The 54,453-nt window shown below is 65.7% G+C and carries 56 protein-coding genes, 1 other RNA gene and 1 pseudogene (2 of these 58 running past the window's edge); 40 read left to right on the plus strand and 18 right to left on the minus strand.

The window, feature by feature from the left end; all coding sequences use genetic code 11:
* The 13 genes from murB to AmiPiv_RS17415 form a co-directional block, all read left to right on the plus strand.
* Positions 1–228, plus strand: partial view of a UDP-N-acetylmuramate dehydrogenase gene (gene murB / locus AmiPiv_RS17355; protein WP_340038743.1) — the 3' portion only. It extends 783 nt beyond the left edge of the window; the window shows 228 of its 1,011 coding nt (coding positions 784–1,011); its start codon lies beyond the left edge, outside the window; it ends in the stop codon at positions 226–228.
* Between the two features lie 317 nt (positions 229–545).
* On the plus strand, positions 546–1,472 hold the full coding sequence (locus AmiPiv_RS17360) for a D-alanine--D-alanine ligase (RefSeq protein ID WP_340038745.1): 927 nt from the start codon (positions 546–548) through the stop codon (positions 1,470–1,472).
* On the plus strand, positions 1,460–2,401 hold the full coding sequence (locus tag AmiPiv_RS17365) for a cell division protein FtsQ/DivIB (RefSeq protein WP_340038746.1): 942 nt from the start codon (positions 1,460–1,462) through the stop codon (positions 2,399–2,401). Before AmiPiv_RS17360 ends, AmiPiv_RS17365 begins: the two co-directional genes overlap by 13 nt.
* The gene (gene ftsA / locus AmiPiv_RS17370) at positions 2,398–3,708 is read left to right on the plus strand and encodes a cell division protein FtsA (protein ID WP_340038747.1); all 1,311 of its coding nucleotides are present in this window, start codon (positions 2,398–2,400) and stop codon (positions 3,706–3,708) included. Before AmiPiv_RS17365 ends, ftsA begins: the two co-directional genes overlap by 4 nt.
* Before the next feature lie 72 nt (positions 3,709–3,780).
* Complete coding sequence (gene ftsZ / locus AmiPiv_RS17375) at positions 3,781–5,466, plus strand: cell division protein FtsZ (protein WP_340038748.1); 1,686 nt, start codon at positions 3,781–3,783, stop codon at positions 5,464–5,466.
* Positions 5,467–5,838: 372 nt separating this feature from the next.
* The gene (gene lpxC / locus AmiPiv_RS17380) at positions 5,839–6,774 is read left to right on the plus strand and encodes a UDP-3-O-acyl-N-acetylglucosamine deacetylase (RefSeq protein WP_340038749.1); all 936 of its coding nucleotides are present in this window, start codon (positions 5,839–5,841) and stop codon (positions 6,772–6,774) included.
* A gap of 183 nt (positions 6,775–6,957) precedes the next feature.
* Positions 6,958–7,827 (plus strand): outer membrane protein assembly factor BamD, encoded by an 870-nt coding sequence (locus tag AmiPiv_RS17385; RefSeq protein ID WP_340038750.1) that lies wholly within the window; start codon positions 6,958–6,960, stop codon positions 7,825–7,827.
* A gap of 10 nt (positions 7,828–7,837) precedes the next feature.
* A complete protein-coding gene (recN, locus tag AmiPiv_RS17390) occupies positions 7,838–9,514 on the plus strand; it encodes a DNA repair protein RecN (protein WP_340038752.1) in 1,677 nt (558 codons plus the stop codon).
* Between the two features lie 81 nt (positions 9,515–9,595).
* Entirely contained in the window at positions 9,596–9,871 is a 276-nt protein-coding gene (locus AmiPiv_RS17395; RefSeq protein WP_445206973.1) for a type II toxin-antitoxin system RelE/ParE family toxin, read from the plus strand.
* A gap of 9 nt (positions 9,872–9,880) precedes the next feature.
* Positions 9,881–10,210 carry a HigA family addiction module antitoxin gene (locus AmiPiv_RS17400; protein ID WP_340038753.1) on the plus strand — a complete coding sequence of 110 codons (330 nt, stop codon included), beginning with the start codon at positions 9,881–9,883 and terminating at the stop codon, positions 10,208–10,210.
* A 143-nt stretch (positions 10,211–10,353) separates the two neighbouring features.
* Positions 10,354–12,504, plus strand: coding sequence for an NAD-dependent DNA ligase LigA (gene ligA / locus AmiPiv_RS17405; RefSeq protein ID WP_340038754.1), 2,151 nt, complete (start codon positions 10,354–10,356; stop codon positions 12,502–12,504).
* A gap of 131 nt (positions 12,505–12,635) precedes the next feature.
* A complete protein-coding gene (locus tag AmiPiv_RS17410; RefSeq protein ID WP_340038867.1) occupies positions 12,636–13,307 on the plus strand; it encodes an AzlC family ABC transporter permease in 672 nt (223 codons plus the stop codon).
* Positions 13,304–13,600 carry an AzlD family protein gene (locus tag AmiPiv_RS17415; protein ID WP_340038755.1) on the plus strand — a complete coding sequence of 99 codons (297 nt, stop codon included), beginning with the start codon at positions 13,304–13,306 and terminating at the stop codon, positions 13,598–13,600. The genes AmiPiv_RS17410 and AmiPiv_RS17415 overlap by 4 nt, the downstream gene beginning before the upstream one ends.
* 42 nt (positions 13,601–13,642) lie before the next feature.
* Here AmiPiv_RS17415 and AmiPiv_RS17420 read toward each other — a convergent pair whose 3' ends face one another.
* The 4 genes from AmiPiv_RS17420 to AmiPiv_RS17435 all read right to left on the minus strand — a co-directional run bounded on the left by AmiPiv_RS17420 (position 13,643) and on the right by AmiPiv_RS17435 (position 17,287).
* Entirely contained in the window at positions 13,643–15,472 is a 1,830-nt protein-coding gene (locus AmiPiv_RS17420) for an aminopeptidase P family protein (protein WP_340038756.1), read from the minus strand.
* A 171-nt stretch (positions 15,473–15,643) separates the two neighbouring features.
* Positions 15,644–16,516, minus strand: coding sequence for a 50S ribosomal protein L11 methyltransferase (locus AmiPiv_RS17425; RefSeq protein WP_340038757.1), 873 nt, complete (start codon positions 16,514–16,516; stop codon positions 15,644–15,646).
* 19 nt (positions 16,517–16,535) lie between these two features.
* Positions 16,536–17,114 carry an SCO family protein gene (locus tag AmiPiv_RS17430; protein ID WP_340038758.1) on the minus strand — a complete coding sequence of 193 codons (579 nt, stop codon included), beginning with the start codon at positions 17,112–17,114 and terminating at the stop codon, positions 16,536–16,538.
* 29 nt (positions 17,115–17,143) lie between these two features.
* A complete protein-coding gene (locus AmiPiv_RS17435) occupies positions 17,144–17,287 on the minus strand; it encodes a hypothetical protein (protein ID WP_340038759.1) in 144 nt (47 codons plus the stop codon).
* Positions 17,288–17,451: 164 nt separating this feature from the next.
* On the opposite strand from AmiPiv_RS17435, the gene AmiPiv_RS17440 reads away from it, so the two are divergent.
* The 4 genes from AmiPiv_RS17440 (at position 17,452) to AmiPiv_RS17455 (ending at position 19,489) form a co-directional block, all read left to right on the plus strand.
* Positions 17,452–17,940 carry a CreA family protein gene (locus tag AmiPiv_RS17440; protein WP_340038760.1) on the plus strand — a complete coding sequence of 163 codons (489 nt, stop codon included), beginning with the start codon at positions 17,452–17,454 and terminating at the stop codon, positions 17,938–17,940.
* A gap of 36 nt (positions 17,941–17,976) precedes the next feature.
* The gene (locus AmiPiv_RS17445) at positions 17,977–18,606 is read left to right on the plus strand and encodes a DapH/DapD/GlmU-related protein (protein WP_340038761.1); all 630 of its coding nucleotides are present in this window, start codon (positions 17,977–17,979) and stop codon (positions 18,604–18,606) included.
* Between the two features lie 103 nt (positions 18,607–18,709).
* Entirely contained in the window at positions 18,710–19,060 is a 351-nt protein-coding gene (locus AmiPiv_RS17450; RefSeq protein ID WP_340038762.1) for a low affinity iron permease family protein, read from the plus strand.
* 129 nt (positions 19,061–19,189) lie between these two features.
* Positions 19,190–19,489 (plus strand): hypothetical protein, encoded by a 300-nt coding sequence (locus AmiPiv_RS17455; protein ID WP_340038763.1) that lies wholly within the window; start codon positions 19,190–19,192, stop codon positions 19,487–19,489.
* Positions 19,490–19,579: 90 nt separating this feature from the next.
* Here the strand turns inward: AmiPiv_RS17455 and AmiPiv_RS17460 are convergent, their stop codons facing one another.
* Entirely contained in the window at positions 19,580–19,771 is a 192-nt protein-coding gene (locus tag AmiPiv_RS17460) for a DUF1059 domain-containing protein (RefSeq protein ID WP_340038764.1), read from the minus strand.
* 245 nt (positions 19,772–20,016) lie between these two features.
* Here AmiPiv_RS17460 and AmiPiv_RS17465 point away from each other — a divergent pair, with 245 nt between their 5' ends.
* Both AmiPiv_RS17465 and AmiPiv_RS17470 read left to right on the plus strand, forming a co-directional pair.
* Complete coding sequence (locus AmiPiv_RS17465; protein ID WP_340038765.1) at positions 20,017–20,292, plus strand: toxin; 276 nt, start codon at positions 20,017–20,019, stop codon at positions 20,290–20,292.
* A gap of 1 nt (position 20,293) precedes the next feature.
* Positions 20,294–20,560 carry a CopG family antitoxin gene (locus AmiPiv_RS17470; RefSeq protein ID WP_340038766.1) on the plus strand — a complete coding sequence of 89 codons (267 nt, stop codon included), beginning with the start codon at positions 20,294–20,296 and terminating at the stop codon, positions 20,558–20,560.
* 7 nt (positions 20,561–20,567) lie between these two features.
* On the opposite strand, the gene AmiPiv_RS17475 is transcribed toward AmiPiv_RS17470, so the two are convergent.
* Positions 20,568–23,066 (minus strand): ATP-dependent helicase, encoded by a 2,499-nt coding sequence (locus AmiPiv_RS17475; protein ID WP_340038767.1) that lies wholly within the window; start codon positions 23,064–23,066, stop codon positions 20,568–20,570.
* Positions 23,067–23,338: 272 nt separating this feature from the next.
* On the opposite strand from AmiPiv_RS17475, the gene AmiPiv_RS17480 reads away from it, so the two are divergent.
* Positions 23,339–24,217, plus strand: a complete 879-nt coding sequence (locus AmiPiv_RS17480; RefSeq protein ID WP_340038768.1) for a dienelactone hydrolase family protein — start codon at positions 23,339–23,341, stop codon at positions 24,215–24,217.
* Between the two features lie 71 nt (positions 24,218–24,288).
* On the opposite strand, the gene AmiPiv_RS17485 is transcribed toward AmiPiv_RS17480, so the two are convergent.
* Together AmiPiv_RS17485 and AmiPiv_RS17490 are read right to left on the minus strand one after the other, a co-directional pair.
* The gene (locus tag AmiPiv_RS17485; RefSeq protein ID WP_340038769.1) at positions 24,289–24,486 is read right to left on the minus strand and encodes a hypothetical protein; all 198 of its coding nucleotides are present in this window, start codon (positions 24,484–24,486) and stop codon (positions 24,289–24,291) included.
* Between the two features lie 148 nt (positions 24,487–24,634).
* Positions 24,635–25,114 carry a thioesterase family protein gene (locus AmiPiv_RS17490; RefSeq protein ID WP_340038770.1) on the minus strand — a complete coding sequence of 160 codons (480 nt, stop codon included), beginning with the start codon at positions 25,112–25,114 and terminating at the stop codon, positions 24,635–24,637.
* Positions 25,115–25,231: 117 nt separating this feature from the next.
* On the opposite strand from AmiPiv_RS17490, the gene AmiPiv_RS17495 reads away from it, so the two are divergent.
* From AmiPiv_RS17495 to AmiPiv_RS17505, 3 genes are all read left to right on the plus strand, one after another.
* The gene (locus AmiPiv_RS17495; protein WP_340038771.1) at positions 25,232–26,647 is read left to right on the plus strand and encodes an FAD-binding oxidoreductase; all 1,416 of its coding nucleotides are present in this window, start codon (positions 25,232–25,234) and stop codon (positions 26,645–26,647) included.
* Positions 26,648–26,804: 157 nt separating this feature from the next.
* Positions 26,805–27,257 (plus strand): GNAT family N-acetyltransferase, encoded by a 453-nt coding sequence (locus tag AmiPiv_RS17500; protein ID WP_340038772.1) that lies wholly within the window; start codon positions 26,805–26,807, stop codon positions 27,255–27,257.
* A gap of 179 nt (positions 27,258–27,436) precedes the next feature.
* Entirely contained in the window at positions 27,437–31,390 is a 3,954-nt protein-coding gene (locus tag AmiPiv_RS17505) for an AsmA family protein (protein ID WP_340038773.1), read from the plus strand.
* Between the two features lie 17 nt (positions 31,391–31,407).
* Here AmiPiv_RS17505 and AmiPiv_RS17510 read toward each other — a convergent pair whose 3' ends face one another.
* From AmiPiv_RS17510 to AmiPiv_RS17525, 4 genes are all read right to left on the minus strand, one after another.
* The gene (locus AmiPiv_RS17510; protein WP_340038774.1) at positions 31,408–31,653 is read right to left on the minus strand and encodes a ribbon-helix-helix domain-containing protein; all 246 of its coding nucleotides are present in this window, start codon (positions 31,651–31,653) and stop codon (positions 31,408–31,410) included.
* Complete coding sequence (locus AmiPiv_RS17515) at positions 31,650–31,847, minus strand: DUF4169 family protein (RefSeq protein ID WP_340038775.1); 198 nt, start codon at positions 31,845–31,847, stop codon at positions 31,650–31,652. Before AmiPiv_RS17515 ends, AmiPiv_RS17510 begins: the two co-directional genes overlap by 4 nt.
* A gap of 18 nt (positions 31,848–31,865) precedes the next feature.
* Positions 31,866–32,399 (minus strand): SspB family protein, encoded by a 534-nt coding sequence (locus tag AmiPiv_RS17520; RefSeq protein WP_340038776.1) that lies wholly within the window; start codon positions 32,397–32,399, stop codon positions 31,866–31,868.
* 92 nt (positions 32,400–32,491) lie between these two features.
* The gene (locus AmiPiv_RS17525) at positions 32,492–33,151 is read right to left on the minus strand and encodes a TetR/AcrR family transcriptional regulator (protein WP_340038777.1); all 660 of its coding nucleotides are present in this window, start codon (positions 33,149–33,151) and stop codon (positions 32,492–32,494) included.
* A gap of 165 nt (positions 33,152–33,316) precedes the next feature.
* Between AmiPiv_RS17525 and AmiPiv_RS17530 the strand changes: the two genes are divergently transcribed.
* A complete protein-coding gene (locus AmiPiv_RS17530) occupies positions 33,317–34,522 on the plus strand; it encodes a multidrug effflux MFS transporter (protein ID WP_340038778.1) in 1,206 nt (401 codons plus the stop codon).
* Positions 34,523–34,582: 60 nt separating this feature from the next.
* The gene (locus AmiPiv_RS17535) at positions 34,583–35,857 is read left to right on the plus strand and encodes a GGDEF domain-containing protein (RefSeq protein WP_340038779.1); all 1,275 of its coding nucleotides are present in this window, start codon (positions 34,583–34,585) and stop codon (positions 35,855–35,857) included.
* Here the strand turns inward: AmiPiv_RS17535 and AmiPiv_RS17540 are convergent.
* Together AmiPiv_RS17540 and ssrA are read right to left on the minus strand one after the other, a co-directional pair.
* The gene (locus AmiPiv_RS17540) at positions 35,854–36,405 is read right to left on the minus strand and encodes an AAA family ATPase (RefSeq protein WP_340038780.1); all 552 of its coding nucleotides are present in this window, start codon (positions 36,403–36,405) and stop codon (positions 35,854–35,856) included. The two genes, AmiPiv_RS17535 and AmiPiv_RS17540, sit on opposite strands and share 4 nt — an antisense overlap.
* Positions 36,406–36,530: 125 nt before the next feature.
* Positions 36,531–36,890: a transfer-messenger RNA gene (ssrA, locus tag AmiPiv_RS17545) on the minus strand.
* A 169-nt stretch (positions 36,891–37,059) separates the two neighbouring features.
* On the opposite strand from ssrA, the gene AmiPiv_RS17550 reads away from it, so the two are divergent.
* The 4 genes from AmiPiv_RS17550 to groL all read left to right on the plus strand — a co-directional run bounded on the left by AmiPiv_RS17550 (position 37,060) and on the right by groL (position 40,652).
* Positions 37,060–37,371 (plus strand): DUF2853 family protein, encoded by a 312-nt coding sequence (locus AmiPiv_RS17550; RefSeq protein ID WP_340038781.1) that lies wholly within the window; start codon positions 37,060–37,062, stop codon positions 37,369–37,371.
* 190 nt (positions 37,372–37,561) lie between these two features.
* Positions 37,562–38,356 carry a thymidylate synthase gene (locus tag AmiPiv_RS17555; protein WP_340038782.1) on the plus strand — a complete coding sequence of 265 codons (795 nt, stop codon included), beginning with the start codon at positions 37,562–37,564 and terminating at the stop codon, positions 38,354–38,356.
* A 179-nt stretch (positions 38,357–38,535) separates the two neighbouring features.
* Entirely contained in the window at positions 38,536–38,838 is a 303-nt protein-coding gene (locus tag AmiPiv_RS17560) for a DUF982 domain-containing protein (protein ID WP_340038783.1), read from the plus strand.
* 188 nt (positions 38,839–39,026) lie between these two features.
* The gene (gene groL, locus AmiPiv_RS17565; RefSeq protein WP_340038784.1) at positions 39,027–40,652 is read left to right on the plus strand and encodes a chaperonin GroEL; all 1,626 of its coding nucleotides are present in this window, start codon (positions 39,027–39,029) and stop codon (positions 40,650–40,652) included.
* Between the two features lie 235 nt (positions 40,653–40,887).
* Here the strand turns inward: groL and AmiPiv_RS17570 are convergent, their stop codons facing one another.
* Positions 40,888–41,127 carry a hypothetical protein gene (locus AmiPiv_RS17570; protein WP_340038785.1) on the minus strand — a complete coding sequence of 80 codons (240 nt, stop codon included), beginning with the start codon at positions 41,125–41,127 and terminating at the stop codon, positions 40,888–40,890.
* Between the two features lie 237 nt (positions 41,128–41,364).
* Here AmiPiv_RS17570 and AmiPiv_RS17575 point away from each other — a divergent pair.
* The 6 genes and pseudogenes from AmiPiv_RS17575 to AmiPiv_RS17600 all read left to right on the plus strand — a co-directional run.
* Positions 41,365–41,502 (plus strand): annotated as a pseudogene (locus AmiPiv_RS17575) (DUF4424 family protein); the annotation flags it as partial.
* A gap of 41 nt (positions 41,503–41,543) precedes the next feature.
* Positions 41,544–42,065, plus strand: coding sequence for a dihydrofolate reductase (locus AmiPiv_RS17580; RefSeq protein WP_340038786.1), 522 nt, complete (start codon positions 41,544–41,546; stop codon positions 42,063–42,065).
* 149 nt (positions 42,066–42,214) lie between these two features.
* Entirely contained in the window at positions 42,215–43,312 is a 1,098-nt protein-coding gene (gene hflK / locus AmiPiv_RS17585; RefSeq protein WP_340038787.1) for an FtsH protease activity modulator HflK, read from the plus strand.
* On the plus strand, positions 43,312–44,256 hold the full coding sequence (gene hflC / locus AmiPiv_RS17590) for a protease modulator HflC (RefSeq protein WP_340038788.1): 945 nt from the start codon (positions 43,312–43,314) through the stop codon (positions 44,254–44,256). Before hflK ends, hflC begins: the two co-directional genes overlap by 1 nt.
* A gap of 8 nt (positions 44,257–44,264) precedes the next feature.
* Positions 44,265–44,450 (plus strand): DUF2065 domain-containing protein, encoded by a 186-nt coding sequence (locus tag AmiPiv_RS17595; RefSeq protein ID WP_340038789.1) that lies wholly within the window; start codon positions 44,265–44,267, stop codon positions 44,448–44,450.
* Positions 44,451–44,571: 121 nt separating this feature from the next.
* Positions 44,572–46,086, plus strand: coding sequence for a DegQ family serine endoprotease (locus tag AmiPiv_RS17600; RefSeq protein ID WP_340038790.1), 1,515 nt, complete (start codon positions 44,572–44,574; stop codon positions 46,084–46,086).
* A 45-nt stretch (positions 46,087–46,131) separates the two neighbouring features.
* Here AmiPiv_RS17600 and AmiPiv_RS17605 read toward each other — a convergent pair whose 3' ends face one another.
* Positions 46,132–46,704: a GNAT family N-acetyltransferase gene (locus AmiPiv_RS17605; RefSeq protein WP_340038791.1), complete on the minus strand. Its 573-nt coding sequence runs from the start codon at positions 46,702–46,704 to the stop codon at positions 46,132–46,134.
* Positions 46,704–47,588: a phosphoserine phosphatase SerB gene (gene serB, locus AmiPiv_RS17610; protein WP_340038792.1), complete on the minus strand. Its 885-nt coding sequence runs from the start codon at positions 47,586–47,588 to the stop codon at positions 46,704–46,706. The genes AmiPiv_RS17605 and serB overlap by 1 nt, the downstream gene beginning before the upstream one ends.
* Between serB and miaA the strand changes: the two genes are divergently transcribed.
* On the plus strand, positions 47,572–48,516 hold the full coding sequence (miaA, locus tag AmiPiv_RS17615; protein ID WP_340038793.1) for a tRNA (adenosine(37)-N6)-dimethylallyltransferase MiaA: 945 nt from the start codon (positions 47,572–47,574) through the stop codon (positions 48,514–48,516). The genes serB and miaA overlap by 17 nt on opposite strands.
* A 52-nt stretch (positions 48,517–48,568) precedes the next feature.
* Positions 48,569–49,357: a GGDEF domain-containing protein gene (locus AmiPiv_RS17620; RefSeq protein ID WP_340038794.1), complete on the plus strand. Its 789-nt coding sequence runs from the start codon at positions 48,569–48,571 to the stop codon at positions 49,355–49,357.
* A 99-nt stretch (positions 49,358–49,456) separates the two neighbouring features.
* Here the strand turns inward: AmiPiv_RS17620 and AmiPiv_RS17625 are convergent, their stop codons facing one another.
* Positions 49,457–51,274: an ATP-binding protein gene (locus AmiPiv_RS17625; RefSeq protein WP_340038795.1), complete on the minus strand. Its 1,818-nt coding sequence runs from the start codon at positions 51,272–51,274 to the stop codon at positions 49,457–49,459.
* Positions 51,275–51,639: 365 nt separating this feature from the next.
* Here AmiPiv_RS17625 and AmiPiv_RS17630 point away from each other — a divergent pair, with 365 nt between their 5' ends.
* From AmiPiv_RS17630 to AmiPiv_RS17640, 3 genes are all read left to right on the plus strand, one after another.
* The gene (locus AmiPiv_RS17630) at positions 51,640–53,424 is read left to right on the plus strand and encodes an acetolactate synthase 3 large subunit (protein WP_340038796.1); all 1,785 of its coding nucleotides are present in this window, start codon (positions 51,640–51,642) and stop codon (positions 53,422–53,424) included.
* Positions 53,425–53,499: 75 nt separating this feature from the next.
* Positions 53,500–54,072 (plus strand): acetolactate synthase small subunit, encoded by a 573-nt coding sequence (gene ilvN / locus AmiPiv_RS17635; protein ID WP_340038797.1) that lies wholly within the window; start codon positions 53,500–53,502, stop codon positions 54,070–54,072.
* Positions 54,073–54,314: 242 nt separating this feature from the next.
* Positions 54,315–54,453 carry the start of a LysE family translocator gene (locus tag AmiPiv_RS17640; protein WP_340038798.1) on the plus strand. Its footprint extends 458 nt past the window's final position, so 139 of the gene's 597 nt are visible here — the first part of the coding sequence; its start codon is at positions 54,315–54,317; its stop codon lies off the right edge, out of view.

Genomic DNA, 54,453 nt, shown 5'->3' on the forward strand with positions numbered 1-54,453 from the left:
GCCGGATGCCGGGGTCTGATGATCGGCGGCGCGCAGATGTCGCCGATGCACTGCAACTTCATGATCAACACCGGCACGGCCACCGGCTACGACCTCGAATATCTCGGCGAGACCGTGCGCGGCCGCGTGCTGGAGCATTCCGGCATCCGCCTGCAGTGGGAGATCAAGCGCATCGGCAGGTTCAAGCCGGGTCACGAAGTGCAGGAGTTCCTTGGGCAAATGCTCTAGGTAGGCTGACCCCGCAACGTTTCTGCGCAGCCCCCGATGTCCATGGCGCCGGGGGCTTTTTGCTGCCCGAATTTCGCCGCTCGCCGTTGCCAATCCGAGGGGGCGCGGGATTCGCCCGGGTCACGAATTCGCAATGATTTCCAATCGGCACTTGCCACGGAATCAAGTCTCTGATTCTCTGACCTAAAGCGTTTCCTGATTTGAGTCGCGTGACGCGTGGCCCGCGTTTTCATCCGGAGGTTCCACTTCCGGACAGGTCGGATTCAGTCTTTGGAAACAAGGCGTTGCGTGCTGAGTTGAGAGGGGATTCTCGCAAGATGAAGTCGAAGCACGTTGCTGTCCTGATGGGTGGATTCTCGTCCGAGCGGCCCGTGTCCCTTTCGTCCGGGAATGCCTGCGCGGATGAGCTCGAGCGGGTAGGCTACCAGGTCAGCCGCGTCGATGTCGGGCGCGATGTCGGCACCGTGCTTTCGGCGCTCAAGCCGGACGTTGCGTTCAATGCCCTGCACGGTCCCTTCGGCGAGGACGGCACGATCCAGGGCATCCTCGAATTCCTCGCCATCCCCTACACCCATTCGGGCGTGCTGGCCTCGGCGCTTGCCATGAACAAGGAGCAGTCCAAGAAGGTTGCCAAGGCAGCGGGCATTCCGGTGGCCGAATCCAGGGTTCTCGACCGCTTCACCATCCGCAACGAGCATCCGATGGCGCCGCCCTATGTGGTGAAGCCAGTAGCCGAGGGGTCGAGCTTCGGTGTGGTGATCGTCAAGGAGGATCAATCGCATCCGCCGCAGATCATCTCGTCGCCCGAGTGGCGCTACGGCGAGGCGGTCATGGTGGAGCGCTACATCCATGGTCGCGAATTGACCTGCGCGGTGATGGGCGACGTGGCGCTGGGCGTCTGCGAGATCGTGCCGACGGGGCATGCCTTCTACGATTACGATTCAAAATACGTGCCGGGCGGATCAAAGCACGAATGCCCCGCGAAAGTTTCACCGATTATTTACCAAAAAATACAAAGACTGGCGCTCAAGGCTCACCAAGCGATCGGGTGCCGGGGCGTCTCCCGGTCTGACTTCCGGTACGACGACCGCCATTCCGAAAACGGGGAGGTCGTCTGGCTGGAGGTCAATACGCAACCCGGCATGACGCCGACGTCGCTGGTGCCTGAGATTGCCGCCCAAGCCGGGCATTCGTTTGGTGAGTTGTTGAGTTGGATGGTGGAGGACGCTTCGTGTTTGCGTTGAAGACGGGATATGACGGGGAGGTGCACGGCGCGAAGCCGGGTCCCTTCGGGCTGTCCCTGTCGGCGGAGCATTTCGTGCTGCCGCGGTATCTGCGCAAGCCGGTCCGTTTCCTGTCGCGCTTCGGGCGCGGGGACTTCACGCCGCCGCGCTATGCGGCGTCGATCATGACGGTTTCCTTCCTGGCTGCGAGCGCCCTCTACGGCGCCTATGTGGGCGGCCATTTCCCGACGATGGTTCAGGGGGTGACGGCGCGCAGCGGCTTCGCCGTCGACCAGATCAAGGTTTCGGGCAACCGCGAGACCTCCGAGATCGACATCCTCGACAAGCTTGAGCTCAACGGCTGGACCTCTCTCGTCGGCTTCGATGCCGGCCAGGCGCGCGAGCGCATCGTCAGCCTGCCCTGGGTGCGCGGCGCCGACGTGCGCAAGGTCTATCCCAACTCGATCGAGGTCCGCATCGACGAGCGCGAAGCCTTTGCGATCTGGCAGCATGGCCGGCAGCTCAGCGTCGTGGACAAGTCGGGCGGAGTGATCGCCCCCTTCACGGGCGGCAGCCAGTTGATGCTGCCGATGGTGGTTGGGCTAGGTGCCGCCGAGCAGGCCGCCGGCTTCGTGGCGCAGGTGCAGAATGTGCCGGGGCTGGCGCCGCGCGTCCGGAGCTATATCCGTGTCGGCGAGCGCCGCTGGGACCTCAGGCTCGACAACGGGATTACGGTCAAGCTGCCGGAATTCGGCGTCGATTCGGCGCTTGCCGAACTGATGGTGCTGGATCGCGACAACGGGCTTTTGAGCCGGGATATCTCGGCCGTGGACATGCGTCTTGGCGACCGGCTGGTCGTGCAGCTCACGCCCGAGGCCGTTGAGCGCCGCGCGGAAGAGCTGAAGAACAAGCCCAAGACCGTCAAGGCTAAGGCGGAGAAGAGAATATGAGCTGGCTAGGTGGTCAGAAGGATGCAGCTTCACGCCGCTCGGGCATCCTTACCGTGCTCGATGTGGGGTCGAACAAGGTCTGCTGCGTGGTGGCCAAGCTGAAGCCTGCCGAGGGCAGCCAGTTGCTCAAGGGCCGCACCCATCAGGCGCAGGTCATCGGCATCGGCCACCAGAAGTCGCAAGGCGTGAAGTCGGGCGTGATTGTCGACCTCGACCGCGCCGAGCATGCGATCCGGCTGGCGGTCGACGCCGCCGAGCGCATGGCCGGGCTTACCGCCGACTCGCTGATCGTCAATCTCTCTGCCGGCCGCATCAAGAGTGAAGCCTTCTCGGCGACGGTCAATCTCGGTGGCCACGAAGTCGAGGAAGCGGATGTCAGCCGCGTGCTCGCGGCCGGCGCCAAGCAGGCGCTGAGGTCGGAGCGTGAGGTGATTCACTCGCTGCCCGTCGCCTTCTCGCTCGATGCCGAGCGCGGCGTGCGCGATCCGCGCGGCATGGTCGGCGAGACGCTCGGTGTCGACATGCACGTGCTGAGCGGGGACTTGGCGCCGTTGCGCAACCTCGAACTCTGCATCAACCGCTCGCACCTGTCGGTCGAGCAGATGGTGGCGACGCCCTACGCCAGCGGCCTGGCCGCGCTCGTCGACGACGAGCTGGAGATGGGGGCCGCCTGCATCGACATGGGCGGTGGCACGACCACGCTGTCTGTCTTCGCCGAAGGCAAGTTCGTCCATGCCGACGCCATTCCCATCGGCGGCAACCACGTGACCATGGATCTCGCAAAGGGGCTGTCGACGCGTCTTGAGGACGCCGAGCGGCTCAAGGTCATGCACGGCTCGGCCTTGCCGGGCGGCGCCGACGACCGCGACCTGGTCAGCATCCAGCCGATCGGCGCCGACGACAGCGACGTGCCGTTGCAGATTCCGCGCTCGGTGATGGCGCGCATCATCCGCGCCCGCATCGACGAGACGCTCGAACTGCTCCGCGACAGGCTCAACAAGTCAGGCTACGGCAATGCGGTGGGCAAGCGGGTCGTGCTGACCGGTGGCGCGAGCCAGCTGGTTGGCCTGCCCGAGGCGGCGCGCCGCATTCTTGGCCGCAACGTGCGTATCGGCCGCCCGCTCGGCGTGGCCGGCCTGCCGGAGGCGGCCAAGGGGCCGGCCTTCGCGACCGCGGTGGGACTGCTGATCTATCCGCAGGTGGCCGGCATCGAGAGCCAGGCGGCAAAGGGAATTTCCCGTTACAGGGCGACGGGAACGGGCGGAAAACTGCATCGCATGAGTCAGTGGTTGAGAGACAGTTTTTAGGAATTGACCGGGGGCGACCCCATACAAGGCCGTACGGCGAAACGGCTTGAAAAGGCAAAAAGGACGAGGACAATGACGATCAATCTCAAGAAGCCGGATATCACCGAGCTCAAGCCGCGCATCACGGTGTTCGGCGTGGGGGGCGGCGGCGGCAACGCCGTCAACAACATGATCACCGCCGGCCTGCGCGGCGTCGAGTTCGTGGTGGCCAACACCGACGCCCAGGCGCTGACGATGTCGAAGGCAGAGCGTCTCGTCCAGCTCGGCGCGCACGTGACCGAGGGTCTCGGCGCCGGCTCGCAGCCGGAAGTCGGCCGCGCCGCCGCCGAGGAGTGCATCGACGAGATCATCGACCACCTGTCGAACACCCACATGTGCTTCGTCACTGCTGGCATGGGCGGCGGCACCGGCACGGGTGCGGCTCCTGTCGTTGCCCGCGCAGCGCGCGAGAAGGGCATCCTGACCGTCGGCGTCGTCACCAAGCCGTTCCACTTCGAAGGCCAGCGCCGCATGAAGACGGCGGACATGGGCATCGAAGAGCTGCAGAAGTGCGTCGACACGCTGATCGTCATCCCGAACCAGAACCTCTTCCGCCTCGCCAATGACAAGACGACCTTCGCGGACGCCTTCGCCATGGCCGACCAGGTGCTCTATTCGGGCGTCGCCTGCATCACCGACCTGATGGTCAAGGAAGGCCTGATCAACCTCGATTTCGCCGACGTCCGTTCGGTGATGCGCGAGATGGGCAAGGCGATGATGGGCACCGGCGAGGCTTCGGGCGAGGGCCGCGCGATGGCCGCTGCCGAAGCCGCGATCGCCAACCCGCTGCTCGACGAGACCTCGATGAAGGGCGCCAAGGGCCTGCTGATCTCGATCACCGGCGGCCGCGACCTGACCCTGTTCGAGGTCGACGAAGCCGCGACCCGCATCCGCGAGGAAGTGGACCAGGATGCCAACATCATCCTCGGCGCAACCTTCGACGAGGATCTCGAGGGGGTCATCCGCGTGTCGGTGGTCGCCACCGGCATCGACAAGTCGGCGGCCGACATCGCCGCAGCCCCGCTGACCATCCGCCAGGCGCCGCCCAAGCCGGCGCAGCGTCCTGCCGCCGAGGTGCGCCCGGCGCAGCCGCAGGTTGCCGTGCAGGAGCAGCCGCGCATGGAAATGCGCAGCAACGATCCCGTCGCCGACGCGATCCGCCTCGCAGAAACCAACGCCGCCGCAATGGCACAGCCGCGTGCCGCCGCTCCGGCCGAGGACTTCCGCCCGCAGAGCAAGCTGTTCCAGGCTCCGCCCGCACAGCCCCAGCCGCAGGCCTATCAGCCGCAGTTCCACCAGCCGGCGCCGCAGCCCGTCGTGCAGCAACAGGTGGCACCTCAACGCGAGATGATGCAGCCGGCTCCGGCCCCGCGCATGCCGCGCGTCGAGGACTTCCCGCCGATGGTGAAAGCCGAGGTGGCCGCCAAGGCACAGCCGGTCGACCATGAAGAGCGTGGCCCGATGGGGCTGCTGAAGCGCCTGACCAGCGGCCTGACCCGTCGCGAGGAAGAGCCGGCGCGGCTCCAGCCGGCACAGCCGCGCGAACCGCGCCTGCGCCAGCCGGCTCCCGAGCAGCGTCGCGTGGCCAGCCAGGAAGCGCAGCTCTACGCGCCGCGCCGCGGCCAGCTCGACGAGCAGGGCCGGATCGCCCCGCAGCCCAGGCAGCAGGAAGACGATCAGCTGGAGATTCCGGCATTCCTTCGCCGGCAAGCCAACTAAACTGTGAACGAGCGGTAACACTGATTGAAAGGCGGGCGTCTCGACGCCCGCCTTTTGATATGAAAAGGTAAGTCAAATCAGAAGGTTGAGGGGCCGAATCGAAGCGGCCTCGCAGTTACACAGAGTAAGAAACCGTGATTTGGAGTCTATCAGCCGGAAGACTATCTTCGCGCCGACTAGTGCATCGGGCCGGAAGTCTATTTCAGCCAAATGCGGTGCGCAAAGTCGAGGAGCGTGCAACTGGCTTCGACTCGAAGCCGCGGCGTTCCAAAGTCGGCAGGGCTGGTGCTGTGGGGATGAGGCACCGTCCATTCAAGTCGACGAGAGTCATGTCCCGCTTCGTGGCGAAGCGGGCGTGACGTGGACGGGCATATGGGGATCGACTTGCAGGACTATCAGACAACTCTCAAATCGCGTGCGACGCTGTCGGGCATTGGCGTGCATAGCGGCAAGCCCGTGTCGATCCATTTCGTGCCGGCGGATGCCGACACGGGTGTAGTGTTCCACGTTGATGGCCGAGAGTTCCGCGCAATTGTGTCAGAAGTGGGTGCAACCGATCTTTGTACGCTGCTCGGCGATCCGGCCGGCGCGCATGTGGCGACGATCGAGCATCTGATGGCTGCCCTTTTCGGCCTCGGCATCGACAATCTCGTCATCGAGGTCGAAGGCAACGAGATTCCGATTCTCGACGGCAGTGCCGCGCAGTTCGTCGAGGCGATCGACCAGGCCGGCATCGAGACGCTAGCCGTCAAGCGCCGCTATATCCGCGTGCTGAAGCCGGTGCGAATCGAGAGTGGTGCCTCCTGGGCCGAGTTCCGTCCCTATGGCGGAACCCGCTTCGAGGTCGAGATCGATTTCGAGAGCCCGGCCATCGGCCGCCAGTCCTTCGCCTCGGACGTCAATGACGACATCTTCCGCCGGGAGATTTCACGCGCCCGCACCTTCGGCTTCATGAAGGACGTCGAGCGCCTCTGGGCGGCAGGATACGCGCTCGGTTCGTCGCTCGAGAATTCGGTGGTCATCGGCGACGACAACCACATCATCAACATCGAGGGCCTGCGTCACTCGAACGAGTTCGTGCGCCACAAGACGCTCGATGCCATGGGCGACTTGGCGCTCGCCGGCGCGCGCTTCATCGGCTGCTTCCGCTCCTATCGCGGCGGCCACAGGCTGAATGCCGCCGCGCTGCGCCGGCTGCTTTCGGATCGCTCTGCCTTCGAGATCGTCGAGACGTCGCGCCGCGAGCGCGGCCGCTCGGCGGAACTGATCGCAGTCAGCGCTGCCGTCCACGCGCCCTGGACCCTGTGACGGCCGGCATTCGCGGACCGGTGGTGTGGCCTTGCTGCACCACCTGACCGACGAAATGGCGCGTAGTAGCGTGTGCCACAAAATTGCGCGAATGACCGGAGATAGCGTTGCCCGGCACGGCCAGTTGTGATCTATGGCCATTTGCCTAAAAGCGAAACTACGCCGAAGGGGCGGAATTCTGTGATGTCATTGATTCGAGCCGGTGGACCGAAGTTGCGCGTGAAGCCGATTGCCGTGGCGCTGTCGCTCGTTGTTCCCGGACTTGCACTTTCCGGTTGCATGTCGAGCGAAGCGGATGTCGATCTCGCCACCTATGTCGAGCAGACCGAGCCGGCCGACGTGCTCTACAATCAGGGCCTCGCCAACCTCAATGCCGGCCGCCTGAAGGAGGCGAGCCGCAAGTTCGAGGCCGTCGACCGCCAGCATCCGTATTCGGAGTGGGCGCGCAAGTCCATGGTGATGGGTGCCTTCGCCAGCTATCGCCAGGGCTCCTACGAGGAAGCCATCAACTCGGCCAAGCGCTATCTCTCGCTCTACCCCTCGACCGACGACGCGGCTTACGCGCAGTACATCATCGGCCTGAGCTATTTCCGCCAGATCCGCGACGTCACCCAGGACCAGAAGGAAGCGCGGCGTACCATCGAGGCGATGCAGGAAGTGGTGCAGCGCTGGCCCCAGTCGGAATATGTCGACGACGCCAACGACAAGATCCGCTTTGCCCGCGACCAGCTCGCCGGCAAGGAAATGCAGATCGGCCGCTACTATCTCGAGCGCCGCGAGTACATCGCCGCCGCCAAGCGCTTCCGCAACGTGGTCGAGACTTATTCGAACACGCGCCATGTCGAAGAGGCTCTCGCGCGTCTTACCGAGACCTACTACGCGATGGGCCTGACCTCCGAGGCGCAGACGGCCGCCGCCGTGCTCGGGCAGAACTATCCCGACAGCCAGTGGTACAAGGATTCCTACAAGCTGTTGCAGACCAACGGCCTGGAGCCGCGCGAAAACGCCGGCTCGTGGATCTCCAAGGCCGGGAAGCTGTTCTCCGGCGCCTGACCAGAAATCGATGCTCTCGCGACTGTCGATCCGCGATATCGTCCTGATCGAACGGCTGGACATCGATTTCAATGCGGGCCTTTCCGTGCTCACCGGCGAGACCGGCGCCGGCAAATCCATACTTCTCGACGCATTGTCGCTCGCGCTCGGCGCGCGCGGCGATGCCTCGCTGGTTCGCCACGGCACGAGCCAGGGGCAGGTGACGGCCGTCTTCGACGTGCCGCGCAACCATCCTGCCCGGCAGATGCTCGCCGACAACGCCATCGAGGACGACGGCGACATCATCCTGCGGCGCGTGCAGACCGGCGATGGCCGCACCCGCGTCTTCGTCAACGACCAGCCGTCGAGCGTCACGCTGATGCGCGACATCGGCAGGGCGCTGGTCGAAATCCACGGACAGCATGACGACCGGGCGCTCGTCGATGCCGGCGCGCATCGCGACGTGCTCGATTCCTTCGGCGGCCATGTCGGCGAGGCGAGGGCGACCGCCGAGGCCTGGAAGCTCTGGCGCAACGCCGAACAGGAATTGTCCCGGCATCGCGCCCGCGTCGAGGCCGCGGCCCGCGAGGCCGAATATCTGCGCGCAGCCGTTATCGAACTCGGCAAGCTCGATCCACAGCCGGGCGAGGAGACCGAGCTCGCCGAACTGCGCGCCTCGATGATGCGGGTCGAGAAGATCGCGTCCGAAATCCAGGATGCGCAGGACGTACTGTCCGGCTCGTCGTCGCCGTTGCCGCAGCTGGCGAGCCTGTTGCGCCGGCTGCAGCGCAAGGCGGCCGAGGTGCCGGGCCTGCTCGACGAGGTGGTGAAGTCGCTTGACGAGGCGATGATCTCGCTCGATGCAGCACAGTCGGGTGTCGATGCCGCGCTGCGCGCCACCGAATACGACCCGCAGCGGCTGGAGAAGGCCGAGGAGCGGCTGTTCGCGCTGCGCGCCGCCGCCCGCAAGCACAACGTCGCCGTCGACGATCTCGCCAGGCTGCGCGACACGATGGTTGCCGACCTCGCCGATCTCGACGCCGGCGAGGAACGCCTGCACGGGCTCGAAAGGCAGGCGGTCGCCGCCCGCGACGCCTATGACCGCGTCGCCGCCAACCTCTCCGAACTGCGCAAGACGGCCGCCGAGAGCCTGCGCAGGACGGTGATGGCGGAACTGCCGGCGCTCAAGCTCGAACGCGCCGAATTCATCGTCGAGATGTCGAGCGAGGCCGACAACCGGCTGCAGGAAGGCATCGACCAGGTCGAGTTCTGGGTGCGCACCAATCCGGGCACGCGGCCCGGGCCGATGATGAAGGTGGCGTCCGGCGGCGAGCTGTCGCGCTTCCTGCTCGCGCTGAAGGTCGCGCTCGCCGATCGCGGGTCGGCGCCGACGCTCGTCTTCGACGAGATCGACACCGGCGTGGGCGGCGCCGTCGCCGACGCCATCGGCCAGCGCCTGGCGCGGCTCGCCAACCGCGTCCAGGTGCTTTCGGTCACGCACGCGCCGCAGGTCGCCGCGCGGGCGGAGACCCATTTCCTGATCTCGAAGCAGGGCAACACCGACCGGGTCGCGACCGGCATCCACGAGATGGACCGGCCGGCGCGCCAGGAAGAGATCGCGCGCATGCTGTCGGGCGCGACCATCACCGAGGAGGCGCGGGCGGCGGCCGAGCGCCTATTGCGCGAGAACAGCGCTGCGATCCTATGAATTGAAAGCTCGTATAGCGTAACGCAACGCTTTACGGTTCAGTGCTTGTGAGCTATGCTACTTTGGATGAGAATCCGAAGCGTGAAGCACAAAGGCTTGCGCCGACTTTTCGAAGAGGACGACCCGAGCGGGCTTCCTCCGCAATTCGTCGACAAGATTCGCAACATTCTCGCGTTCCTGCAGGACATGGAGCGGGAAGAGGAGTTGCGTTCGGTCCCAAGCTGGAAGGCGCATCAGCTGACGGGGGAGCGGAAGGGCACCTGGAGCCTTTCTGTGACGCGAAACTGGCGCCTTACGTTCCTGATCGACAAGGTCGAGGTCGAAATCATCGACCTTGACTACGAGGATTACCATTAGGAGGCGTTCATGAGAGCAGCGCAGGGTTTCAGGCTTAAGAGCCCGCCTCATCCGGGGGGCTTTGTCCGTACCGAGATACTGGAGCCGATGGATCTTTCGGTAACCGCCGCGGCAGAGGCGCTCGGCGTGACGCGGGCTGCGTTGTCTACCTTCATCAACGGGCGGTCCTCGCTGTCGCCCGAGATGGGGCTGCGAATTGAAAAGGCGTTCGGCGTCAGCATGGAGACGCTGATGCGCATGCAGAACAGCTATGACATCGCCCAGGCGCGGAAGAGGGAGAACGAGATCAACATCACCCGCTACATTCCGAAAGCTGATCCCAAGCTGCCGCACGCCTGACCCCTGCACGGGCGGGCGCGCCTGTCCCCTGAAATGTCAGGAGCCTGCGCGATCCCGCTGATTTTGCGTGGAGTTTCTCCGGAACGGCTCCCGCAGGGCGGTGTCCTGCTCTATGGTGGCGCGCCGTTTGATGGAGCCGCACCATGTCCGAAAAAGCCGTCGAGTCGCTGAGCGAGGCCGAGGCCGCCGCCGAACTTGCGCGGCTGACCGAAGAAATCGCCGAGCACGACCGGCGCTATCACGCCGAGGATGCGCCGACGATCTCGGATGCGGACTATGACGCGCTACGCCGGCGCAACCTCGCCATCGAACAGCGTTTCCCGCATCTGGTGCGCGAGGATTCGCCGTCCAGGACCGTGGGCGCGGCCGTCTCGGAGAAATTCGGCAAGGTCACCCATGTCGTGCCGATGCTGTCGCTCGACAATGCCTTCGCCGACGAGGACGTCGGCGAATTCGTCGGCCGGATCAGGCGTTTCCTCAGGCTCTCCGCCGACGGGCCGATCGCAATCACCGCCGAGCCCAAGATCGACGGCCTGTCGCTTTCCATCCGCTACGAGGGCGGACGGCTGGTGACGGCGGCGACGCGCGGCGACGGGCAGGTGGGCGAGAACGTGACCGCGAACGCCCGCACCATCGCCGACATTCCCAACGTGCTCCACGGCGACTTCCCCGAAGTGCTCGAGGTGCGCGGCGAGGTCTACATGAGCCACGCCGACTTCGCCGAGCTCAACCGCCGCAACGGCGAGGCCGGCAAGCAGATCTTCGCCAATCCGCGCAATGCCGCCGCCGGCTCGCTGCGCCAGCTGGACACCTCGATCACGGCGAGCCGGCCGCTGCGCTTCTTCGCCTATGCCTGGGGCGAGGTGAGCGAGATGCCCGCCGACACGCAGATGGGCATGGTCGCGGCCTTCGGCCGCTACGGCTTCAAGACCAACCCGCTGATGAAGGCGTTCGACGGCGTGGACGGGCTCCTGTCGCAATACCGGCTGATCGAGGCCGACCGGGCGGCGCTCGGCTATGACATCGACGGCGTCGTCTACAAGGTCGATCGCCTCGACCTGCAGCAGCGCCTGGGCTTCGTCTCCCGCAGCCCGCGTTGGGCCATCGCCCACAAGTTCCCGGCCGAGAAGGCGACGACCATCCTCACCGGCATCGACATCCAGGTCGGGCGCACCGGCGCGCTGACGCCGGTGGCGCGGCTGCAGCCGGTGACGGTGGGTGGCGTGGTGGTGACCAACGCCACCCTGCACAACGAGGACTACATCAAGGGCATCGGCAACAGCGGCCAGGCGATCCGCGACGGCCGCGACATCCGCGTCGGCGACACGGTGATCGTGCAGCGGGCAGGGGACGTCATCCCGCAGATCCTCGACGTGGTGCTGGAGAAGCGTCCCGCCGATGCGCGGCCCTACCAGTTTCCGACGCTCTGCCCGGCCTGCGGCAGCCACGCCGTGCGCGAGGAGGGCGAGGCGGTGCGGCGCTGCACCGGCGGCCTGATCTGCCCGGCGCAGGCGGTGGAACGGCTGCGCCACTTCGTCTCGCGCAACGCGCTCGACATCGAGGGGCTGGGCGAAAAGCAGATCGAGTTCTTCTTCCAGTCGCAGGACCCGGCGCTGCACATCGGCTCGCCGGCCGAAATCTTCACGCTCAAGCGGCGCCAGGAGGCCTCGCTGACCAAGCTCGAGAACATCGAGGGTTTCGGCGCGACCTCGACGCGCAAGCTGTTTGCGGCAATCGACGACCGGCGCGAGGTCGAGTTCTCGCGCCTGCTGTTTGCGCTCGGCATCCGCCACATCGGCGAAACCAACGCCAAGCGGCTCGCCCGCCACTACATCGGCTTCGATGCCTTCCGCGCGGCGGGCATGGACGCCGTCATGCCCGAGGGCAAGGGCGACAAGGGCAATGCCGCCTGGCAGGAACTCATCGCGATCAACGGCATCGGTTCCATCGTCGCCGAGGCGGTGGTCGAGTTCTTCGCCGAGGAGCATAACCGCCAGGTCGTCGAGGCGCTGCTGGCGGAGGTCAAGCCGCTCGACGAGGAGCGCATCGGCGACGTGTCGTCGCCGGTCTCCGGCAAGACGGTGGTCTTCACCGGCTCGCTCGAGAAGATGTCGCGCGACGAGGCCAAGGCGATGGCCGAGAAGCTCGGCGCCAAGGTCGCAGGCTCGGTATCGAAGAAGACCGACCTCGTGGTGGCGGGCCCGGGGGCAGGCTCGAAGCTCAAGACCGCCACCGAACTCGGCATCGAGGTGATCACCGAGGATCAGTGGTTCGAAAGGGTCGGCCGGTCGTGAGCCGGTTTCGCTGATCCTTGGCTCAACCGAATTGATGTGACAGGCGGCACATGCCGCCCTATTCAGGGCCTCCCTGAAAGGAGGCCGCAGTCTTGAACAATCGCCAAGGTCAGTTCTGGCGGGGCGTGCGCATGAGCGTGCCGGTCGTGGTCGCGTCGGCGCCCTTCGCCATCCTGTTCGGGGCGCTGGCGGTCGACAACGGCCTTTCCGTCTACGAGGCGACGTTCATGAGCGCCACGATCTATGCCGGCGCGAGCCAGCTGGTCGGCATCGAACTGTTCGGCCAGAACGTCGCGCCCTGGCTCGTGGTCCTGTCCATCTTCGCCGTCAATTTCCGCCATGTGCTCTATTCGGCCGCGGTGGGCCAGTTCATCAGCCACTGGTCGGTCTTCAAGCAGGCCTTCGGCTATTTCTTCCTGGTCGATCCCCAATATGCGGAAACCGAGCGGCTCGGCGAAAGCGGCGAGCAGGTGAGCTTTGCCTGGTACATGGGCATGGCCACGCCCATCTACGTGTTCTGGGTGGCGGAAAGCGCGCTCGGCGCGCTGTTCGGCCGGCTGATACCCAATCCCCATGCGCTCGGCCTGGATTTCCTGCTGCCGATCTACTTCCTCGGACTGGTGATGAGCTTCCGCAAGCGCTCGCGCTGGCTGCCCATCGTCGTCGCCAGCGCCGTCGCGTCCATGATCGCCTACAAGACGATCGGTTCGCCCTGGCATGTCACGGTCGGCGCGCTTGCCGGCGTGCTGCTTGCCGCCGCCCTGCCGGTGCGGGCCGACGCGGCAGCGGAGGCCACGGCATGAGCACGACGCTGTGGATCATCATCGGCGGCGCGGTCGCGACCTATCTGACGCGGATCGGCGGACATCTGGTCATTTCGCGCTTCGAGCGCGTCCATCCGCGTGTCGAGGCCGGGCTCAACGCTGTACCGGCGGCGGTGCTGACCACGCTGGTGGCGCCGGCGGTGCTCTCGGCCGGCCCATCGGAACTTGCCGCGCTGGCGGTCGCCGCGGCCGTGTCGCTGCGCGGCAGCCTGATGGCGATGTTCTTGGCCGGTGCCGCGGTGCTGATCGTGCTGCGGCACTTCATCGGCTAAGGACCGTCGCCGCCAGGCGCCGGTCCGATTGGCTTTCGTCGCTCAGACGATCGGCTTCGTCGCCTTCTCCAGCCACGCCAGGGTTTCCCCGTCCAGCATCGGCCCGATCTCGGCCAGGACGCGGGCATGATAGGCATTCAGCCAGTCCAGCTCCTCGCGGGTGAGCAGGTCGGTGCGCAGCATGCGCTGATCGAATGGCGCCAGCGTCAGCGTCTCGAAGCCGTGCATGGCGATGTCGCCGCCCGCAAGCGCGTCGGGGCGCGTGACCAGGATCAGATTTTCCAGCCGGATGCCGTAGTGGCCGGGCTTGTAGTAGCCCGGTTCGTTGGACAGGATCATGCCGGCGAGCAGCTTCTCCACGCCGGTCTTGGCGATGCGCTGGGGACCCTCGTGCACGGCGAGATACGAGCCGACGCCGTGGCCGGTGCCGTGGGCATAGTCGAGCCCGCGCTTCCACAGCGCGATGCGGGCGAGCGGGTCGATGTCGACTCCGCGGGTGCCAGCGGGAAAGCGTGCCGCCGAGACCGCGATCAGGCCCTTGAGCACCAGGGTGTAGCGCTCGCGCATCTCCTCGGTCGGCGTGCCGACAGGAACGGTGCGGGTGATGTCGGTGGTGCCGTCCTCGTACTGCGCGCCCGAATCGAGCAGGAACAGCTCGCCGTCGCCCAGCACGCGGTTGGTCGCGTGCGAGACGCGGTAGTGCATGATGGCCCCGTGCGGCCCGGAACCGGAGATGGTGGCGAAGGAGACGTCGCGCAGCGGCATCTGCGTTTCCTCGCCGGTGATGCGCCGGGATTCCTCGAGCTGGGTGACGACCGCGATTTCGTCGACGCTGCGGGGTGCCTGCCGGTCGAGCCAGCAGAGCAGCTTGGCGACGGCCGCCCCGTCGCGGCGATGCGCCGCCCGCGAGCCAGCAACCTCGGCGCTGTTCTTGGTGGCGCGGGGGAGGCGTGCCGGGTCGGGCGCCGAAACGACGGTGCCGCCATTGTCCTCGACCAGCGCGCGCAGCCTTTCGGCGGCAAGTGCCGGGTCGAGCGCGATCCTGGCGCCGGAGCCGGCGAGGTCGGCGACGAAGTTCTCGAGATCGCCGGGAGCCCTGATCGCGGCAAGCTGGGTCAGGTAGGCTTCCTCGGTGCGGCCGAGCTTGCGCTTGTCGAGGAAGACCGCGTGCCGGCCGTCGGCCGCCAGCACGGCGAAGCCGAGCGCGAGCGGCGTGTGGGGCACGTCGCCGCCACGGATGTTGAACGTCCAGGCCAGTGACGACGGGTCGGTGAGCACGGCGTGGGTGGCGCCGTCGGCGGCGATGGCCGACGCCAGGCGCTTCAGCTTGTCCTTGGCGAGTTCGCCCGCATAGGCCTCCGGATGGATGTGGACCGGAGCCAGCGGCGGCTCGGGCTGGTCCTGCCAGATGGCATCGACGGGGTTGCGGGAAAGCGGCACCAGGGTCGCGCCCACCTTTTCCGCCGAGGCGGTGAGGGCCTTGACGTCGCCGACTGTGTGCAGCCATGGATCGAAGCCCAGCCGCGCGCCCTTGGGCAGGTTCTCCCTGATCCAGGCGGCCGGCGGGTTGTCGACTAGGCTTTCGATCGCAAAGACGTCGAGATCGACCTGATCGCGCACCTGCAGGGTGTAGCGGCCGTCGACGAAGACGAAGGCATTCTCTGCGAGCACGATCGCCACGCCCGCCGATCCGCTGAAGCCGGTCAGCCATTTCAACCGCTCGGAACGCGGGGCGACATACTCGCCCTGATGCTCGTCGGCGCGCGGCACGATGAAGCCGTCGAGGCCGTTGTCGGAGAGCCATTGCCTGAGAAGGGCGACGCGGGGCTTGCCTACCGAAGGGTCGCCGGCGGATTCGAAGGACTGGAACATGGAAGTACCCGTATGCTTAATCTTCGGTAAAGGTAACTTTGCAGGCCCTGGCTGGCAACGCCGAGGGCATGGGCCAGAAGCGAATGAGGGTTACCAAGGGCTGCAGCCCGGCCCGTGCGGGCGCACGTTCCGCCAGGCAGCCATGGCTGGTCGGATGCCGATGCGTCAGCTTCAGCGCTTGAGGTGAATGGTCACCCAGCCTTCGCGGTGGAAAGTCTCGACGTGGCGGAAATCCTGCGCCGTATAGGCATCGAGCACCGCCTCGTGCTGGCGGTCGAGGATGCCCGACAGGATCAGCGAGCCGGCGGGAGCGAGATGGGCTGCCATCTCCGGGGCGAGCTGCATCAGCGGCTGTGCCAGGATGTTGGCGACGATCAGGTCGAACGGGCCATGCGTCGCAAAGACCGGGTCGTCGAACCCTTCCGCCGTCGCCGTCTCGACGTGCTGGGCAACCCCGTTGAGCCTGACGTTGGCGGCCGCGACTTCGGTGGCGACCGGATCGATGTCGGTGGCCAGAACGGGAATCGGCGCGAGCTTGGCGACGGCGATGGCGAGCACGGCGCTGCCGGTGCCGAGGTCCAGCGCGTTTGCCGGCTTCTCGCCGGTCACGACCTTCTCGATCATCTCGAGGCAGCCGGCGGTCGTGCCGTGATGGCCGGTGCCGAAGGCGAGGCCGGCCTCGATCTCGATGGCGATCTGGCCCGGGCGAACTTCGCTCCGGTCATGCGAGCCGTGGACGATGAAGCGCCCGGCCTCGACCGGCTTCAGCCCTTCCAGCGACTTCGCCACCCAGTCGACGTCCGGCAGGACTTCGCGGCCGATCGGCCCGGCGTGGCCGGCATCGGCGAGCACGGCGGCCATGCGGCGCTCGATGTCGGCGACGTCGCCGTCGGCATAGAGCGAGACCTCCTGGATGTCGCGGTCCTCGTCGACCTCGAGCACGGCGATCGGCCAGCCGTCTTCTTCGAAGACAGTCTCGAGGGCGGCGAAGATGCGGCTCGCGGCTTCGCGTCCAGTGATGATGTGCAGCCGTGTCTGGGGCATGTCCTATCCGGGAAAAATGTCAGCCTTCGTTGGCCAGGCGCTTGAGCTTGGCGAGCGCGGCGCTGGGATTCTCCTCATAGGCGATGGTGCCGAAGAAATCACCCTTGCTGTCGAGCAGCAGGACCGAAGCGGTGTGGTCCATCGTGTAGTCGCCGCCTTCGGTCGGGACCTTCTTGAGATAGATGCCGAAGGACTTGGCCATGACGCGGACCTTTTCCGGGTCGCCGGTGATGCCGGTGATGCGCTGGGAGACGTTGCCGACATATTTGTCCATGACCTCGGCAGTGTCGCGCTCGGGGTCAACGGTGACGAAATAGGCGCGGATGTCCTTGCCCTCGTCGCCGAGTTGCGCCAGCCAGCCGTCGAGCTCGAACAGCGTGGTCGGGCAGACTTCGGGGCAGTTAGTGAAGCCGAAGAAGACGGCGCTCGGCTGGCCGCGGAAGGCCTGCTCGGTAATCTCCTGGCCCTTCTGGTCGACGAGCGCGAACGGCGCGCCGAAGGCCTGGCCGCTGTTCTGGCCGCGGTACCAGTCGAAGGTCAGCCAGCCGACGCCAGCAGCCATGAGGATCAGAATGCCGGCAAGGATCGTGCGCATCATCGGTCTAGGATTCCGTGGAAATGAGAGGTTCAGAAGCACCAGGACATGCCGGCCTCGACGAGCGACATGAAGATACCTGCACCCTTGTCCAGCCAGGACGCGAAGGCGAGGCCCGTGGCTGCCGCAAACGCGGTCAGACCGAGCGCGATCCCCGCCGTCTTCGCCATGGACATGGGCACAGCCTGTTTCATTCCTCCTACATAGCGTGCCGCGAGCCTTACCAAAAGGGACATGTTGACGCCGGTCCATGCGCCAGCGCCTCGGCGACACTTGAGCTCTTGCAAGCGGTGCACCGTCGACCCAAGTGAAGGTGGCAACCGTATCCCAGGAGGTTTCCATGCGGCTTCGCCTCTCCGTCCTTGCCGCGGCTCTCGCCTTGGCCCCCACCGTGCCCGCCATGGCCCAGCAGGTGGGGGAGGTCGGTGTCGACTGGTTCGGCAACGACATCATCGTCGAAGCGATCAAGGACCCGAAGGTCGAGGGCGTGACCTGCCACGTCTCCTATTTCGACCGGGGCTTGATCGACAGGCTGCAGAAGGGCAACTGGTTCGAGAATCCTTCCGATACGGCGATCTCGTGCCGACAGACCGGGCCGATCACCATCGGCGACATCGATCTCGGCAAGGACGGCGAGGAGGTGTTCAAGCAGGGCATCAGCCTGATCTGGAAGGAGCAGGTGGTGAACCGCATCTACGACAAGCAGAACCAGACGCTGATCTATCTCGCCCATTCGCGCCAGGTGCAGGACGGCTCGGCCAAGATGTCGATGACGACGGTGCCGCTCTATGGCCAGGAGGTCGTGTGGAGCAAGGGCAAGCCCGAGTAGCTTGCGGGCGGAACGCAGCGGGCGTAAAGCCGCGATATGGACACGCCCGCCGACCTGCGCTTCAAGAATGACGAACCGCGCATCCATCCGACCGCCGAACTGAAGGGGTGCCGGCTGGGCCGCCACGTCGCCATAGGCGAGCGCGTGGTGCTGCGCGAGGTGACGGTCGGCGATTATTCCTATTTCGAGCGCCACGCGGAAGCGATCTACACGACGATAGGCAAATTCTGCTCGATTGCGGCGAACACCCGCATCAATGCGCTCGAACACCCGATGGAACGGCTGACGACGCACAAGGTGAGCTACCGGCCGAACGAGTATTTCCGCTATCTCGGCGTCGACAGCGACTTCCGCGAACGGCGACGGGCGAAGCCGGTTACGGTCGGCAACGACGTCTGGATCGGCCACGGCGCCGTCATCATGCCGGGCGTGACGATCGGCAACGGGGCCGTGATCGGCGCCAATTCGGTGGTGACCCGCGACGTCGGGCCCTTCGAGGTTTTTGCCGGCGTGCCGGCCAGGCGGCTGAAGATGCGCTTTCCCGCCGAGATCGTGGCGCGCATCGAGGCGCTCGCCTGGTGGGATTGGCCGGCCGAGCGGCTGTTCGAGGCGATCCCCGACATGCAGCGCCTGCCGATCGAGGCGTTCCTCGACCGCTGGAGCTAGCGGCGGCCGGGCGGCAGCGCGTGGCGAAGGAGGGAAAGCTTAAGCGGCGGCGCCGCGGAACCAGCGCCGCTTCCTCGTGTTTTGATCATTGCATGCCGCCGGCATGCCGTCGGCGTTCATCATATGCTGCCTGGTGATCGCGGTCTGGGCGGTGACGGGACCGATCTTCGGCTTCTCCGACACCTGGCAGCTCGTCATCAATACCGGCACGACCATCATAACCTTCCTGATGGTGTTCCTGATCCAGAACACCCAGAACCGCGACGGCGTTGCGATCCAGGCCAAGCTCGACGAACTGATCCGCGTCGGCCGCGCCAGCAACGCGCTGATCGGCATCGAGCACCTGACCGAGACGGAAGTGGAAGAGATCCGCGAGAAATGCGAGGCGGCGGCGAAACGGCACGAGCAGGTGCGGCAGGCGGACCATGCACCGGCAAAAACAAGGGCACATTGAGAGGCGCGGCCGGTTGGGCAGGTCCTCAGGGCGGAGACCATGTCGCGGGTGAGCTCGCTTTACTTAGCTCCGGACGTCCGGTTGACGCTTTGCTGCCCAAGGACCAAGATCGCGACGGGTGGGCATGCCGTGACTGACTGGTTGAAGATCCTCAACGAACAGGCCGAGACGGGCGCTGAGATGGCACGCGAGGTGCCGGCCACGCTCGCAAATCCCGACATCAGCCGCGACCAGGTGAAGAAGCTGTTCGCGGCGCTCGAGCAGCAGGCCGAATTCGTCGAGCGGCTGCGGCAGGTGCTGGAGTCCAACGACTTCGAGCCCGAGGTCGTGGTCGCTGCAGAGGCGCTCGAGGAGCAATATGCCGAACTCGCCGCCGCCGCAGCCGAACGGCTGAAGGAGATGCGCGTGGCCACTGGCGCCGCAGGTTAGGCCCGGGCGCTTGCCTTTCCGACTTTGGACGATCGGCCCCCTTCAAGGCACAAGCGCCGACGCATCTGGCGACGCGTCGGCGCCCAGAATTCAGGCCGGCGGCGTACCGTGGTGGATGATCTTCCTGACCTCGGCGCGGAACTCGGGCGTGTCCTTTTCGCCATGGACGGCCACGGCGTGCTGCACGGCAGCGTTGACAAGCTCTTCTTCGCTGTCGGCCGCAATCGCGACCGAGCATTTCATTTCACTGGGGTATTCGCGGCAATCGATATATTGGCGCATCGTCTTCGCCTCCTTGCGATACAACATCAGCGCGGTCTAATTTTATGCCTGGGGCGCAGGTACGGCAACCTGCATGAAAGGGGATGCGGCCTGACCGAATGCATCAGGGATGGCTGTCCTGTTGCGGGGTGCTGCGAACTCGTCAATCCCAACGACGCACCAGCAGCGACGCGCAGTACGCGGAAAGCGTGATCAGGGCGAGGTGCCCTTGAAGGCTGATATGTATTTAATATATATTCATCGCTGTGTACCCCGACATTCAGTGGAATGCCGACAAGAGTGCTGAGCTGAAGGAGCGACACGGCTTCGGATTCGAGCGCGTGCTGGTTGCGCTTGCCGATGGTGGATTGCTCGACGAGCGCAGGCACCCCAATGTCGAAAAGTATGGGCATCAGCGCCAACTGGTTGTCGAAATCGACGGCTATGCCTGGATCGTGCCGTTCGTGACGGACGGCGAGAGAGTATTCCTCAAGACCCTGTTTCCCAGCCGCAAGGCAACGAGGGACTTTCTTGGAGGCTAACATGGACGGCAAGAAGATTACTTCAGCCGAGGAGCGCGACCTGATCGACAGCGCGGAACGCGGCGAATGGGTTTCGACAGGCGATGTCGAAGCGCGGCGTGCCTTCTGGCGCGAGGCGGCCAAGGGCGTCCTCGACGGCAAGCGGCAGCGTATCTCGATCTCGATCCCCGAGCGCGACCTCGCGCGGCTCAAGGCGAGGGCGGCGGAGGAGGGGATGCCCTACCAGACGCTGATCAATTCGATCCTGCACAAATATGTGGAGGGGTAGGGCTCCCTCACACGCCCGCGACGAAACTCTCCAGCACCTTCTTCTGGCCGGCCTTGTCGAAGTCGATGGTGAGCTTGTTGCCGTCGATGGCGGAGATGTTGCCGTTGCCGAACTTCTGGTGGAAGACGCGGTCGCCGACCTTGAAGCGCGAGGGTTCGGTGGCGACTGACTTCGCCACCAGCTCGCCCTCGATGGTGCGGCCCTTGACCGAGCCGCGGCCGGCGCCGAAGCCGGAATCGGTCTCGCCATAGCCGATGCGCTCGACCGAATGGCCGGAGCGCGAACCCCAGTTGCGGTCGGTGGCCTCGGTGCGGTTCTGCTGCGCCCGCTGCCAGCCCGGAGTGGCATAGGTGTTGGAGAAGGATTTCTGGCCGACGTCGTCGAAACGCGAGGCGCCGTAGGGATTGCGCCCGCCGCCGCCATAGCCGCCATAGGAATTGCCGGCTTCCGCCACCTCGACATGCGCCTCCGGCAGCTCGTCGAGGAAGCGCGAGGGGATGGTCGACTGCCACAGGCCATGGATGCGGCGGTTGGAGACGAACCAGATGTGCAGGTTCTTCTTGGCGCGGGTGACGCCGACGTAAGCCAGGCGGCGCTCTTCCTCGAGGCCCGAGCGGCCGCCTTCGTCGAGGGCGCGCTGGTGCGGGAACAGGCCTTCCTCCCAGCCGGGCAGGAACACGGTCTCGAATTCGAGGCCCTTGGCCGAATGCAGCGTCATGATCGAGACGGCGTCGAGCTGCTCGTCCTGCTCGGCGTCCATGACGAGGGCGACATGCTCGAGGAAGGAACGCAGCGACTCGTATTCCTCCATGGAGCGGATCAGCTCCTTGAGGTTTTCGAGCCGGCCCGGCGCTTCGGCCGAGCGGTCGTTCTTCCACATGTCGGTGTAGCCGCTCTCCTCGAGGATGATCTCGGCGAGTTCGGTGTGGGGGGTGTTGTCGAGCGCCTTCTGCCAGCGCTCGAAATTGGCGGCGACCTCGCGCAGTGCGGCGCGCGGCTTGGGTTTTAGCTCGTCGCTTTCGGCGAGCTGGCTTGCTGCCTGGAGCATGGGCACGCCGAGTGCGCGCGCCGTATCGTGGACCTGGCGGATGGCGGCCTCGCCGAGGCCGCGCTTGGGCACGTTGACGATGCGCTCGAAGGCGAGGTCGTCGGCGGGCTGGGCGACGACGCGGAAATAGGCCATGGCGTCGCGGATTTCCTGGCGCTCGTAGAAGCGCGGGCCGCCGATGACGCGGTAGTTCAGGCCGAGCGTGACGAAGCGGTCTTCGAACTCGCGCATCTGGAACGAGGCACGGACGAGGATCGCCATGTCGTTGAGATTGTGTTTCTGGCGCTGCAGCTGCTCGATCGTCTCGCCGACGGCGCGGGCTTCCTCCTCGGAATCCCAGGCGGCGTGGACGTTGACCTTGGCGTCGTCGGGATCGGCCTGTTCGGTGAACAGCGTCTTGCCGAGGCGGCCCTCGTTGTGTGCGATCAGATGAGCGGCCGCACCCAGGATATGGGCGGTCGAGCGGTAGTTGCGCTCCAGCCGGATGACGGTGGCCCCCGGAAAATCCTTGTCGAAGCGCAGGATGTTGTCGACCTCGGCGCCGCGCCAGCCATAGATCGACTGGTCGTCGTCGCCGACGCAGCAGACGTTTTTTTGCCCCGGGGCTCCCGTTTCCTGAGCCAGGAGCCGCAGCCACATGTATTGGGCCGTGTTGGTGTCCTGGTACTCGTCGACCAGGATGTACTTGAAGCGCTTGTGGTATTCCTTCAGCACGTCCGGATAGGCGCGGAAGATGCGGATCGGATGGCACAGCAGATCGCCGAAGTCGCAGGCGTTCAGGGTCTGCAGGCGGTCCTGATAGGCCTTGTAGAGTTCGCGGCCCTTGCCGTTGGCAAAGGAGCGGGCGTCGCCCTCGGGGATTTCGGACGGGCCGAGGCCCTTGTTCTTCCAGCCGTCGATCATCATGGCGAACTGGCGCGCCGGCCAGCGCTTGTCGTCGAGGCCCTCGGCCTGGATCAGCTGCTTGATGAGGCGGATGACGTCGTCGGTGTCGAGGATGGTGAAGTCCGAGCGCAGGCCGGCCAGCTCGGCATGGCGGCGCAGCATCTTGACGCCGATGGAGTGGAAGGTGCCGAGCCAGGGCATGCCCTCGACCGCCTCGCCGACCAGCAGCGCGATACGCTGCTTCATCTCGCGCGCCGCCTTGTTGGTGAAGGTGACGGCGAGAACCTGGCTGGGATAGGCGCGGCCCTGGCTGAGGATGTGGGCGATGCGGGTGGTGAGCACGCGCGTCTTGCCGGTGCCCGCGCCGGCGAGCACAAGCACGGGACCTTCTGTGGTCTCGACCGCCTGGCGCTGCTCGGGATTCAGGCCCTTGAGATAGTCGGGCGCAGCCGGTGCCTGGCGGGCGGCCATGGCGCGCGCGGCAATGCCGCCCGGTGCAGGCGCACCAGCGGGCCGGGGTGGCATCCCACCGGGCTCGTCGAAGAACGGCATGTCGTCCGGAAAACCTGACATTGCCCCGAATGTAGTGATTCGGGGCGGAAAGGCCAGAACCGTCTCTGTTTTGTTCCCCTTTGTGCCCGGCTTGTCGGCCGGCGGCCGGGCCTGCAGCAGCGGGTCTGGGGCTGGAAGCAAGGCTATCGACCTGTCCGGCAACCGTGCCGCCCGCGAGGGGCGGGCACGCCCGATCGTGGCAAATTCCGGCAATCCGGATCACGCAACAGTGAGAGCGGTGAAGATTTCGCGCGCTAGATTCGTTGCCGATACAGGCAAGACAGGAGCGCGACATGACCGGACCTGCCATCACCCAGGCGATGATCGACGCCTATGACGAATATACCCACCTGACGCTCGACCGGCGCGGCTTCATGGAGAAGCTGACCAGGCTCACCGGGACGGCCGCGGCGGCGGCGGCGATCGCGCCGATGCTCGCGGCCAATCAGGCGCAGGCGGCGATCGTGGCCGAGGACGACCGGCGGCTGAAGGGCGAGGACATTGCCTATCCGGGCGGCACGGGCGAGATGAAGGGCTATCTCGTCAGGCCCGCCGACCAGTCCGGCAAGCTGCCCGCCGTCATCGTCATCCACGAGAACCGGGGACTGAACCCGCATATCCGCGACGTGGCGCGCAGGATCGCGCTCGAAGGCTTCGTCGCGCTTGCGCCCGACTATCTGTCGCCGCTGGGCGGAACGCCAGCCGACGAGGACAAGGCGCGCGAGATGTTCGGCGAGCTGGATCCGGCGCAGACGGTGGCGAACGGCGTGGCGACGGTTGCCTTCCTCAAGGCGCACGAGCTTTCTAACGGCAATGTCGGCACCGTGGGCTTCTGCTGGGGCGGCGGCACGGTCAACCTGCTCGCCGTCAATGCGCCCGACCTCAAGGCCGCTGTCGCCTATTATGGCGCCCAGCCCAAGGACGGGGCCGCCGTCGCCAGGATCAAGGCGGCGATGCTGCTGCACTATGCCGGCATGGACGAGCGTATCAACGCCGGCATCGATGCCTACAAGGCGGCGCTGGAAAAGGCCGGCAAGGATTTCCAGATCTTCGTCTACGAAGGGGCTCAGCACGCCTTCAACAACGACACATCGGAAGCTCGCTACAACAAGGCTGCGGCGGAACTGGCCTGGGGGCGGACGATCAAGTTCTTGAAGGAGAAGCTGGGCTAGGCCCCCATTCGCTAAGGCTGGCCGACGGCCGCCCGAACGGCCGGGCCAGCCGGCCTGGCGCGGCGAAGCGCTCAGACGACCCCGCGCTTGGAGCGCGCCTGGCGCAGGATGACGCGCCAGCGTAGCATCTCGATCGGGATCGGCCCGTTGTTGTTGGCGATCTCGAATATCTCGTTGTTGAGGTTCCTGAGCGAGCGCCAGAAATCGTAATCGCTGATGCGGGGATCGCAGGCAAGCTTGCTGGCCGTCGCTTCTATGTCCGTGTGCATGCCTTGCCTCAAGCCGTCCGGTGCCCGCCGCCGCGACTCAACTTCGCTGCGTCGGATTTTCGGGGCGAGGCGGCGGCCGATCAACGAACCGCCGGCTGCGATTCAGGTTATGAACAGGTAAGGTTAATCGCCTGTGGCGCCGAGGCCACTATGCCGACTTGCGCCTGATGCCGATCGACCGGCCGGCGCGCTCGGGCATGGGCAGTGCCGAGTGGGCGGCGCGCATCGTCTCGAGGTTGGCCATGATGTCGGCTGGCATGGGAGCCACCTTCGGGCCGCTCATGTCGACATGGAGCGACAGGTTTTCCGAGGTCGCGGCCAGCCATCCGTCGACATGGTGCAGTTCCTGGTAGACGCGGAAGCGCTTCTCGTCGTGGTCGAGCAGGTGGAAGGTCGCCGTGACCTTGTCGCCGCGGTGCAGTTCCTGCACGTAGCAGAGATGCACCTCCGCCGTGTAGACGGTGAGCTTCCTGTCGCGGACATAGGCAGCGCCCATGCCGAGCAGGTCGAGCGCCTGGTCGCAGCAGCGGTCGAACAGGACATTGTAGTAGGCCATGTTCATGTGGCCGTTGTAGTCGATCCAGTCGTTTTCGACCTCCATGACGCGCGAGACGAACGGGGCTGGCATAGGTGATCCTCTTCGACTTTGGCCTTTGGTGGCGCTGGACAAACCGCCGGGGCTGGCAGATTACCGGAGCATAGGGTGCCGGCAAGGCGCCAGGCTGTTCCAATCGCGGAGGAAAAGATGGCTCTGAGCGACCTGAAGGCGATGACCCGCAACGAGGAGGGGATCGCCGCGGCGCTGGGCATCCTCAAGCAGAAGTTCGGCGAGCGATTCCAGACCGGGCAGTCGATCCGCGAGCAGCACGGCCACACCACCACCTACCTGCCCAACCAGGCGCCGGACGGCGTGGTGTTCGCCGAACGCACTGCCGACGTGCAGGACGTCGTGCGGGTCTGCGCTGCGCACCGCGTGCCGGTGATCGCCTTCGGCACGGGGACCTCGCTCGAAGGGCATGTAAACGCGCCCGCCGGCGGTATTTCGGTCGACACGTCGCGGATGGACAAGATAATCTCGGTCAATGCCGACGATCTCGACTGCACGGTCGAGGCAGGCGTGACGCGCGAGGCACTGAACAACTATCTGCGCGACACCGGCCTGTTCTTCCCCATCGATCCGGGCGCGAATGCCAGCCTCGGCGGCATGGCGGCGACCCGCGCCTCGGGCACCAATGCGGTGCGCTACGGCACGATGCGCGAGAACGTGCTGTCGCTGCGGGCCGTCATGGCCGATGGCAGCGAGGTGGTGACCTCGCACCGGGCGCGCAAGAGCTCGGCCGGCTACGACCTGACGCGGCTTCTGGTCGGATCGGAAGGCACGCTCGGCATCATCACCGAGATCACGCTCAGACTGCAGGGCATTCCGCAGGCGATTTCGGGCGGCGTCTGCCCGTTCCCGACGGTCGAGGCGGCCTGCCAGGCGGTGATCGCGACGATCCAGATGGGCATCCCGGTGGCACGCATCGAACTGGTCAACGCACTGCAGATGCGGGCGATGAAGACCTATTCGAAGCTCGACTATCCCGAGAGCCCCTGCCTTTTCCTCGAGTTCCATGGCTCCGATGCGAGCGTGGCCGAGCAGGCGGAAAGTTTCGGCGAGATCGCGGCCGAACATGGCGGCGGGCCGTTCCTGTGGACCAAGGTGGCCGAGGAGCGGGCGAAGTTGTGGAAGGCGCGCCACGACGCCTATTGGGCATCGCAGACGCTGCGGCCCGGCGCACGCGCGCTGTCGACGGATGCCTGCGTGCCGATCTCGCGGCTGGCCGAATGCATTGCCGAGACCGAGGCCGATATCGAACGCCTCAGGCTGATCGCGCCGATCGTCGGCCATGTCGGCGACGGCAACTTCCATACGCTGGTGCTGATGGATCCGAACGATCCGGCCGACATCGGCCGCGCCGAGGAGTTCGTGAAGCGGCTGGCCGAGCGGGCGATCGCCATGGACGGCACCTCGACCGGCGAGCACGGCATCGGCCAGGGCAAGATGGGGCTGATGGAGCGCGAGCACGGCCATGGCGTTCAAGTGATGCGGGCTATCAAGCAGGCGCTCGATCCGCTCAACATCATGAACCCGGGCAAGATCCTGCCGGCGCCGCAGTAGGGCAGGCGTTGACCCCTTGGCGGCAGCTTGCTAGTCCGACGTCGTCCAACAGGGAATTTCATGCGCAGAGACTTCATCTCCTGAAGATTGACGCGGCCGAAGGGCCGAACGGGTGTGCTTACGCCCATCTCTGAACGCATATTCCAAGGACAAATCCATGAAACACGCTCATGGCGCGACCATCCGCGCCTATTCCGTTGCTGATCGCGAGCGGCTGGCCGAGATATGGCTCGAAGCCTCTTTCGTCGGCCATCCCTTCCTGCCCGAGGCCGACCTGCTCGGCCAGCAGGCCAAGGTCAGGGAGTTCTACCTGCCGCAGGCCGAAAACTGGGTGGCCGAGCTCGACGGCGAGCCTGCAGGCTTCATCGGCCTGATCGACGACTTCATCGGCGGGTTGTTCGTCGATCCTGCGGCCCATGGCCACGGACTGGGCAAGGCACTGGTGCTGCACGCGGCAGGGTTGAAGGGTGACCTCGAGGTCGAGGTCTATGCCGCCAATGACACGGCCGTCGGCTTCTACCGACGACTGGGCTTCGCCGAGACGCTCAGGCACGACGAGGACGACGAAGGCCGGCCGCTCGAGGTGATCCGCATGCGCCGCGCTGCATAACAACCGGCGATCCGGATGCCTGGCCGGCAACCGGACCGCCTGGAAGGTGGCCGAAAGCCTTCGCTTTTTGTGGGGGCATGCCAGCCGCGGCGTTGACGCGCCGCGGCCCAGCATGTCACCAAATGACCACGCTCCTCGGCTAGATGCCCGGGACGCATGAAAAGATTTGCCCCGAGGCAATGCTCGCTCGCCTGTTTGTAATCGTTGGTGGAATGTTCGTCCTGGTGCTGTTCGCGGCGCTGGTGGGACCGTATTTTGTCGACTGGTCGGGCTACAAGGCCGATTTCGAGCGCCAGGCAAGCGCGATCCTCGGCCGCAAGGTGACCGTCGAGGGCGAGGTCACCGCGCGCATCCTGCCGTTTCCGTCAGTGACCTTTTCCGACGTGATCGTGGGCGACGGCGCCGAACCGGCGATGACGGTCGAGACCTTCTCGATGGATGCCGAACTCGCCCCGTTGCTCAGCGGCGAGTTCTTCATCTTCGACATGCGGCTGGTGCGACCGAAGGCGGTCATCGACGTGGCCGCCGATGGCACGGTCGACTGGACGATGCGGCCGTCGGCGCCCTTCAACGTCAGGCAGATCGCCATCGAAAAGCTGACGGTCACCGACGGTCAGGTGACGATCCGGCACGCGTCCGGCGCACGCAACCTGGTGCTGTCGGAAATCGATACGGTGGTGTCGGCGCGGGCGCTCACCGGCCCCTGGCGGATCGACGGTGGCTTGCGCGTCGATGGGGTGGCCACGCGGCTGACGGCGTCTACGGGTGCGGCGGACGCCGACGGCCAGATGCGGCTCAGGGTACGCGCGACGCCGGCAGGCTACGGCTTTGCGCTGGAGAGCGACGGCAATGTCAGCGCGCCGGGCGGGCGGGTGCTTTATGCCGGCGGCTTCGACGTCACGGCGAGCGAGCCCGAAATCAAACCGGGTGCGGGGACGGCCAAGGCGAAGCCGGAAGAGGCCGCCGATCCCGGCTTCAGGCTGAAGGGCAAGTTCGCGCTGGACCACGCCAGGCTCGCGGTCGAGGAGTTCCGCTTCGAAACCGGGCCGCTTGACGACCCCTATACCGCGGACGGCAGTGCCGTGGTCGACCTCGGGGCGGAGCCGAAGTTCTCGATTACCGCGAAGGGCGCGCAAGTGCGCTTCGACGAGGCCGTTGGCGGCGAACAGGCAGGTGCGGCTCTTTCGGTGTCGCAGCGGCTTTCGGCGCTGGAGCAGGTTCTGGTCGGACTGCCGAAACCCACCATTCCCGGAACGGTGGAGGTGGACCTGCCGGCGATCGTCACCGGCGACACCACCGTGCGCGACGTCAGGCTGTCGGCCGAGCCGGGCGATGGCGGCTGGAAGCTGAAGTCGATGGCGGCGACCCTGCCGGGCCGGACCCGGCTCGAGGCCGATGGCTTCCTCCGCACCGGCGACGGCTTCGGCTTCGACGGAAACCTGTTGCTTGCGGTTGGCCAGCCATCCGGCTTCGCGGCGTGGGTGGCCAGGGACGTCGACGAGGCGGTGCGGCGGCTGCCGGCCGCCGGCTTCAAGGCCAGGGTGGCGCTGACGCGCGAGCAGCAAAGGTTCGACAACGTCGAACTGATTCTCGGCACGGCGAAATTCAAGGGCGAGTTGGACAGCCTGCAGCCGGGCGATGCACGCGCCTCGGTGACCATGAAGCTCGACGGCGGAGAGCTCGACGTCGAGGGCCTGCGCGCCTTTGCAAGCCTGTTCGTGACCGACGCGGGCGTCAACCGTTTCGCCGACACGGACCTCGACCTCGCCGTGCGGGCCGGGCCAGTGGGCCTCGCCGGCGTCCGCGCCGACACGGTCGACACGGCGCTGCGCCTGCGCGAAGGCGTGCTGGAGATCGACAGGCTGTCGGTCGGTGGGCTGGCGGGCGCCTCGGTGAGCGCGACAGGCAGGATCAAGGACTTTCCGGCGGCGCCAACCGGCAATGTCGACGCCTCGGTGGTGGCCGTGGATCTTGCGCCGCTGGTGCAACTGGCTGCCGCGCAGCAGCCGGCAAACCGGCTGCTTGCCGGGCTCGCGCAACAGGTGGCCGCGACCCCGGGGCTGCTGGCCGACGCGCGCATCGATGTCGTGGCGAGCGCCGTCGAGAACGGCGACGGCACGACAGGCGTGGCCTTCAGCGCGCAGGGCGAGGCCGGCGGCTCGGCGCTGCTTGCGACGCTTTCAGCACCGGCATACTCGGGCGATGCGGGCCTTGCGCAGGCGAAGCTCGAGCTTTCCGCCCGCAACGAGGATGCAACCTCGCTGCTGGCGCTGGCGGGCCTGCCGGTGCTGCCGCTGGGATTGGTCGGCCCCGGCGAGATCGAGGTCAAGGCCGATGGTGCTGCCCGCCGCGGGCTCGACGTGACCGCGAACTTCAAGGGCGAAGACGCTTCCGCAAGCTTTGCGGGCAGGGTGGCGCTGCGCCAGGAAGGCCCGAGCCTGAACGGCCGGGCGATCCTGAAGGCCGCCGACATCGAGCCCTGGCTGATGACCTCCGGCGTGTCGCTTCCCGGCCTGGGAACCGGCACGCGGGTGGAGCTCGCGGCGGACGCCAGCTATGCCGGCGGGCCGCTCGTGCTCGACCGGCTCGATGGCTCTGTCAACGAAGGGGCGGTGGTGGGCAGCATCGCGGTCGACCTTGCCGACGGCGTGCCGCAGTTCGGCGGTTCGCTGACCCTGGACGAACTCGATCTCACTCGCCTCGCCGAGATGCTGACCGGCGCGAACGCGCTGGACGGCAGTGACCAAGGCGCATGGCCGGCGACGCCGTTTGCGCAGAAGTCGACGGCTCCGTTCGGCGCCGATCTCGAAATCGTCGCGGCCACGCTTGCGGCCGAGCCCCTGGTCACGGCCAGCGACGCGGTGCTGGCGCTGAAACTCGACGGCCAGTCGCTGCGCGTCTCGGGGCTCAAGGCCAAGCTCTATGGCGGCAACCTCGACGGCCAGGCCGAACTGAAGAACAACGGCGGCACCGCGCTGCTTACCGCGCAACTGAAGCTCGACGGATCGGACGTATCGGCGATGCCCGGTCTGGCTGGCCTCGGCGGCAAGGGCGATTTCTCGGCTTCGCTGTCGGCGAGCGGCAAGTCGGTCGGGGGACTGGCGGCGTCGCTGTCGGGGTCCGGCACGGCGAGCGTGGACGGGATTACGCTGCAAGGCTTCAACCCCGATGCCCTGCCTGCGCTGATCGCGCGCGCCGACGCGCTCGGCCGCGACATCAATGCCGTGCGGGTGGCGGAGTTCGCGCCGAAGATCGCGAGCGAGGGCAGCTTCGCGGCCGAACGGGCGGAAGTAGCGTTCACGCTCGCAGGCGGCATACTGCGCGTGCCGCCGATCACGCTGAAGAATTCGGTCGCGACCATTTCCGCAGACCTGCGCGCCGATCTCGGCGGCGGCACGGTGAGCGGCAGCGGCAGCATCGCCTATGCGCCCGGCGACGAGGAGGTGGCGGGGAGTGAACCAGCGCTGCGCTTCACGATGGAAGGCAAGCCGGGGGCAACGGTTCGGCGCTTCGACAGCGAGCCGATGGCGCAGTTCCTGACCCAGCGGGCGCTGGAGAAGGAACAGGCCCGGGTCGAGGCGATGCAGTCGGCACTGCTCGAAAAGCAGCGGCTGCGGCGGGAAACGCGCTATTTCGCGGCGCTGCAGGCAGAGCGGGAGCGCGTTGCCGAGGAGGCACGGCTGACCGAGGAAGCGCGCAAACGAGCCGAGCAGGAGTCCAAGGCCCGCGCTGAGGAAGCGCGCCGCAAGGCGGAGGAAGAGGCGCGCGCCGCGGAGGCCGCGGCCCGGGCGCAGGCCGAGGCGGAGGCTCACGCGGCCGAGGATGCGGAGCGCCGGGCAGCGGAAGAGCGGGCTCGCCAGCAGGTGCTGGAGCAGGCGCGGCAGGCCGAGGAAAAAGCTCGGATCGAGGCCGAGGACAAGGCGCGGCGCGAGGCCGAAGACAGGGCGCGGCGCGAGGCCGAACAGCAGCCCGCGCGCCCCGCGATCGAGCGGGCGCCGCTGCCGGAGGTCCGGCCGCTCGACCTGCCCGACGCGGCTGTGCCCACCGATCCCGCCGCGCCCCTGGTGCTACCGAAGAAGAAGCTCGAACCGCAGACCATAGAAGAGTTCTTCAAATCGCTGGAGAGCCAGTAGCGGCAGCTTGCCGGCGCCTACCGGCCGGGCGCGCGAGCGGTGCCGGCCGTGGAGCGCTTGGCCTCTTCGAGCACGAACAGCCTGAGCGCAGAGGACAGGTTGGCCTCGCGCGGGCGCCGGTCGTCGACTTCGGCGATCAGCGCGGCGAGGGCCATGCCGCGCGCCGTCGCGATGGCGACGAGATCGTCATGGAAGGGCTTTTCGAGCGAATAGCTGGTGCGATGCCCGCGGATGGTCACCGAGCGCTTTTCGACCAGGCTCACCGGTCAGGCTTTTCAGCGGCGGGGTTGCGGCGGTGACCGTCGACGAACTTGCCGGCGCGGTCGGCCTCAAGCAGGTCCCGTTGCCTTTCGGCCTTGGTTCGTCCGTGAAGCGCGCGATTCTGCTCGGCGGTTGCCTCCCGCTCGCTGAGCGCCTTCTGCTTCCTGAACTGCCTGAGATTGACGATGTCGGCCATGGCCTCCTCGTCCGGTCGCTACTTCTTGCGGAATGCGTCGAGCGAGACCACGTCGGCGCTCTTGGCGGGCGCCGCCTCGTCCTGAGCTTCCTTGGCTTCGGAATCCGCGGCCTTCTTCTTCGAAGCGGGCTTGTGCTCGGCCGGTTTGGAGATGGCAACCGGCTCGGCGGCCGGCGCTTCGTCGTCCGCAGTCTCGGTCTTGACCTCGAACTCGAGCTCGAAATTGACCGAAGGGTCGTAGAAGCCGCGCACGGCGGAGAACGGAATCTCGAGCTTTTCCGGCACGTCGGAGAAGGAAAGGCCGACCTCGAAGCCGGTGTCGGTCACCTTCAGGTCCCAGTACTGGAACTGGATGACGATGGTCATCTGCTCCGGATATCGCTCGCGCAGGCGGCTCGATATGCGCACGCCCGGCGCACCGGTCATGAAGGTGATGAAGAAATGATGGTTCCCCGGGAGGCCTGTGCGCGCGACTTCCGCCAGGACTTTGCGCATGACGCCGCGCAGTGCCTCCTGGGCGAGAATGTCGTAGCGGATCTGATCTTCGGCCATATGTCGGTGCGGGGGTCCGAGTGAATCGTCCCCTTACCTGTAATCAAGCTTGAGGCCGTCGTAAACCAGATATAGCGCCTTATTGGGGTTGCTCAGGTCGTGTTCCGACGCGCCTTGCCGAAGGCGCGGAGGAAGGTGCGCACCGCATTGGTCGCGGCCTGCCGCAACTGCTCTTCCGAGAGGGTGTCGCCGAAGATCATCGCCATCTGCAGGTCGGCATTGACGAGGGCCAGGAACTGGCGCGCAGCGACGTCTGGATCGTCGATTTCCAGCCAGCCGGCATGTGCAAGCCGGGCAAAGCGCGCAGCAAGTGCTGCCCAGGTCTTGGCCGGGCCGTGTTCGCGCCAGCCGGCGAAGAGTTCGGGATAACGAGAGCCCTCGGCCTGCAGCAGCTTGCGCAGGAACTTTCCGTCGCGATTGCACATGCAGTTCTGGTTGAGCCGCACGGCGAAGGCGACCAGTTCCGCCTCCAGATCGACCGGCTTGTCGGGGAAGGTCGCCAATGTTTCGAACACGCCAGCATTGATGCGCTCGGTGATCTCGCGGACGACCGCGACGAGCAGATTCTCCTTGTCGCCATGGTGATTGTAGACGGTCTGGCGCGACACGCCCGCCTCGGCCGCAATCAGGTCGATGTTGGCGCCGGCGAAACCTTCGCGACAAAAGACGGACGCGGCGGCGTCGATGATCGAATGCCGCTTGGCGCTGTGGCTGCGATGGACGGAAATGTCAGGAGTGTCGGCAGGTGTCATGGATTTTTTATATACGCCTGATTGACGATTTGGACAAGTCTGTCTAAAAATATGTACTCTATCTGGCGTTCCGGTTCGGGAGGAGTCGGAATCGCGGATTGTCGAACGTCATTGGATTGCGCGTCGCGGCAACCGCGACCGAAACCAGACCGAAAGTATCACGCCATGACACCACAATTCCTCCGCGTAGCGGTCGTGCTCGGCCTTTTGTCGGCCATCGGACCGTTCGCCATCGACATGTATCTCCCGGCGCTGCCCTCGATCGGCGCCGACCTCAATGCGGGCACCGCCGCCGTGCAGATGAGCCTCTTGGTGTTCTTCCTGTCCATGGGGCTGGCGCAGATCGTGGTTGGCCCGATCTCCGACATGATCGGCCGCAAGCCGCCGCTCTATCTCGGGCTGGGGCTGTTCGCCGTCGGCGGCATCGGTGCGGCACTCGCGCCCGACGTCGAATGGCTGATCGGCTTCCGCTTCCTGCAGGGCCTCGGCGCTTCCGCCGGCATGGTGGTGCCGCGCGCCGTGGTGCGCGACCTGCACACGGGCACCGAAGCTGCCCGGCTGATGTCGCTGCTTATGCTGGTGTTCAGCGTCTCGCCGATCCTGGCGCCGCTGACCGGCAGCCTGGTGATCGAGAGCTTCGGCTGGCGCGCCGTGTTCTGGACCGTGACGGGCGCCGCGGTGCTGGCGGTGGTCCTGCTCGCGACCTCGCTGAACGAGACGCGTCCGGCCGAACATCGCGCCGGAAGCTCGATCCGCAGTGCGCTCGTCGGCTACCGCTTCCTGCTCGGCGACCGCAATTTCCTCGGCCTGACGTTCATCGGCGGCTTCGGCATCGCCAGCTTCTTCGTCTATCTCGCCAACTCGTCCTTCATCCTGATCGACCACTACGGCCTGTCGCCGTCGGTCTACAGCGTGTTCTTCTCGATCAACGCGGTGGCCTTCATCGGCATGTCGCAGCTGACCGGCCTGCTGACCGAGCGTTTCGGGCTGAGGCGGGTGGTGCGGGTCGCGGTCGTCGGCTACGCCACGACGATGGTGGTGCTGCTCGCCGTCTTCGCCTCGGGCGTCGACCGCCTCGACGTGCTGGCGACGCTGTTGTTCATCGGCTACGGCTTCCTCGGCCTCGTCATCCCGACCACCTCGGTGCTGGCGATGGAAGAGCACGGCGAGATCGCCGGTACTGCCTCGGCGCTGATGGGCACGCTGCATTTCGCCACAGGCGCGGTCGCCATGGCCATCGCCGGCCTGTTCTTCGACGGCACGCCGCTGCCGATGGTCTTCGGCATCACCATTTCGGCCGTGATCGCCTTCGTGCTGGCCCAGGTGACGCTGGGACGCGGCCGGGAAGTGGCCGAGGTTCCGGCCGAATGAGCTTCCGGGGCCAGACCACGCCCGGCTCCTGATATCAGTGCCCGCCATCCGGCGGGCATTTTGCACATCTGGACCAATGTTCGCGGTCCACGTCATACGACCTTGATATGGTCTTGTTTACTAAGGGCGGGTAAGTCTGCACCAAGACCACTGGAAGTAGAGCGACGACGCCGAAGGCCGCGAATAATCTTGAAATTCATTCCTTCCGCCCTGTTGCTGCTCTTCGCGGCCACTTTCTTCTGCGTATGGCTGCTGGAGCGCCGTCGTCGGCACTTGCTGTTCTTTGCTTTGGCATTTGCGGCTGTCGGGTTTGGCACGATCGTGCAGTTTGCGCTGTGGCCGCCCGATATCGGCTACAACACCATCGTATCCGCCATGCTCTACACCGCCGGGCCGCTGCTGCTGGTGGAAGGTGTACTCGCGCGTTCGGGCCGGTCGATGCCGCTCGGGCTGCACGCCGCCTGGTTCGCAGCCATCGTCGGTGTGCTCTGCTATTTCTACTACGTCGAGAACAACCTCCAGATCCGCGTCTATGCGCTCAATGTCGGCATGGGCAGCATCATCCTGAATGGCGCGTGGAAGTTGCGCGGCCTGATGCGCGGCAGCGTCATCGACCGCGCCATGCTCTGGCTGCTGCTCGGGCTCGGACTGACCTTCTTCGTCCGCGTCATGCTCGACGGCAACTCGGTTCCAACCGACGATGTCGATGCATTTTTTGAATCGGACTTCTGGATCTGGGCGCAATTCACCATGTCGGTGCTCGGTGCGGCCATGGGGCTGGGGCTTCTGGTCGTCGTTTGTGCCGACATCGTGCTGGGGTTGAAGACCGAGCGCGACTCAGACCCGCTGACGGGGCTGCTGAACCGCCGCGGCCTGCAGGGGCGGGAGGCACGCCTGCTTGCGACCAGCAGGCACAAGCCGCTGAGCATCGTTGCGTGCGACATTGATCGCTTCAAGGGCATCAACGACAGCTTCGGGCATGCCGCCGGCGACATGGTGCTGACGAATGTCGCCGGCGTCATCAGGCGCCGGCTGCGCAGCGGCGACGTGGCAGCGCGCACCGGCGGCGAGGAGTTCGTCCTTTGCCTCAAAGCCAGTACGGTCAAGGACGCGTTCAGGTTGACTGAACAGTTGCGGCGCGAGATTGCCGGCCTGCGTTTCGCCGAGTTGCCGGACGATTTCGTCGTGACCTGCAGCTTCGGCATTGCCGAACTCCATCCGGACGAAGGATTGTGGGACGCCATCGCCCGCGCCGACAAGATCCTCTATGCGGCCAAGCGCGCCGGCCGTAACCGTACCTTCGCCGAAGGGGTGCAACTGCCGAGCGCGGCCTAGGCCGGCTGCGATTGCTCCAGCACGAAGCGCAGGCGCACGTGCACCGGCGCCTTTGGCACCTCGATCAGATCGTAGCCAAACTCCCTGTAGCTCTCGACCATGCTGGCATGGGTACGACGGGCCTCGTCCCCGTCCTGCCGTCTCTCGCTGTCCCGGGCGAAGATTTCGGGCCAATGGGGCAGGATGAACACCGTCTTGGCGTAGCGATAGCCGCGGGCGGCTTGCTCGACATGGGCCGGCACCGGCAGGCCCGTGAGGCGCAGGTAGCCGACGACATCAGGCATGCCGCGGTCGAAGAACACGGGACCGGGCAGTGCGGCTGCCATGGCGTGCGAGCGCATTTCCCAACTCAGCATCAGTTCGGCAAAGAGCGTGGGATCGCGCCAGGGCAGGCCGGGGCCGTCGATCGCGATCTGATCGCGGATGATGCCTCGGCCGGCCTCGACCATGGTGGAATGGCTGGCCGCGGCGAGGGCGTCAATCAGCGCCGTCTTGCCCGAGCCGGGGCCGCCGGTGAGCACGTGGAAACGATCGGTGCCTGGGATCATGAGGGTCTCCGAAAATGAACGGGACCGGCCATGCGCAGGCAGGCTGACGCCACCAGGCAAATGCCGGCAACAGAAAGCCAGAGAAGGCCGGCAAACTGAAAAAGAGGAGTAAAGGGGGGGGGAGAAGTGGAGGTTTCTGTTGCCAGGTACCTCCGAACCCCGCCTAGAAGTGCGAACCGCTAGGACTTGATTTGAAGCTATCGCGCCGCATTAAGCAGCGAGACGCGCTTCCGCATAGTTGTCGTTGGCAACTATAAGTTTAGCCCGATAACGGTGGTACAATGCCGGGCAAAAGTCCGATCTTTACACCCTCGTCGATCCTATTTCGCCCCCAGCAAAAACCGTCGCAATTGAACGGCGGCTTTTGGTGGAGGCGCCGGGTACCGCCCCCGGGTCCGAATGGCTTATTTCATCGGCAGTTTATTGCCATAGTCAGTCGAGCTGACGGGGCGAATATAGGGAGGCCTGGCGCAAAAGGGAAGGGCGGAACCGCAAGCCGACCGCTCCATCCGCAACCGAATTGTGGTCCACGCGAACAGGCGGGGTTGACTCGCGCCATGCGCGAAACGAAGCTCGCGACCCGCCGCAAGGCATGGCCAGCGGCGAACTCGGGGGGCATCCGAACAGAGGTCAACCGCCTAGGAGGGGACTTACATGACCGATTACCTTGCAGACGTGAAGAAATACGATGCCGGCGCCAAGGACGAGGCGGTGAGCAAGATCGTCAAGCACCTGGGAATTGCACTGCGCAATCGCGATTCGTCGCTCGTCTCCTGCACCGACCAGAAGGAACTGGACCGCGTGAAGGCCGGCTGGATCGCCAAGAAGCTCGGCGTCGAGGATGCCAAGAAGGCTGACGGCGCGCTGGAGAAGGTCTGCAAGGCGATGTCGGCGGACAACACCAAGAGCCGCGTCACCTTCTACTATCTGGTGGCGAAGGAACTCGGGAAGCTCGGCGCGCTCTGAGCGCCGCGGAGGCCGCGGGCCGACGCCTGATCCGGCGACGCGGGCAGCCAGGCAGCAATGCCGGTGTCCGGTCGCCGAAGCGGCATGGGCCCCGGATGCGGCGGCGAGTCTGGGGAAACGGCGCGGCGTTCGTTTCCTCCGGCGCCTTTGGCGGCTATGATCGGGCGCTACACGAATCGAGCCCCGACCGATGCGCCAGTATCTCGACCTTCTCAGCCATGTGATGGAAAACGGCTCCGACCGCGGCGACCGCACCGGAACCGGCACGCGCTCGGTCTTCGGCCACCAGATGCGCTTCGACCTGGCGAAGGGCTTTCCCGTCCTCACCACCAAGAAGCTGCACCTGAAGTCGATTATCCACGAGCTGCTGTGGTTCCTGGCGGGTGATACCAACATCAAGTATCTCAAGGACAATGGCGTCTCGATCTGGGACGAGTGGGCCGACGAGAACGGCGACCTCGGCCCGGTCTACGGCAAGCAGTGGCGCTCCTGGCCGACGCGCGACGGCGGCGAGATCGACCAGATCGCCAACCTTCTGGTGCAGATCCGCAAGAACCCGAATTCGCGTCGGCTGATCGTCTCGGCGTGGAATCCGGAGGAGGTGGACGCCATGGCGCTGCCGCCGTGCCACTGCCTGTTCCAGTTCTATGTCTCCGACGGCCGGCTGTCGTGCCAGCTCTACCAGCGCTCGGCCGATATCTTCCTCGGCGTGCCGTTCAACATCGCCTCCTATGCGCTGCTGACGATGATGGTGGCGCAGGTGACGGGGCTGAAGCCGGGCGACTTCGTCCATACGCTCGGCGACGCGCATATCTACCACAATCATTTTGAACAGGCGCGCGAGCAGCTCGGGCGTACGCCGAAGGCTCTGCCCACCATGCGGATCAATCCCGAGGTGAAGGATCTCTTCGCTTTCCGCTTCGAGGATTTCCGGCTCGACAACTACGTCGCCGACGCGAGCATCCGCGCGCCCATCGCCGTGTAGGCCGAGCCGGCCGCTCGACCGGTGACACAACGGAACCGAAATGCCGCTGGCGCGTTCTTGCGTGCGAGTCGGCGGTCCTTAACCTGTATTATTTTTTCTCCTAGCCGTGCGCTGTGCTTTTCCCTATCAATACCGTGCCCGGCGTGGGGCCGGGCCGCCTCTGTTGCATGGAGACTGCGATGGAAGCCAAACCGTTCGGCAATCCCGTCCTGGTGAAGGAGGGCGAGGACCGGATACGAGAAATTGCCTGCATAGACGAAGCCCTGACCTTCCTCGGAACCTGGCCGGCAACGCGGCGCGGGCCGATCTACCAGACGGCCGTGAGGGCGTGCCGGGCGGCCTGCGAAGGCTCGATGGCGCCGGAAAAAGCGCGCAGCGCCTTCGCCGGATTTGCCCGATCCACGGGGATCCTCGAAAAGGCCATCGTCACGCTGGAACCTTGGAAGATATATCCGAAGAGGGGCCGGGACATACCCATCTGATCTCCGTCAGCGGCACGCGTGGTCGCAATGCGAGTGACGTCGCCGCGTTTCCGCGCGGGACAGGGCGGGCGGCGGCCGTTGCAGTCGGAAGTTGTTGCCAGACGGGCCGCCGCGCGTGAAAATCCCTATCCGGCGGCTCGACGTCGACAGAATGGCCAACGCGATGCTGCCGATGAAGGAGTAGGACGATGGCTGCCAAGGAAGTCAGGTTTCACGGCGACGCACGGGCCAAGATGCTGCGTGGTGTCGATGTCCTCGCCAATGCCGTCAAGGTCACGCTCGGCCCCAAGGGGCGCAACGTCGTCATCGAGAAAGCGTTCGGCGCCCCGCGCATCACCAAGGACGGCGTGACGGTCGCCAAGGAGATCGAACTCGAGGACAAGTTCGAGAACATGGGCGCCCAGATGGTGCGCGAGGTCGCCTCGAAGACGAGCGACGTGGCGGGCGACGGCACGACCACAGCGACTATCCTGGCCCAGGCGATCGTCCAGGAGGGCGCCAAGGCGGTTGCCGCCGGCATGAACCCGATGGATCTCAAGCGCGGCATCGACAAGGCGGTCGAGGCCGTCGTCGAGGAGTTGAAGCGCCATGCCCGCAAGGTGACCAGGAACGACGAGATCGCCCAGGTCGGCACCATCTCGGCCAATGGCGACACCGAGATCGGGCGCTTCCTGGCGGAAGCGATGGACAAGGTCGGCAACACCGGCGTCATCACCGTCGAGGAAGCCAAGACCGCCGTGACGGAACTCGAGATCGTCGAAGGCATGCAGTTCGACCGCGGCTACCTCAGCCCATATTTCGTCACCAATCCGGACAAGATGCGCGCCGAGCTGGAGGAGCCCTACGTCCTGATCCACGAGAAGAAGCTCGGCAACCTGCAGGCGATGCTGCCGATCCTCGAAGCCGTGGTCCAGTCCGGCCAGCCGCTGCTGATCATCGCCGAGGACATCGAGGGTGAGGCGCTGGCCACGCTCGTGGTCAACAAGCTCAGGGGCGGCTTCAGGATCGCAGCCGTCAAGGCGCCCGGCTTCGGCGACCGCCGCAAGGCCATGCTGGAGGACATCGCCATCCTCACCGGCGGAACGGCGATCTCCGAGGATCTCGGCATCAAGCTGGAGAACGTGACCCTCGCCATGTTGGGGCGCGCCAAGAAGGTGGTCATCGAGAAGGAAAGCACGACCATCGTGGAAGGCGCCGGCAAGACGGAGGAAATCCAGCGGCGGATCGCGCAGATCAAGGCGCAGATCGAGGAGACCACGTCGGACTACGACCGGGAGAAGCTGCAGGAGCGGCTGGCCAAGCTTGCCGGCGGCGTGGCGGTGATCAGGGTGGGCGGCTCGACCGAAGTCGAGGTGCGGGAACGCAAGGACCGCGTCGACGACGCGCTGCACGCAACGCGGGCGGCCGTCGAGGAAGGCATCCTGCCCGGCGGGGGCGTGGCCCTGTTGAGGGCCGCAAGCGCGCTCGCCACGGTGCAGACCGACAATCCCGACCAGAAGACGGGTGTCGACATCGTGCGCCGCGCGGTCGAGACGCCGGTGCGCCAGATCGCCGAGAATGCCGGCGCGGAAGGCTCGATTATCGTCGGCAAGCTGCGCGAACAGGCCGATTTCGCGTTTGGCTGGAATGCGCAGACCAACCTGTTCGGCGATCTCTACAAGCAGGGCGTGATCGATCCGGCGAAGGTGGTTCGCACTGCCCTTCAGGATGCCGCCTCGGTCGCCGGACTGCTGGTTACGACCGAGGCGATGATCGCCGAGAGACCGAAGAAAGAGGCGACACCGCCGATGCCGGCCCCCGGAATGGATTTCTGAGCGGCGGAGGCCCGTAACTGGGGCCGCACTCCTGATTGCCGGTCCGGTGCGGACTGGCCTTCTTGCAACGGGTGTTTTCGAAGCGGGGGCCCGCACCAATGCGGTGCCAGGCACGGGCCTGCCGCCTCATCCGACCGCCGGAACTGCGCAGCGCCGCCCACCCGGAGGACGACGCTGCAGCAAGCCGTGCGGCCGAAGCCGCCGAGAACCGCCGGCATTTCGCGGTCACGCAAAGTCAGTGATGGATCGACGCTTGCAGGTTCAGGGAGGGCATGGGCGGATATACCCTGCGGCAACCCCGCATCAGTTGGGTGAGGCGCGCCTCGTCGGTCACGCCGGTGCCGAACAGGCAGACCAGCGATGCCGCCTGCATCTCCCTGTCTTCCGATGTCGGGGCGGTGGGCAGGCTTCGGGCAAGAACCCGCGCCAGCATCTCAAGGTCTTCGGGGGAAAGAGACCTGGCATGCTCGGACATGCGACCTCCCTTATCGTTATCGTTGTGTTCCCTCTCCAATTTCACTGTGCGCTACAACCAGAACCGGTGTCGACTCACTTTTGATTGCATCGGGAAGGTGCCGCTGGCGGCCAGGCTTTGCGGCAAGCTGGACTAGGTCTCGGCTGCGACTTAGAACTTACCAGCCCGATCCCGCCGGGCGGGGCCGGGCTTCCGGGGGAAACCATCATGACGCAACCCGAAGAACTCTTCCGCCATCCCTTCAATATCGTCAGCTTCTGCGGAACGGGCGTGAAGAAGACCGGACCGACGACCTTCGAGATGGTGGCCGAGAATTTTTATCCCGAACGCGATGTCGATATTCTGATCCTGCAATCCTACGATACCGGCAGGTAAGAGGCGGGGCGTAGATTCGCCCGGACAGGAAAGTGCGGCCGATGGACATAGCGATCTACGTTGCGATTGCGGAGAACGGCGTGATCGGCCGCGACAACGGCCTGCCTTGGCGGCTCTCCAGCGATCTCAAGCGCTTCAAGGCCGACACGTTGGGCAAGCCGATCGTCATGGGGCGCAAGACGTGGGAAAGCTTTCCGAAGCGGCCTCTGCCGGGGCGCATCAACATCGTGGTGACCCGCGACCAGGGCTATCGCGCCGAGGGGGCCGAGGTGGTGCACTCTCTGAAGGATGCGGTCACGCTGGCGACCGCGCGAGGGCGTTGCCTGGCGGGCGCCGACGAGATTTGCGTGATCGGCGGCGGCGAAATCTATCGCCAGGCGCTGCCGATCGCCGACCGGCTGCATGTCACGCATGTCATGACTTCTCCCGACGGCGACACGCGCTTTCCCGAGATTGACCCGAGCACATGGTCCGTCGCCAGCTCGGAGGAGTTTCCCGCCGGCGAAAAAGACAGCCATGCGACACGCTATACCATTTACCGGAGGCGATCGGCGGCGCAGTAAAGGATTTCGTTCATACATCTGTAGCGAAAGGACGGCATGCAGCCGACCGTCGCGTTGAAAGCACGTTGTTGCATCCCTATAGATGGTATCAGTAAATGGGTGGCCGTTTCAGGCGCGGCCGTCGTCATCGTGCAGTCGAAAGGACATTCATGCCCTGGAACAATCAGAGTGGAGGCGGCAGCGGCGGCCCTTGGGGCGGCGGCGGCGGCGGTGGCGGCGGACCCTGGGGGCAGGGACCACGACCGAGCGGACCTCCCGGATCGCCCCCCGATCTCGAGGACATCATCCGGCGCGGCCAGGACAAGCTGAAGCGCGCGCTGCCGGGCGGCGGCGGCTCCAGCCCAGCACTGTTCGGCCTGATCGCGGCCGGCCTGGTCGCGCTGTGGGCATTCCAGACGGTCTACACGGTGCAGCCCGACGAGATCGCGGTCGAGCTGCGGTTCGGCAAGCCGAAGGAAGAGCTGTCGCAGCCGGGCCTGCATTTCCACTGGTGGCCGATCGAAACGGTCGAGAAGGTCAACACCGCCGAAAAGCTCGTCGACATCGGCGAAGTGCGCGGCAGCACCTCATCCGGCCTGATGCTTTCGGGCGACCAGAACATCGTCGACGTGAAGTTCTCCGTCGCCTACCAGGTCTCGGATCCGAAGGCCTATCTGTTCAACGTGGCCGAACCCGACGTGATGGTGCGCCAGGTCGCCGAGAGCGCCATGCGTGAAGTGGTCGGCCGCAGACCGGCTCAGGACATCTTCCGCGACGACCGCCAGGGTATCGCCTCCAACGTGCGCGACATCATCCAGGCGACGCTGGACGAATACGGCACGGGATTGTCGGTGAACGCGATCTCGATCGAGGACGCCGCGCCGCCGCGCGAAGTGGCCGACGCCTTCGACGAGGTGCAGCGCGCCGAGCAGGACGAGGATCGCTTCGTCGAAGAATCCAACCAGTACTCCAACCAGAAACTCGGCCAGGCACGCGGTGAGGCGGCACAGGTCCGCGAGGACGCGGCAGCCTACAAGAACCGTGTCGTGCAGGAAGCCGAAGGTGAGGCGCAGCGCTTCATCTCGGTCTACGACGAATACGCCAAGGCGCCGGAAGTGACCCGCAAGCGCCTCTATCTCGAGACGATGGAAAAGGTGCTCCAGGGCTCCGGCAAGGTGATCGTCGAGCAAGGCAACGGCCAGGGCGTGGTGCCCTATCTGCCGCTGCCCGAACTGCAGAAGCGCGCTCCGGCGGCGGGAGGCCAGTAATGTCGAACCGACTTCCCATCATCGGCGTCTTCGCCGCGATCATCCTGTTTTTGATCTATTCGTCGATCTTCGTGGTCAACGCTCGCCAGCAGGCGCTCGTGCTGCGCTTCGGCGAGATCGTCGACGTCAAGGCCGAGCCCGGCATCTACTTCAAGGCGCCGTTCTCGATGTTCGAGGCCGACAATATCCAGATCATCGAGGACCGCGTGATGCGCCTCGACCTCGACGACATCCGCGTCCAGGTCTCGGGCGGCAAGTTCTACGACGTCGACGCCTTCGTCGCCTACCGCATCAACGATGCCCGCAAGTTCCGCTCGGCGGTCTCGGGTAGCGTGGAACTGGCCGAACAGCGCCTGCGCACGCGTCTCGACGCCGCACTCCGCCGCGTCTACGGCGTGCGCGGCTTCGAATCGGCCCTTTCGGAGGAACGTGCCTCGATGATGCGCGACGTCCGCGACCAGTTGCAGCCGGACGCCAATGCGCTCGGCCTGCAGGTCGAGGACGTCCGCATACGCCGCACCGACCTGACGGCCGAGGTGTCGCAGCAGACCTACGACCGCATGAAGGCCGAGCGTCTGGCCGAGGCCGAGAGGCTGCGGGCACGCGGCCGCGAGGCGGCGCAGCGCATCCGCGCCCGCGCCGATCGCGAGGTGGTCGAGATCATCGCCGAGGCGCAGAAGGAATCGGAGATCCTGCGCGGTGAGGGCGAAGCCCAGCGCAACGCGATCTTCGCCAACGCCTTCCAGCGCGATCCGGAGTTCTTCGAGTTCTACCGCTCGATGACCGCCTACGGCACGGCTCTCGACCCGAACGGCACGACCATGGTGCTGTCGCCCGAATCGGAGTTCTTCCGCTACTTCCGCAATCCGGACGGCGGCACGACCCCGGCACCGAAGCCGGCACCCGCTCCGCAGGCGGGCAACGCTCCCAGCACCGGCAACTAGTCACGCCGGTGCAGGACCTGATCGTCGCCATAGGCCTGGTTCTCGTCATCGAGGGCGTGGTCTATGGCGGCTTTCCCGCGCAGATGAAGCGCATGGCCGCCCAGATGGCGGATATCCCCGAAAATGCGCTGCGGATGTTCGGCCTGGCGGCGATCGCCATCGGCGTCGGCATCGTGTGGCTGGTGCGGGGATAACGGAATTTTTGCGCCTCTCCGATAGCGATGGCCGCAAACAGGCCTTATTTATTTTCATGATGACGCTTCGCGCGCGGGAGGCCCGGCGCGACCAACGCCAGACAGCCGGGAGGCTTCTCCAATGAATTCCAAGTCCCTTTTGCGCGCCATGCGAAAGGCTTCCCTTGCCGCCACGACGGCACTGATGATCGGCGCGCTCGCTGCACCCTCGCTGGTGCCGCCAGCCTTCGCACAACAGCAGGGACCGGATTCGGTCGCCGATCTCGCCGAGGGGCTCCTGGGCGCCGTGGTCAACATCTCGACCTCGCAGACCGTCAAGGGCGGCGAAGGCGAGAATGCCGTGCCGATGCCGCAACTGCCCGAGGGCTCGCCCTTCCAGGACTTCTTCGACGACTTCTTCAAGGATCGCGAGGGCGAAGGCGGAGGCGGCGCGCAGAAGGTGCAGTCGCTGGGCTCGGGCTTCGTCATCGATGCGGAGCAGGGCATCGTGGTGACCAACAACCACGTCATCGCCGACGCCGACGAGATCGAGGTGAATTTCTCCGACGGCTCGAAGCTCAAGGCCGAACTGGTCGGTACCGACACCAAAACCGACCTCGCCGTGCTCAAGGTCGACCCGAAGGGCAAGAAGCTGACGGCGGTGAAGTTCGGCGATTCCAACAAGATGCGGATCGGCGACTGGGTGATGGCGATCGGCAACCCGTTCGGCCTCGGCGGCTCGGTGACGGTGGGCATCATTTCGGCGCGCAACCGCGACATCAATTCGGGCCCGTATGACGACTTCATCCAGACCGACGCGGCGATCAACCGCGGCAATTCGGGCGGACCGCTGTTCAACATGAGCGGCGAGGTCATCGGCATCAACACGGCGATCATCTCGCCGTCGGGCGGCTCGATCGGCATCGGCTTCTCGATTCCCGCCGAGATCGCGGCCGGCGTCGTCGACCAGCTCCGCCAGTTCGGCGAGACCCGCCGTGGCTGGCTCGGCGTGCGCATCCAGCCCGTGACCGACGACATTGCCGAAAGCCTCGGCATGAAGACCGCCAAGGGCGCGCTGGTGGCCGGCATCATCAAGGGCGGGCCGGTCGACAACGGCATCGTCCAGCCCGGCGACGTGATCATCAAGTTCGATGGCAAGGACGTCATCGAGATGCGCGACCTGCCACGCGTCGTGGCCGAGAGCCCGGTGGGCAAGGCGGTCGACGTGGTCATCGTGCGCAAGGGCGTCGAGCAGACCGTCAAGGTGACGCTCGGCCGACTCGAGGACGGCGAGAAGCTGGCCGAGGGCGAGAACGGCGCGCCCGAGGCAACGCCCGACCAGGGCGCCGAGGTGGCGACGGCCAGCGTGCTCGGCATGACGATCGGCGAGCTCAACGACGACACGCGTACCAAGTTCGGCATCGCCCAGGACGTCTCGGGCGCGGTGGTGACCTCGGTCGCCAAGGATTCGGCTGCGGCCGAGCGTGGCATCGTCGCCGGCGAGGTGATCACCGAGATCGCGCAGGAATCGGTTTCGACGCCGAAGGACGTGATGGACCGCATTGCCAAGCTCAAGGAACAGGGTCGCAAGAACGCACTGCTGATGCTCGCGTCCAAGACCGGCGAGCTGAGGTTCGTGACGGTGCGGATGGATTGAGACCGGAAATCCGGACAAGCCATTGAGCTCGAATGAGAAAGGCGGCTATTCGGCCGCCTTTTTCCGTTTCCGCCACTCGCTGCGCGACAGCCGGTAGAGCACGTGCCGCGCAAGCTGCGGGTGGCTGCCAGGCACCCGCGGGTGGTCGAAGTCGCCCGAAGCGTCGTGGCGCATGCCGAGGCGCTGCATGACGGCGGTGGAGCGATGGTTGTTCCAGACCGCGCAGGAGACCACCTCGTCCTCGCCGACGACTTCGAAGGCATGGGCCAGCCAGGCTTCGGCGGCCTCGGTGACATATCCTTCGCCCCAATGCTCGGGCGCGAGCCTCCAGCCGATCTCCATCGTGCCATTGGGAATGAAGGGTTCGAGCTCGGTGCGGGTGATGCCGACGAAGCCGATGCACCTACCGCCGCCGGCAACTTCGGCCGCCGCGAAGCCGAAGCCGTCGCGGGCAATGCCCTTCGCAAGCCGGTCGAGGAGCTCGTCGCTCTCTGCCCGGCTGCGGCGCATCGGGAAGAACTCCATCACCGTGTCGTCGGAGTTGATGCGATGGAACAGCTCGCGGTCGCGCTCTTGCCAGGCGCGCAGGACCAGACGGCCAGTGCGGATCGGCAGCATCAGGCGAAGTCGGCGCGGCCGTAGCCCTGGAGATAGAGCAGGGCGGTCAGGTCGGAATGATCGATGCGGATCCTGGCTTCGGCGGCCACCGAGGGCTTGGCGTGCAGCGCTACGCCCGAGCCGGCAAGACGGATCATGTCGAGGTCGTTGGCGCCGTCGCCGACGGCGATCGCGTCGGACGGGGTCAGGCCGAGGCGCGCCGAGATTTCGTTGAGGGCATCGGCCTTGGCGGCGCGGCCGAGGATCGGTTCGGAAACCTGGCCGGTGAGGCGTCCGTCGGTCTCGATCAGGTGGTTGGCGCGGTTCTCGTCGAAACCGAGCTTGGCGGCGATGCGCGAGGTGAAGACATCGAAGCCGCCCGAGACGAGCGCGGTGTATGCGCCATGCGCCTTCATGGTGGCGACCAGCGCCTTGCCGCCCGAGGCAAGCGTCAGGCGATTGTCGATGATGCGGTCGATGACCGAGGCGTCCAGCCCGGCGAGCAGGGCGACGCGCTCGCGCAAGGCCGGCTCGAAGGCGATCTCGCCGTTCATCGAGCGGGCGGTGATGTCGGCAACGCGGTCCTTGACGCCGATCTCGTCAGCGAGCTCGTCGATGCATTCCTGGTCGATCATGGTGGAATCCATGTCGGCGATCAGGATCTTTTTCCTACGTTCGGCGTTTTCCTGCACGGCGAAGTCGACGGGCTCGCCAGCGAGCGCTGCCGACAGGACTGCGGCTGCCGCTTCGGCCGAAAGTCCGGCGGGCAGGTCGATGTCGCAGGCGACGGCTTCGGACAGCCAGCGAATGCCGCTTGCGCCGATGCCGCGCATGGCCTTATCGGCAAGGGACGGCTGCAGCAGAGCGCGGTCGGGATGGGAAATCAGCGTGGCGACGAGCGGCATCGAAAATTCCGAGAAAGGCGAGGGGCGCATCAGGAACGCGACCCTGATAGCCGGGCCGACCGCCAGCGGCAAGTCGGCACTGGCGCTGAAGCTGGCCGAGCGTGACGGCGGCGTGATCGTCAATGCCGATTCCATGCAGGTCTATGGCGTGCTCGACGTGCTGACGGCGCGGCCGGGTGCTGCCGAACTCGCCCGCGTTCGCCACTTCCTCTACGGCCATGTGTCGCCGGCAACCGCCTATTCGACCGGCGCCTGGCTGCGCGACGTGGCGGTGCTCGCCGACAGCGGCATCTTCGATGTGCAGCGGCCGATCTTCGTCGGCGGAACGGGGCTCTACTTCCGGGCGCTCGCCGAGGGCATCTCGGAGATGCCGGACATCCCCCAGGAGGTCCGCGACCGCTGGCGCTGGCGGCTCAACGAGGAAGGCGCGCCGAGGCTGCACCGCCTGCTCATGCGGGTCGATCCCGAGGTGGCCATGCGCCTCAAGGCGAGCGATGGCCAGCGCATCGTGCGGGCGCTCGAAGTGCTGCAGGCCTCGGGCCGCTCGATCCTCAAATGGCAGGCCGACCGCGGCCATCCGATGATCGACCTTGCGACCGCGCGCTTCCTTGTCATCGAACCCGACCGCAAGGCGCTGATCGAGCGGATCGATGCGCGCTTCGACAGGATGATCGAAGCCGGGGCGCTCGAAGAGGTGAAGGCGATCACCGCGATGCGGCTCGCGGCGGAACTTCCGGCGATGAAGGCGATCGGGGTGCGCGAGCTTGCCGCGGCGATGGCGGGCGAGATGGGCTTCGACGAGGCGATCGAGCGGGCAAAGATCGCGACGCGCCAATATGCCAAACGGCAGTCGACCTGGTTCCGCAACCAGTTCGGTCCGGAATGGCAAAGGATAGGTGGCGAAGCCCTGGTCCAGGCTCCGGATTAACCCTCCGTAAGGCGCAGTCGTGACATAAGCGGGAGGGTTGCACAGGGGCATCATGCGCTTTCACAAGGCTGAAACCGCGTTCTTCTTCTTCATTGCGCTGATTTCGTCCGCGGCGCTGGCGATTTTCTATGCCTGGAGCCTTATCGATCACCCTGACTTGCTCAAGATGTCCGGCCTGGCCGGAACGATCGCGACGCTGCAGGTGCTGCTGCTCGTGACCGCGGCGTTGCTTGCCGGCACGGTGGCATTCGGGCTGTTCTTCATCCTGCCACTCATCCGCACCCAGGTGAAGGAGGGCGGCAAGCTGCGGGAAATGACGGCCTCGCTCAGCGCCCGTTCGCGCAATCTCGAACAGGCGGCGCTCACCGACGGGCTGACCGGCATGCAGAACCGCCGCTACTTCGACGATGCGCTCAGGGAATATCTCGGCGAGTTCCGCCGCATCGGCAAGCCGGTCGGCCTGATGATCCTCGACCTCGACCACTTCAAGCAGGTCAACGACACCTATGGTCATGACGTCGGCGACGAGGTGCTTCGCTCCGTGGCAACCTGCTTGAAGAGCATGACGCGATATCATGATGTGGTTGCGCGCCTGGGCGGCGAGGAGTTCGCGATCGTGGCGCCGAACATGGACCTCGCATTGCTGCAGCGTCTTGCCGAGCGGATGCGCAAGGCCATTGCCTCGCTGGAGATCAACGGCGGCAGCGCCCCGCTCAGCGTGACCTCGAGCGTCGGGCTCGCGCTATGGGACCAGGAGGAGACGGCGGAGGAATTCTATCGCCGCGCCGACAAGCAGCTCTACGAGGCGAAAAGGCAAGGCCGCAACCGCGTCTGCGCGTGATGCCGCCCCGGGAAGATCATCGGCTGATGCATCATTGCTGGACGCTGCTATCTAAGGGTCAGAGCTGAGAAGCGGTGCGGGCGAGATCGCTCCGGCACCTCAGCCGTTTGGCGGCCGCCCCCCGAAAGTGGTCGGGCGCAGGCCGAAACGGGTGTCGAAGTCGTCGTCCGGCTGCGGCCTCGAGGCCGGCTTGCGGTAGTCGGAGTCGCCGGCCTGCTTCTGCGCATCGACAGTATCGGCGAAGCCGAGGGCCGCCTGCGGCCTGGGGACGTTGCGCAGGCGTTCGACGACTGCGGCGAGATCGACTTCGTCGCTGCCGGCCGAGGCAGCCTCGGCGGCGCGCTTGGAGACACCGGGGATCAGTTCCGACGACAGTTTCTCGAACTTGAGGCGCATCGTGGTGGCGACACCCTCGCCGAAGGCGATCGCCTCGCGCTGGCCCATGGAGGACAGGAAGGACAGGGTGGAGGCTGAAGAATCGGCAATCGCCGAACGGATGATTGCCTGGTCCTGCTCGTTGGCGAGCCGCATGGCGAAGACGGTGGAGCACTGCGAAAGCACGGTCGGATCGAGTTCGCCCGGGCGCTGGGTGACCACGCCGAGGTAGCAGCCATATTTGCGACCTTCCTTGGCGATGCGCGACAGCGCATGGCGAGTGGGCGCGAAGCCGAGCCGATGGTCGGCCGGCATGTAGCGGTGCGCTTCCTCGCAGAGCAGCAGGAGCTTGAGCCGGCCCTCGCTCCACAGCGCCAGGTCGAAGGCGAGGCGCGCCAGCACCGAGCAGACCGAGTTGACCACTTCCGAGGGCAGGCCCGCCATCTCGAAGCAGGTGACCGGGCGGCCGTGGGTCGGCACGCGGAAGATGTTGCCGATGGTTTCGTGGATCGTGTCCTCGATCAGCCGCGAGTGGAACATGAAGCGATAGCGTGGGTCGGCGAGCGCGGATTCGATGCGGGTGCGCAGCGACTTCAGGATCGGCCGCTCATTCTTGGATTCGAGCATGCCCATGCGCTCGTCGATCTGCTTGATGAGATCGGCGATGCGGTAGGGGACGGGCGTATCGGCCGTCAGCGCATCGGCTCCCCTTCGCAGGAAGGCGCCGCCATGCGGGTTGCGGTAGAGGTTCTTGGCGGCCGGGATGAGGTCGCGCAGCACGTCGATCTCTTCGGCATCGGTCTCGCGACCGCGGAACAGCACCTCGGCGAATTCCTCCAGACGGAACAGCCAGAAGGGCAGGTCGAGCGAATTGGTGTCGATCTTGATGCAATATTCCGGCAGCGAAGCGGCGAACTCGTTGTGCGGGTCCATGATCAGCACGCGCAGGTCCGGCCGCGCGGCGATCGCCTTGCGCAACAGGAGCGAGACCGCGGTCGACTTGCCGACGCCGGTGGTGCCGACGACGGCGAAATGGCGCGCCAGGGTCTCGTCGATGGCGATGCAGGCGTCGATCCTCTCGTCCTGCGACAGCTGGCCGATGGTGACGTTATGGCGGTCGGCGAGGTCGTAGACGGCCTGTAGGTCACGGCTGCGTATGCGGTGGGCGATGGCGCCGATATGGGGATAGCAGGTGATGCCGCGGTCGAAGACCGGGCGCAGATCGGGTGCGGTATCGCGGACCTCGCCGATGAGTTCGACGCTCACCTCTATGGGATTGTCGCCCTCGCTGCTCCAGGAGCGGTCGGCCTTGCCGATGGAATAGACGAGCCCGATGGTGCGCGTCTCGCCGAGGTTGATCGAGATCATCCGCCCGACGGTCCACAGTCCCGACGCCACCGCGCCGCCGCTTTCTGCATAGGCGCTGATGACGGCGCGCGCGCCGTCGCATTGCACGACGTTGCCGAGGATGCGGGCGTCGTCCTGCGACGGGTCCCGCCGTTCCTGCGGATTTCCCGTCGTGGCCTGGCGTTCGACGTGCATTTCGATTTTCTTCCCCAATTCCCTGTCCTAACCGTAACGCGGCGCGGTTAAGGGCGGGTGAGGTCGGATGGTGTGACAAAGGTTAAGCGAATGGGGACAATTCGATCGATTTCGCATCGCATGACGTTGCGGAAAATTTTCGCCCTTGCCGTTGACAGCGCGCCCGGGCCCGCATTAACGTCCGCGGCCATGAAGATGGCACTCATTCTCGTAGTAGGAATGCGCATGGGCAAGGCGGTGTAACCGCCGGGCGAAATCCCCCCATGCGCAGACGCAAGGCTCCCTCGGGGGCCTTTTTTATTGCCTGAAACAGGACTAAACGACCAGTAACCGCCGAGAACGGCAAAAGAAGACGGGACGGACCGATGAGCGGACATAGTGAAAGCGGACGACGCGAAATGACCGGCGCCGAGATGGTGGTGCAGGCGCTGAAGGACAACGGCGTCAAGCACCTGTTCGGCTATCCGGGCGGCGCGGTCCTTCCGATCTATGACGAACTGTTCCAGCAGGACGACGTCCAGCACATACTGGTGCGCCACGAGCAGGGCGCGGGGCACGCCGCCGAGGGCTATGCGCGCTCGACCGGCAAGGCCGGCGTGATGCTGGTGACCTCCGGCCCCGGCGCCACCAACGCGGTTACGCCGCTGCAGGACGCGCTGATGGATTCGATTCCGCTGGTCTGCATCACCGGCCAGGTGCCGACCTTGCTGATCGGCTCGGATGCGTTCCAGGAATGCGACACGGTCGGCATCACGCGGCCCTGCACCAAGCACAACTGGCTGGTGAAGGACGTCAACGAGCTGGCCGGCATCCTGCACGAGGCCTTCCATGTCGCCACCACGGGCCGTCCGGGCCCGGTGGTCGTCGACATCCCTAAGGACGTGCAGTTTGCCAAGGGCATCTACACGCCGCCGCAGACCGCGCCGCGCACCTCCTACCAGCCGAAGGTCCAGGGCGATCTGGAGCGGGTGAAGGAAGCCGTGGCGCTGATGGCGTCCGCCAAGCGGCCGATCATCTATTCGGGTGGCGGCGTGGTGAACTCCGGTGCCGAGGCGAGCCACCTCCTGCGCGAACTGGTCGACTTGACCGGTTTCCCGATCACCTCGACGCTGATGGGTCTCGGCGCTTATCCGGCCTCGGGCAAGAACTGGCTCGGCATGCTCGGCATGCACGGCAGCTACGAAGCCAACATGGCTATGCACGATTGCGACGTCATGGTCTGCGTCGGCGCGCGCTTCGACGACCGCATTACCGGCCGCCTGAACGCGTTCTCGCCGAATTCGAAGAAGATCCACATCGACATCGACCCGTCGTCGATCAACAAGAACGTGCGCGCCGACGTGCCGATCCTCGGCGATGTCGGCCGGGTGCTGGAAGACATGGTCCGCCTGTGGCGGGCGACGGCCAAGGCCGACAAGAAGGCGCTCTACCCGTGGTGGGAGCAGATCGCCAAATGGCGCGCGCGCGACAGCTACGCCTACAAGGCCAACAGCGACGTCATCATGCCGCAATACGCCATCCAGCGGCTCTACGAGAACACCAAGCACCTCGACACCTACATCACCACCGAAGTGGGCCAGCACCAGATGTGGGCAGCCCAGCACTACGGCTTCGAGAAGCCGAACCGCTGGATGACCTCCGGCGGCCTGGGCACGATGGGCTACGGCCTGCCGGCGGCGCTCGGCGTGCAGATCGCGCACCCTGACGCGCTGGTCATCGACATCGCAGGCGACGCCTCGGTCCAGATGTGCATCCAGGAGATGAGCACGGCGATCCAGTATGATGCGCCGATCAAGGTCTTCATCCTCAACAACTCCTACATGGGCATGGTGCGGCAGTGGCAGCAGCTGCTGCATGGCAACCGTCTGTCGCACTCCTACACCGAGGCGATGCCCGACTTCGTCAAGCTGGCCGAGGCCTATGGCGGCCACGGCATCCGCTGCGAGAAACCGGACGAGCTCGACGACGCGATCAAGGAGATGATCTCGGTGAAGAAGCCGGTGATCTTCGACTGCCGCGTGGCGACGCTTGCCAACTGCTTCCCGATGATTCCCTCGGGCAAGGCACACAACGAGATGCTGCTGCCGGACGAGGCGACCGACGAAGCGGTGGCGAACGCCATCGACGCCAAGGGCCGCGAGCTGGTCTGAGGGCTGCCGTGCGGCCTTCCATGAAGGCCGCACATTCAACGAGTTAGCGCAAAAGCCTGAGATCGAGATTCATTCATGAACGCACAGCTACAACCCACCGGCTCGGCCTATTTCATCGCCAAGGAGACGGCGCTGCCGGAGACGCACACGCTGTCGGTGCTCGTCGACAACGAGCCGGGCGTGCTCGCCCGCGTCATCGGCCTGTTCTCCGGCCGCGGCTACAACATCGAAAGCCTGACGGTTTCCGAGACCGAGCACGAGAAGCATCTGTCGCGCATCACCATCGTGACGCGCGGGACGCCACACGTGCTCGAGCAGATCAAGCACCAGCTCGAGCGCATCGTGCCGGTGCACCGCGTCGTCGACCTGACCGTCATGGCGCAGGAGCTCGGCACCGGCGGCGCGCTGGAGCGCGAACTGGCGCTGGTCAAGGTTTCTGGCACCGGGGACGCCCGCGTCGAGGCGCTCAGGCTGGCCGATGCCTTCCGGGCCAAGGTGATCGACGCCAATACCGAGCACTTCATCTTCGAGCTGACCGGCAAGGTGTCGAAGATCGAGCAGTTCATCGCCATCATGAAGCCGCTCGGCCTGGTCGAGGTCTGCCGCACCGGCGTGGCGGCGATGAACCGCGGCCCGCAGGGGATGTGAGGCGTCCTTCGCAGGAATGAAAAAAGCCGCCAATGCGATGCATGGCGGCTTCCCACGTTTTCGGTGCTCCGTTGAGCTCAAAAACCGACGCTCTCGTTGACGTTGAACGTGCTGAGCCGCGACACGCGCGGACGGCAGACAGCGTCTGTCGCTGGTCCAGCGGTCAGGCGGGCGTGGAGCGTTGTCGAAGCGGTCCCATAAGGTCAGTTATGCTGACATAAATTACCCTAAGGGAGGGATCGGTGACGTACGACGCATTCCTTGCATTGCTGGTCTATGCGTTCGTGACCTCGATCACGCCGGGGCCGAACAACTTCATGCTGCTGGCATCGGGAGTGAATTTCGGCTTCGTGCGAACGATCCCGCACATGCTGGGCATCG

The sequence above is a fragment of the Aminobacter sp. Piv2-1 genome (assembly GCF_037625995.1).
In the GTDB taxonomy this organism is placed as follows: Bacteria; Pseudomonadota; Alphaproteobacteria; order Rhizobiales; family Rhizobiaceae; genus Aminobacter.

Coding starts and splice junctions, on each gene's coding strand:
- AmiPiv_RS17360 (WP_340038745.1), top strand. CDS start 546: ATGAAGTCGAAGCACGTTGCTGTCCTGATGGGTGGATTCTCGTCCGAG.
- ftsA (WP_340038747.1), top strand. CDS start 2,398: ATGAGCTGGCTAGGTGGTCAGAAGGATGCAGCTTCACGCCGCTCGGGC.
- ftsZ (WP_340038748.1), top strand. CDS start 3,781: ATGACGATCAATCTCAAGAAGCCGGATATCACCGAGCTCAAGCCGCGC.
- lpxC (WP_340038749.1), top strand. CDS start 5,839: ATGGGGATCGACTTGCAGGACTATCAGACAACTCTCAAATCGCGTGCG.
- AmiPiv_RS17385 (WP_340038750.1), top strand. CDS start 6,958: ATGTCATTGATTCGAGCCGGTGGACCGAAGTTGCGCGTGAAGCCGATT.
- recN (WP_340038752.1), top strand. CDS start 7,838: ATGCTCTCGCGACTGTCGATCCGCGATATCGTCCTGATCGAACGGCTG.
- AmiPiv_RS17400 (WP_340038753.1), top strand. CDS start 9,881: ATGAGAGCAGCGCAGGGTTTCAGGCTTAAGAGCCCGCCTCATCCGGGG.
- ligA (WP_340038754.1), top strand. CDS start 10,354: ATGTCCGAAAAAGCCGTCGAGTCGCTGAGCGAGGCCGAGGCCGCCGCC.
- AmiPiv_RS17410 (WP_340038867.1), top strand. CDS start 12,636: ATGAGCGTGCCGGTCGTGGTCGCGTCGGCGCCCTTCGCCATCCTGTTC.
- AmiPiv_RS17415 (WP_340038755.1), top strand. CDS start 13,304: ATGAGCACGACGCTGTGGATCATCATCGGCGGCGCGGTCGCGACCTAT.
- AmiPiv_RS17420 (WP_340038756.1), bottom strand. CDS start 15,472: ATGTTCCAGTCCTTCGAATCCGCCGGCGACCCTTCGGTAGGCAAGCCC.
- AmiPiv_RS17425 (WP_340038757.1), bottom strand. CDS start 16,516: ATGCCCCAGACACGGCTGCACATCATCACTGGACGCGAAGCCGCGAGC.
- AmiPiv_RS17430 (WP_340038758.1), bottom strand. CDS start 17,114: ATGATGCGCACGATCCTTGCCGGCATTCTGATCCTCATGGCTGCTGGC.
- AmiPiv_RS17435 (WP_340038759.1), bottom strand. CDS start 17,287: ATGTCCATGGCGAAGACGGCGGGGATCGCGCTCGGTCTGACCGCGTTT.
- AmiPiv_RS17440 (WP_340038760.1), top strand. CDS start 17,452: ATGCGGCTTCGCCTCTCCGTCCTTGCCGCGGCTCTCGCCTTGGCCCCC.
- AmiPiv_RS17445 (WP_340038761.1), top strand. CDS start 17,977: ATGGACACGCCCGCCGACCTGCGCTTCAAGAATGACGAACCGCGCATC.
- AmiPiv_RS17450 (WP_340038762.1), top strand. CDS start 18,710: ATGCCGTCGGCGTTCATCATATGCTGCCTGGTGATCGCGGTCTGGGCG.
- AmiPiv_RS17460 (WP_340038764.1), bottom strand. CDS start 19,771: ATGCGCCAATATATCGATTGCCGCGAATACCCCAGTGAAATGAAATGC.
- AmiPiv_RS17470 (WP_340038766.1), top strand. CDS start 20,294: ATGGACGGCAAGAAGATTACTTCAGCCGAGGAGCGCGACCTGATCGAC.
- AmiPiv_RS17475 (WP_340038767.1), bottom strand. CDS start 23,066: ATGTCAGGTTTTCCGGACGACATGCCGTTCTTCGACGAGCCCGGTGGG.
- AmiPiv_RS17480 (WP_340038768.1), top strand. CDS start 23,339: ATGACCGGACCTGCCATCACCCAGGCGATGATCGACGCCTATGACGAA.
- AmiPiv_RS17485 (WP_340038769.1), bottom strand. CDS start 24,486: ATGCACACGGACATAGAAGCGACGGCCAGCAAGCTTGCCTGCGATCCC.
- AmiPiv_RS17490 (WP_340038770.1), bottom strand. CDS start 25,114: ATGCCAGCCCCGTTCGTCTCGCGCGTCATGGAGGTCGAAAACGACTGG.
- AmiPiv_RS17495 (WP_340038771.1), top strand. CDS start 25,232: ATGGCTCTGAGCGACCTGAAGGCGATGACCCGCAACGAGGAGGGGATC.
- AmiPiv_RS17500 (WP_340038772.1), top strand. CDS start 26,805: ATGAAACACGCTCATGGCGCGACCATCCGCGCCTATTCCGTTGCTGAT.
- AmiPiv_RS17505 (WP_340038773.1), top strand. CDS start 27,437: ATGCTCGCTCGCCTGTTTGTAATCGTTGGTGGAATGTTCGTCCTGGTG.
- AmiPiv_RS17515 (WP_340038775.1), bottom strand. CDS start 31,847: ATGGCCGACATCGTCAATCTCAGGCAGTTCAGGAAGCAGAAGGCGCTC.
- AmiPiv_RS17520 (WP_340038776.1), bottom strand. CDS start 32,399: ATGGCCGAAGATCAGATCCGCTACGACATTCTCGCCCAGGAGGCACTG.
- AmiPiv_RS17525 (WP_340038777.1), bottom strand. CDS start 33,151: ATGACACCTGCCGACACTCCTGACATTTCCGTCCATCGCAGCCACAGC.
- AmiPiv_RS17530 (WP_340038778.1), top strand. CDS start 33,317: ATGACACCACAATTCCTCCGCGTAGCGGTCGTGCTCGGCCTTTTGTCG.
- AmiPiv_RS17540 (WP_340038780.1), bottom strand. CDS start 36,405: ATGATCCCAGGCACCGATCGTTTCCACGTGCTCACCGGCGGCCCCGGC.
- AmiPiv_RS17550 (WP_340038781.1), top strand. CDS start 37,060: ATGACCGATTACCTTGCAGACGTGAAGAAATACGATGCCGGCGCCAAG.
- AmiPiv_RS17555 (WP_340038782.1), top strand. CDS start 37,562: ATGCGCCAGTATCTCGACCTTCTCAGCCATGTGATGGAAAACGGCTCC.
- AmiPiv_RS17560 (WP_340038783.1), top strand. CDS start 38,536: ATGGAAGCCAAACCGTTCGGCAATCCCGTCCTGGTGAAGGAGGGCGAG.
- groL (WP_340038784.1), top strand. CDS start 39,027: ATGGCTGCCAAGGAAGTCAGGTTTCACGGCGACGCACGGGCCAAGATG.
- AmiPiv_RS17570 (WP_340038785.1), bottom strand. CDS start 41,127: ATGTCCGAGCATGCCAGGTCTCTTTCCCCCGAAGACCTTGAGATGCTG.
- AmiPiv_RS17580 (WP_340038786.1), top strand. CDS start 41,544: ATGGACATAGCGATCTACGTTGCGATTGCGGAGAACGGCGTGATCGGC.
- hflK (WP_340038787.1), top strand. CDS start 42,215: ATGCCCTGGAACAATCAGAGTGGAGGCGGCAGCGGCGGCCCTTGGGGC.
- hflC (WP_340038788.1), top strand. CDS start 43,312: ATGTCGAACCGACTTCCCATCATCGGCGTCTTCGCCGCGATCATCCTG.
- AmiPiv_RS17600 (WP_340038790.1), top strand. CDS start 44,572: ATGAATTCCAAGTCCCTTTTGCGCGCCATGCGAAAGGCTTCCCTTGCC.
- AmiPiv_RS17605 (WP_340038791.1), bottom strand. CDS start 46,704: ATGCTGCCGATCCGCACTGGCCGTCTGGTCCTGCGCGCCTGGCAAGAG.
- serB (WP_340038792.1), bottom strand. CDS start 47,588: ATGCCGCTCGTCGCCACGCTGATTTCCCATCCCGACCGCGCTCTGCTG.
- AmiPiv_RS17620 (WP_340038794.1), top strand. CDS start 48,569: ATGCGCTTTCACAAGGCTGAAACCGCGTTCTTCTTCTTCATTGCGCTG.
- AmiPiv_RS17625 (WP_340038795.1), bottom strand. CDS start 51,274: ATGCACGTCGAACGCCAGGCCACGACGGGAAATCCGCAGGAACGGCGG.
- AmiPiv_RS17630 (WP_340038796.1), top strand. CDS start 51,640: ATGAGCGGACATAGTGAAAGCGGACGACGCGAAATGACCGGCGCCGAG.
- ilvN (WP_340038797.1), top strand. CDS start 53,500: ATGAACGCACAGCTACAACCCACCGGCTCGGCCTATTTCATCGCCAAG.